Consider the following 47382-nt stretch of genomic DNA (forward strand, 5'->3'; position numbering starts at 1 on the left):
ACTGTGAGTGAAAGCATTGTTGACCAGCTGCGTAGCGTAGCTAACGAGGTGCTCACCGCCCGTCATGATGTCTTGAACTGGACCCGCGACTGGTGGGCTGGCTCGATGATCGCCGAGACCGATGGCAACCCGGCGACCCCAATTGCGGTTATCGTCCGCGTCTCCCGCGTCGAGCAGGTTCAGGAGGTGGTCAGAATCGCCCATCGCCACCATCTGCCGCTAACGGTTTCCGCCGGACGCAGCAACGTTACCGGCGCCGCGTTGCCGGTGCGCGGCGGCATTGTGCTCGACGTCTGTGACCTCAACCAACTGCTGACGTTTGACCCGGACAGCCAGATTGTTGAGGTAGAAGCCGGGATGTTTGGCGATATCTTCGAACAAACCATTCAGCAGGAGTACGGCATGACGATGGGCCACTGGCCCTCCTCGTTTGGCATCAGCACGGTGGGCGGATGGGTCGCCTGTCGCGGCGCCGGTCAACTGTCGACCCGCTACGGGAAAATTGAAGATATGGTCTACGGCATGGATGTGGTGCTGGCTGATGGACGCTTAATTACCGTCGGCGGTGCGCCGCGCAGCGCCACCGGACCGGACATTCAGCAGCTGTTTATCGGCTCTGAGGGGACGCTGGGCGTCATTGTACGCGTACGCCTGAAACTGCATCGCCTGCCGGAGTATGGCCGCGCCATCGCCTGGGGTTTCACCAGCTTTGCCGACGGCCTCGAAGCCTGCCGGCAGATCCTCCAGCACGGCGCAACCCCCGCTGCCCTGCGGCTGTACGATAACCTCGAAAGCGGCGTGCAGTTCTCCTTACCGGATACCAACGTTCTGTTGATTGCCGATGAGGGCGAAAAGGAGCTGGTAGACGCGGTGATGGCCATCTCGGCGCGCGTCTGTGAGCAATGCCAGGGACAGCCGCTGGAGAGCGATCCGATATTTGAGCGCTGGCTGGATACCCGCTATCTCACCGGGAAAAGCGCCGAAGGGTTTGCCCGCAGCCCAGGCCTGGTGGCCGATACCCTGGAGATGGTTGGCCGCTGGCGAGATCTGGCCACTCTCTATGAGGAGGTCGTCGCCGCCATTAACGCCGTCCCGGGTACCCTCGCCGGCTCCGCCCATCAGTCTCACGCCTATGTCGACGGCGCCTGTCTGTACTTTTCGCTGCGCGGAGATGTTGCCGTGAAGGAGCGAGCGGCCTGGTATCGCGCTGCCTGGGACGCGGCAAACGCGGTGCTGATTCGCCATAACGCGTCTCTCAGCCATCATCATGGCGTAGGTTTATTACGTTCGCCCTATATGCAGGCCGCCTTAGGCGAAACGCTGAATGTGATGGCGGAGATCAAAGCTGCACTCGATCCACACCGTATTCTCAATCCGGGGAAACTGGGGTTGAGCGATGAATACGTTTCGCACCCGGCAGGTCAACAATGATCAAAAACCTCGGCACGCAGCTGGCGTGCCACCCGATGATTATGGCGATCTACGGCATCGACCAGTTAAAAGTGGCGCTCACCAGTAGGGCGCAGGTCTGCATTATTGCCAATATCGATCTGATTAAACTCCAGCCGGTGATTACCCTGCTGGCCAAGGCAGACAAGTATGTGATCGTCAATATCGACAGCTGCAACGGCTTGTCGCAGGATAAAGGCGGGATCGACTATATTGCCGAAACCGGCGCCATGGGGCTGCTCTCTACGCGCCTGCAGACCGTGCAGCGGGCAAAAAAAAGCGGACTGGTAACGATGCAAAAGATCTTTGTCACCGATCGTTCGACCTGGCTTCGCAGCCTGCATGCGCTGGAGCAGAGCGAGCCCGATTACGTGCAGCTGATGCCAGCCCCGATGCTCGCCATGTTGCCGCAGGCCGATCGCCAGCGCCTGCCGCCCATTGTCGCATCCGGGTTTGTCAGTAATGAAGCGCAAATCCGCGCGGCGCTTGCCAGCGGCGCGACGGCGGTCTCCAGCAGCGATAGTGCGCTGTGGAATCTGCCCCTTTCAACGAAATAACGCGGAGCTTTCTATGGGAAATCAGCAGTTACAGGTCATCGCCCACTACTACACTCGTCCGGATGAGATTGAGAACGTGGCAACCGCATTGCACGCCCTCGCCGCAGCCACGCGTCAGGAGACGGACAATCTCTCCTATGCCTTCTTTCAGTCCCGGGAAGATCGTCGGCACTTCGTGATCCTCGAGCGTTATCGCCACGCAGGCGGGCTCGATGCGCACCGGGCGACCCCGCATTTTCAACACCTGGGCCTCGAAGTGATTGCCCCGTTGCTGGATAAAAAAGAGGTGGAGAGCTTTTTAGTTCCGCAGACGGACAACGACAGATAAGGAGTCAGTATGCCCCCATCAGGAAAGGCCTTCACCTTCACCACCGTCGGGACCGTTCTCGTCGAATGGCAAGGTGCGACGCGACTGGGCGAAATCGTCCAGCGATACTTCCAGGCCAGGCGAATCTTACTGGTCACCGACCCCGGTCTGGTGAGCGCCGGCGTGCTGGCACCGGTGGAGGACGCATTGCGCCGCAGCGGCTATACGGTAACCCGATTCGACCGGGTCGTCGCCGACCCGCCCGCCGAGTTGGCCCTGCGTGCGGCGGAACAGGCCCGTGAGGCACGCTGCGACATGGTCATCGGGATCGGCGGCGGCTCCTCGCTGGATGTGGCGAAAATGGCCGCCGTGCTCGCGCCGTCGCAGCAGCCGCTCGAGGCGATGTACGGCATGGATAAGGTCGAAGGGACGCGTCTGCCGCTGATGCAAATCCCGACGACGGCCGGAACCGGGTCCGAAGTGACCAACATCGCGATTCTCACCACCGGTGAAAACAGCAAAATGGGCGTTGTGGCCCCGCAGCTGTATTGCGATGTGGTCCTGCTGGATGCCCACCTGACGCTCGGCTTGCCCCCGGTGCATACCGCGGCCGCCGCAATTGACGCGATGGTCCATGCCATCGAAGCCTATACTAGCGCCCATAAAAAAAATCCGCTATCGGATGCGCTGGCCCGCGAAGCGCTGCGGTTGATGACTCGTCATCTGCTCAACGCTTGTCGCCACGGGCAGGATCGCGAGGCGCGCGAAGGGGTGCTACTCGGGGCGATGCTGGCAGGTCAGGCCTTTGCCAACGCGCCGGTGGCAGCCGTTCATGCGCTCGCCTATCCACTTGGCGGACGCTATCACGTGCCCCACGGCCTCTCAAACGCCCTGATGCTGATCCCCGTTTTGCATTTCAATGCTCCCGTAGCGGGGGCGCTGTATGCAGAACTTGCGGCGGCTATCGGTCTACAGACCGGTGGCGATGTGCAACGGGATAGCGCGGCATTCATTGCCGAAATGACCCGTCTTATCGTTGCCAGCGGCGCGCCGCAGCGCTTGCGAGATGTCGGAGTTGATAAAGCTCAACTGCCGCTGCTCGCCCGGGATGCCATGCTGCAAACCCGGCTGTTGGTGAATAACCCGGTGACGGTCAACGAGGGCGACGCGCTGCGGCTTTATCAACAGGCCTTTTAAGACCGTTCGCGCCGCGGATTGACTCAAGCGCAACGCGGCGCGCATTTTTTCTCCGGCGTACGCAGCGACCAGCCGCAGATAACATCCCGCTCGTGGATCATCATCATCGCCTGACTCCCCCGATAAAAGGCATAACAGTCAGGCAACTGTTATCACAAAAAATAGCCTTTCTGCCTCTGCAACCCGAAACTCTCGCCGCCTAGAATTGCGCTGAATCAATTTTCTTGCGGAGTTCTGCATGTTCGGTCTTGATGCATTCCACCTGGCGCGAATTCAATTCGCCTTTACCGTCTCATTTCACATTATCTTTCCCGCCATAACCATCGGCCTGGCCAGCTATCTGGCGGTACTGGAAGGGTTGTGGCTGAAGACAAAAAATCCTGTCTGGCGCTCGCTTTACCACTTCTGGTCAAAGATTTTCGCCGTTAACTTCGGCATGGGCGTCGTCTCCGGTCTGGTGATGGCCTACCAGTTCGGCACCAACTGGAGCGGTTTTTCCGAGTTTGCCGGCAGTATTACCGGCCCGCTGCTGACTTATGAAGTCCTGACCGCCTTCTTCCTTGAGGCCGGGTTCCTCGGGGTCATGCTCTTTGGCTGGAACCGCGTCAGCCCCGGCATGCACTTTTTCGCCACCTGCATGGTCGCGCTGGGGACCATCATCTCGACCTTCTGGATCCTCGCCTCCAACAGCTGGATGCAGACGCCGCAGGGATTTGAAATCGTTAACGGCCAGGTGGTTCCCGTCGACTGGTTCGCGGTTATCTTCAACCCGTCGTTCCCGTATCGTCTGCTTCATATGACGGTAGCGGCTTTTCTTAGCAGCGCGCTGTTCGTCGGCGCCTCGGCGGCGTGGCATCTGCTGCGCGGTAATAACACGCCTGCAATTCGCGCAATGTTTTCAATGGCACTGTGGATGACGCTTATCGTTGCCCCCATTCAGGCGATGATTGGCGATATGCACGGCCTGAACACCCTGAAACATCAGCCGGCAAAAATTGCCGCCATCGAGGGACACTGGGAAAACCGGCCGGGGGAACCGACGCCCCTGCTGCTGTTCGGCTGGCCGGATATGGCGCAGGAGCGCACCCGCTATGGCCTTGAGATCCCGGCACTCGGTAGCCTGATCCTGACGCATAGTCTGGATAAACAGGTTCCTGCCCTGAAAGAATTCGCGCCGCAGGACCGCCCCAACTCGACTATTGTCTTCTGGTCATTTCGCCTGATGGCCGGGCTCGGCATGCTGATGATCCTGCTTGGAGCGCTGGCGCTATGGCTGCGCTACCGCCAGCGCCTGTATCAGTCGAAACCCTTCCTGCGCTTTGCCCTGTGGATGGGCCCTTCCGGGCTGATTGCCATTCTCGCCGGTTGGGTCACCACCGAAGTGGGCCGTCAGCCCTGGGTGGTCTATGGCGTACAGCGCACTGCCGATGCCGTCTCCGCCCATGGCGACCTGCATATGACTATCAGTCTGCTGACCTTTTTCATCGTCTATAGCTCGGTATTTGGCGTCGGCTACAGCTATATGCTGCGCCTGATCCGCAAAGGACCGCAGACCTTCAATCCACCGCTATCCGGTACCCCGGCCCGCCCGCTCTCCGCGGCAACGGAAGGTTTTCAGCATAAGGAGTCCCGCTAATGGGGATCGATCTCTCAGTTATCTGGTTCGTCATTATCGTCTTCGCCACCCTGATGTACATCGTGATGGATGGCTTCGATTTAGGGATCGGCATTTTGTTCTCGACCACCCGCGATGCTGAAGACCGTGACGTCATGGTTAACAGCGTGGCGCCGGTCTGGGACGGCAATGAAACCTGGCTGGTGCTTGGTGGCGCCGGGCTGTTCGGCGCGTTTCCCCTCGCCTATGCGGTGATTATCGATGCGCTGGCGATCCCGCTAACGTTAATGCTCATCGGCCTGATTTTTCGCGGCGTGGCTTTTGAGTTTCGCTTTCAGGCAACGCCGTCACACCGCCCGTTCTGGGATCGCGCTTTTCTTGGCGGCTCGCTGCTGGCCACCTTTTCCCAGGGAGTGGTTGTTGGGGCGGTCATTAATGGCTTTTCGGTGAGCGGACGCGCGTTCAGCGGCGGGATGCTCGACTGGCTGACGCCGTTTACCCTGTTCTGCGGTCTCGGATTGACTATTGCCTATGCGCTGCTGGGCGCCACCTGGCTGGTCATGAAGAGCGAAAATCCGCTGCAGGACAAAATGCGCCATACCTCGCGGACGCTGCTGCTGGCGCTGCTGATCGCAATCGCCGTCATCAGCCTGTGGACGCCGCTGGCGCAGCCGGCCATCGCCGCCCGTTGGTTCACTCTGCCGAACCTCTTTTTCCTGCTGCCGGTTCCCCTGCTGGTTGTGGCGTTAGGGGCCTGGCTGTGGCGGGACCTGCGCAACCCACACCGCCATGCGCTGCCCTTTATTCTGACGCTGGGTCTGGTGTTTCTCGGCTTCAGCGGTCTGGGGATCAGTATCTGGCCACACATTATTCCGCCGGGCATTACGCTGTGGCAGGCCGCCGCGCCGCCGCAGAGCCAGGGTTTCATGCTGGTAGGCGCCCTGCTGATTATTCCGGTGATCCTCGGCTATACCTTCTGGAGCTATTACGTGTTTCGCGGCAAAGTCCAACATGGTGAGGGGTATCATTGATGAATCAGTCACGGCTGAAGCAATTATTATGGATGGTCGCGCTGTGGGGGACCAGCGTGCTGGCGCTGGGGGCAGTCAGTATGCTTTTTCGCTTTTTAATGACCGCGGCCGGGCTGAAAGTTTAATCCCCGGCGCTGCGGATTACTCTGATTAGCAAGAACTCCATTGTCTCTCCATTTTTATTTGCTGAAATCTCAAAGCACATAAAAATAAAGGATGTAGCGATGAAAAAGATTGTCTTGTTATCTGCGGCGATGTCGTTGGCGCTCTCTTCCCTGACCTTTGCGGCCGATAATCCCCCGCCGCCTCCGGGGAAAGCGGCCGCAGGCCAACAGCATAACGGCCACAATAAGAACCTGCAGCAGCACAGCGCTAAACGGCCAGCGCAGAGCGCACAGCATAACGGCAAACCGTCACCGAAAGGCAAGTCGCCCGCACACGGCAACCAACAGCCGCCGAAAGACGGCCAGCACAATGGCAAACCGTTGCCACCGAAAAAATAATCCTGCTGTGGCCCGACGCGTGCATCGCGCCGGGCTTTTTTTCGCCATTCGTCAGGAAAGACTGACGCAGACTTTGCTCTTCTTTGATAACCCGATAATAAAGCTCAAGAAATTCAGAGCATAGTAGCCCCACTCGTCTGTCACTGGAAATAGATATGCTCAAGAGATGCGTTTCGGCGTTAGTGCTGATGTGTGCGTTATTTTCCGGCCATCTGCTGGCCCGCAAACAAGGACATGAATACTTCCCGGTACAAAGCCTCGAACAGCAGCTGCTGCACGAGGCCGACAGTGATGAGCTGCGCAGCCAGCGGAACGAGGCCGCCGCCGATCTGCGCGAACGTCACCACTGGCAGAATGCGCGCAAACCGAAAATGGACTTCCGCCAGTAGCGTCTGCCGTCGATCAGGCGCCTTTACGCTTTGGCAGGGTCTTCAACAGCTCATCCGGACTGACCGAGGCGACAACGCTCCCCGGAAGCGGCATTTTCAAAATATGATTTTTCATTTTGCCGATGACGTGCATTTCGCACGGACGGCAGTCGAATTTCAGCGTCAGCACTTCATCACCGTGAATGAGCTGCATCGGCGTCGCTTTCCAGCTCTTAATCGACCCCTTGGCCTGCTTCGGACATAAATTGAAGGCAAAACGCAGACAGTGTTTAGTGATCATCACCGGCACGTCGCCCTTCTCTTCATGCGCTTCATAGGCCGCATCGATCAGCTTTACGCCATAGCGCTGGTAAAACGCACGCGCCTTATGGTTATAGACGTTGGCAAGGAACGACAGATGGGTTTCAGGGTAAACCGGCGGCGGCACGGAAACAGCTTTACGCTGGCCGCGCGGCGCGGCATTCACCCGCGCCTCGTCCAGGCGTTCTACCGTTTCCCGACGCAGTTGGTTCAGCAGGCTATTCGGCACAAACAGCGCCCCGGGGAGATTGATCTGCACATCGCGGGCAAAATAGATAGTCTGCCCCAGCTTGGCCACGCCGTCCCGTAGGTTCGCCAGCGCTTTCTCCGCCTGGGTCGCTTCGGCAAACTCGCCGTCCAGGGTGTGGGTGACGCTGACGCCATCTTCGCAGGTCATCGTCAGCACCAGCTGCTCCTGCCAGCCGCTGAGGTTGATGTCGACCGCAATCCGCCGCTCGCTGGAGGTCTTTTGCAAAGCCTGCTGCCAGTTATGGTCGAGGTTACGGTTCAACACCTGGTGCGGCCGAACTTTATGCAGATCGGCCGGCATCTCGTTCGGCCATACGCGATAGCGATTTTCGCCGGTTTTTTCCACCGTGTTGGCGCGGAAACCGACGATTTCGCGCTTAATCATCACGTTGAGGCCATCGCCATTGGTCAGCGCCTCGGTCACTTCAACATCCAGGTGGTCTTTAGCCACTTTCAGCACTTCACCCACCGGCAGGCCGATAAATTTCGGTGAATCAAACGCGCCGATGTCGCCTTTGCGCGCATTGACAAAGTAGTCGGTGCTGCCGCGATGGAAGGTTTTATCCGTCGAGGGGACGAAAAAGTGTTCGGTGCGCCCGGCGGACGAACGCATCAGATCGCCGCGATCTTCAATAATCGCGTCGAGCATCTGACGATAGTGCGCGGTGATGTTCTTCACGTAGCTCATATCTTTGTAACGACCTTCAATTTTGAAGGAGCGCACGCCGGCATCGATCAACTGGGCCAGGTTGGCGGTCTGATCGTTGTCTTTCATCGACAGAAGGTGTTTCTCATAGGCCACCACGCGGCCCTGGTCATCTTTCAGGGTATACGGCAAACGGCACGCCTGGGAGCAGTCGCCGCGGTTGGCGCTGCGCCCGGTCTGGGCATGAGAGATATTGCACTGCCCGGAATAGGCCACGCACAGGGCGCCGTGAATAAAGAACTCGATCGTCGCGTCGGTATTATCGTAAATCGCTTTAATCTGTTGCAGGTTGAGCTCGCGCGCCAGCACGATTTGGCTAAAGCCGACGTCGGAGAGGAATTTTGCCTTCTCGACGCTGCGAATATCGCACTGGGTGCTGGCGTGCAGCTCAATCGGCGGAATATCCAGCTCCATCACCCCCATATCCTGCACGATCAGCGCATCAACGCCGGTTTCATACAGGTCGGTAATCAGTCGCTGCGCCGGTTCCAGCTCATCATCGTGCAGGATCGTATTCAGCGTCACAAAGATTTTCGCGCCGTAGCGATGGGCGAAAGGCACCAGTCCGGCGATATCGCTAAGGCTGTTGCTGGCGTTGTGGCGTGCGCCGAAACCCGGTCCGCCGATATAAACCGCGTCTGCGCCGTGTAAAATCGCTTCACGGGCGATCCCGACATCGCGGGCGGGGCTAAGAAGTTCAAGATGATGGTTGTGCAGGCGCATACGCTCGTCGTTATCCGTTATAGGGGGTCGAAATGGCGGCTATTGTAGTCAGAAGTGGGCACAGACGAAATCATTTTCCATCACGGGGAATGGGTGAATTTTCAGTTTCCAGCAAAGCATTGAAGGAAAAGGCATTTCCTTCGCAAAACGTCTACGGTTACAGTCATCACGTATTCCGGATTTTCCTCGTCACGTTGTGAGTGGTTACATTAATCATTTGATTGGCCGCAGGTTAAATCTCTGCGGCTTTTTCTTTGGGATAATGAATCAGCGAGTGAAAATGGGCCGTTTGCGCGCCGCTGTTACGATAGGCATGCGCCAGATCTCCGGCAAACCGCCGCCCTTCTCCGCTCGTTAGCGTCAGCCACTCCCCCTGCAGACACAGATCCAGCACGCCGCTTATCACCACCACATGTTCAATCACCCCTTTCTCGTGCGGCGTGGATTCGCTGAGCGCGCCGGGGGCGAGAGTAATCGAGAAGTGGTCAAAACGCAGCTCCGGGTCCCACGGGAAAATGGGCGTCACCACCATCGCCTGCTGCTGCGGGTCAAAGGCGGTCGGCGCGGTCGATTCATCGGCGACGATAAACGCCGAGAAAGGCACGTTCAGACCGGTGGCGATTTTCCACAAGGTCGCTACCGTCGGGCTGGATTCATTTCGCTCAACCTGCCCGAGCATCGCTTTTGACACCCCGGTCTCTTCCGCCAGTCGCGACAGACTCCAGCCGCGCTGTTGACGCAGCGTTTTCAGGGTCGTCGCCAGATGTTGCGCAATATTCATTCCACCTCCTGATATGCTCAGCAGAAATTATACGCGCATTCGTATGATTCTACAGGGAGTTTCGTCGGGAAACGCGTCTGGAACTGCCGGGACGACGATAACGGCGGCATGGAAAGAGGGAAAAGATGGTTGTGCGTTATAGCGCACGGTACTACATTTTGTCGGATGTTATAACGCACAAGAGGTCACTATGCGCTCGTTCTCACTCCCGCTGCCAACGCTGCTCGCCGGGTTTATCGCCGTCCTGGTCGGCTACGCCAGCTCAGCCGCCATTATCTGGCAAGCCGCCGCCAGCGCAGGTGCCAATGCGGATCAGATAGCCGGCTGGATGACGGCCCTCGGCCTGGGGATGGGGATCAGCACGCTGGCCCTCACGCTATGGCGCAAAGTGCCGATCCTCACCGCCTGGTCAACCCCCGGCGCCGCGCTACTGGTCAGCGGCTTACCGGGCGCGACGCTGAACCAGGCGGTCGGCGTGTTTATCTTTGCCAATGGTCTAATGGTGCTATGCGGGCTGACCGGCCTTTTTGCCCGGCTGATGAAAATTATCCCCCACTCGCTCGCCGCCGCCATGCTGGCAGGGATTTTACTGCGCTTCGGCCTGCAGGCCTTCGCCACCCTTGAAGACCATCTCCTGCTGTGCGGCGCAATGCTGGCAGCCTGGCTGCTGTGTAAAGCGCTGTATCCACGCTTTGCGGTAGTAGCAGCGCTGCTGGTCGGCGGCGCCATCGCCGTGTTCTCCGGCAATGTCGCCGGGAACCACATCAGCCTTGCTTTTGTCGCCCCGGAATATATCGCGCCGCAGTTTACCCCGTCACTGCTGCTCAGCGTCGGCGTGCCGTTCTTCCTGGTCACCATGGCCTCGCAAAACGCCCCCGGGTTCGCCACGATGCAGGCTTCCGGTTATCGGGTGCCCGTGTCGCCGCTGATTGTCGCGACCGCCGGACTGGCGCTGATACTGTCCCCTTTTGGCGTCTACTCCATCTGTATTGCCGCCATTACCGCCGCCATCTGCCAAAGTCCGGAGGCCCATCCTGACCCGCAGCGGCGCTGGCTGGCCGCTGCCGCCGCGGGCGGTTTTTATCTGCTGGCCGGGCTGTTCGGCGGTTCGATTACCGCCTTGATGTCCGCGCTGCCGACGGCGTGGATTCAGATGCTGGCAGGGCTGGCGCTGCTCGGGACGCTTGGCGGGAGTCTGTTTCAGGCGCTGAATCAGGAGAATGAACGCGATGCGGCGGGGGTGACGTTTCTGGTCACCGCCAGCGGCGTGACCTTAGCGGGAATCGGCTCGGCATTCTGGGGGCTGGTGCTCGGCGGCGTGAGTTTCGCCCTGCTGTCAGCGCTGCGCCGCACGTAACTGCGAAGGGGTCAGACCGGTGGCGCTTTTCACCCGGTTGCTGAAATGGCTGGCGGAGCTGAAACCGCAGGCCATCGCGATATCGGTCAACGGCCGGGCGCTGCGGCAGATAAGCTCCTGCGCTTTGACCATCCGCCGCTGCATCACATACTGGTGCGGCGCCATGTTCATTGACTGCCGGAACATCCGCGCGAAGTGATATTCGCTGAGCGCCGCCTCCTGCGCCAGATCGGCCAGCGTCAGCGGCTGATCCAGGTTCTCCTCAACCCACGCCAGCAGATTACGCAGAACGTGCGGCGCCAGGCCACCGGAGACCGTGGGCAACCGCCACTGAACGTTCGAGTAGTGCTGAATAAGATGGGTCAGCAGCAGCGTGCTGGCGGAGCTTAAGGTCAGCTGGTTGGCCTGCTGCTGCCAGTCGTAATCGAGAAGAAACTGGCGATAGACGGCGGTAATTTTATCATCCCGGGAAAAGGTCTGTTCCTGCAGACTAAACGAGGCCGGGCTGCGGTCCCAGATCTGCTCGCCGACCCGACGCAGATGGTCGTCGGTACAGTACAGATGCACGAACGAGAGGTCGCCGCGAATATCCCAGGTGCTCTCAGCCCCCTTCGGCATCAGGCAAAAACGGTCCGGACCCCCGCCGTTTTTCCAGCCGGCGGGGGTTTTCTGATAACTTTCGTAGCCATCCGCGACGTACAGACTCAGGGTATGGTGGTCGCTGCGCACCGTCACCGTATCGCGATTGTTATACCACGCCGCCAGTTGAATACCGGAGTTGAGCTCCACCGTCTCCCGCAGGACGGCTTTTTGTCGGCGTAATGTTTCGAACGTCCCGTAAGCCATGGCCTTCACACATCTGATTTCGTAAACCCCTAGTCTATGAAGAGTCGGCAGCGGATACCAGATCTCTCCGGTCATTCGGTAAAAATAAGCGCAAGAATTTGCAAGTCCAGCCCGCAAGGATGACAGCGGCGGCGCTCAATAACCGCCACACTGCGTCTTTGGTGTGCTTATGGGAGAAATATTTTGAACGCAATACTGTACGGGCTGGTGGTCGTTATCTGGGGAACGACATGGATTGCCATCTTTTTACAACAGGGGCCGGTCTCCGCGCCGGTCTCCATTTTCTGGCGTTTCGCGGTCGCCAGCGTCACGATGCTGGCGATACTGCTGGCAACCCGTCGTCTGCGTCCGCTGGCGCTGCGCGATCATCTGTTCTGTGTCGTGCAGGGCTGCTGCGTCTTCTGTTTCAACTTCTGGTGCTTTTATACCGCCGCCGCGCACATCAACACCGGTCTTGAATCGGTTATTTTTTCCATGGCGGTCCTGTTTAACGCCATCAACGGGTTTATTTTCTTCCGTCAGCAGCCGCCCGCTCGTTTCTGGCTTGCCGCCGCGCTTGGCCTCGTGGGGATTATCACGCTGTTCTGGGACGATCTGCTCAGTAACGGACTCAACGCCTCCCTGCTGTGGGGAATTGGTCTCAGCGCGCTGGGAACCTACGGTTTTTCTCTCGGCAATATGCTCAGTATGCGCCACCAGCGCCGTGGTCTGGAAACCCTGACCACCAACAGCTGGGCGATGCTCTACGGCACCCTGGTGATGGGAGCTATCGCTCTGGTGCGCGGCGATGATTTCACGCCCCAGTGGACGCTGAGCTATATGGGCGCGCTGCTATACCTGGCGCTGTTCGGATCGGTGATTGCGTTCGGCGCTTACTTTACGCTGGTTGGCCGGATTGGCGCCGGAAAAGCCGCCTACAGTACCCTGCTGTTCCCGCTGGTGGCCCTGACGATTTCGACCTTTTACGAAGGCTACGTCTGGCACAGCAACGCGGTTATCGGGCTGGCGCTGATTCTGGTGGGGAATCTGGTGATGTTTGCCCGTCCCGAGCAGTGGTTCCTGCGCCGCAGACTGGCTTAATTCCTGCCGGCTGACATAAAACAGGCGCCCTCGTGAAGGGCGCCTGAGACTTGTGACAAGCCTGTTTTGAACATCGTGCCCACATTTTGCCGGGTGGCGGCTGACGCCTGACCCGGCCTACAAAACCCGTCATCGCTAAGATTTGCACAAGCTCTGTAGGCCCGTACAAGCGCAGCGCCATCGGGCAATTTAAGTGGCTTGCTCTGTCAACAATCCAGTGCGCTATCCCGAAGGGTGCCTGAGATTCATGACAGGCCCGTTTTAAACATCGTGCCCACGTTTTGCCGGGTGACGGCTGACGCCTGACCCGGCCTACAAAACCCGTCACCGCTAAGATTTGCACAAGCTCTGTAGGCCCGTACAAGCGCAGCGCCGTCGGGCAATGTGATTTGCCGACAATCTGAGACGCCCTTCAGGAGGCGCCTTTTGCGTTGTCGCAGGATTATTTCTGCGTCGGGTCAAATTTCACGGCATCGATCGCCATGTCATCAATCACCTGTTTCAGGGTATCAATGGTCATCGGCGTACTTTCGTTCGCCAGCGCTTTGCCTTCGCCCTTACGCACCACTTTGACCACCGGTTTATTGGTCGCCGGATCAATCAGCTCCCCTTCAAAGTAGAGGTTGGTATCCATTGTCCGGTGCCCGGTCGCCATCTGCGTTCCTGCCACCACCATCGCGACCGGAACCACTTCATAGAATTGCAGCCCCTCTTTACTGGAATCCACGCCGGTGATCGCGCCGCGGAAAATCAGGCTGCGCGGGCCGGGTTTCGCTACCAGCGGTTTACGCTCGGCTATCGCCTGCTTCATCTGTTTGTTGGTATAAGTGAGAATATCGCTCAGCGCTTTTTCCCCGACCTGGGTAGAGGGTTTTGGCACCGGGTAATAGGTAATCGGGTTATAGACGATGCTATCGTAGTTTTGCGGATTGTAATCCGCAGCGATCCAGCGCAGTTCTGGCTTACCAGAAGCCGACGTCGTTTCTTTTAAGTTCGAATAGTCTTTTAAGAAACCAGAATATTTTTCCGGGGCGGCAATTTTTGAGGCACAGCCCGCGAGTGCTAACAGACCAGCAAGTGCTGCCACTTTAAAAATGAAATGAGTACGCATGAGTGAATCCCTGTAAATGCAGTTGTCGGCGCGATTTATAGCAAAATACCAAGGTAAGTTTTGTGACAAAAAAAGGGGAACGTCAAACGTTTGAAAAAATAAATCCGCCACGGTGGGCGGATTGACATTTATTGTTTACTTTATGTCGACCTGATAGAAAATATGCTTGCCAAAAGGATCAATTTCATAGTCAGAAATTTCTTTGCGTACCGGTTCAAAAATAGTCGAATGCGCAATCATCACCGCCGGCATTTGGTCATGCATCATCTGCTGCGCCTGTTTATACAGCGCTTCGCGTTTTGGACGATCGGTAATCGATTTTGCCTCGGCGATAATTTTATCAAATGGCTGATAGCACCATTTCGCCGAGTTAGAGCCGCCGTTCGCCGACTGACAGGTAAATAGCGGCCCGAAGAAGTTGTCGGGATCGCCGGTCGCCGTGGTCCAGCCCATCAACGCCGCCTGATGCTCGCCATCTTTTACCCGCTTCAGATATTCACCCCATTCATAGGTGGTGATTTTGGTCTGTACGCCGATTTTAGCCCAGTCGGCCTGAATCATTTCCGCCATCCGCTTAGCGTTGGGGTTATAAGGACGCTGCACCGGCATCGCCCACAGATCGATCGTTAACGGACCGCTAATACCCGCCTCCTGCAGCAGCGTTTTGGCTTTCTGCGGGTCATAGTCATAATCTTTCAGTTCCGCGTCCGCGCTCCATACCCCCGGCGGCAGCAGGTTTTTCGCCTGCGTGCCGGTACCGTGGAACACCGCTTCAATAATCGCCGGCTTATTAATCGCCATCGCCAGGGCCTGACGCACTTTGACATTGTCCAGCGGCGGTTTTTGCGTATTAAAAGCAAGGAACCCGGTATTCAAGCCAGCTTTATTCAGCAGATGAATGTTTTTATTTTCCTTCATCCTGGGCAAATCGGCCGGATTAGGAAATGGCATCACCTGGCATTCATTCTTTTCCAGTTTGGCATAGCGCACCGAAGCGTCCGGGGTAATGCTAAAAACCAGCCGATCGATTTTTGCTTTCCCCTGCCAGTAGTCCGGGAAGGCGGTATAAAGAATGCGGGAATCTTTCTGATACTGCGCCAGCTTAAAGGGACCGGTGCCAATCGGGTCGGAATCGACGCGCTGCGGGGTACCGGCTTTGAGCATCGCATCCGCATATTCCGCCGATAACACAGAGGCAAAATACCACGCCAGGTCTGCCACAAACGGCGCTTCGGCGCGGGCCAACGTAAAGCGCACCGTATACTCATCAGGCTTATCAATAGCGGTAATTAACTGGCCAAACTCCAGGCTTTCAAAGTTAGAGTAGCTGCCGCCGGAGACGTTGTGATAAGGATGCTGCGGATCTTTTTGCCGCATAAAGGAGAAAATCACATCGTCGGCATTAAAATCGCGGGTGGGCGTGAAATATTTATTACTTTGAAACTTCACCCCTTTGCGTAAATGGAAGGTATAGACTTTTCCGTCGTCGCTGACCTCCCAGCTTTCCGCGAGGCTCGGCTGCAGTTCGGTGGTGCCCACCTTAAAGTCAACCAGCCGGTTATAAACCGGAACCGCGCTGGCGTCCACGCTGGTACCGGAGGTGTAGAGCTGAGGATTGAAATTCTCCGGCGATCCTTCGGAGCAGTAAACCAGCGTTTTTGCGCTCACGGCGGAACCAAACGTGAGTGCCGTTATTGTCAGAGCAAGCGTGGTGAGTTTGCGTTGCATAACGTTTTCCTTTTTTAATTTGTCAGCTAATGAATAGCTTGTTGTTTTCCTGCCCATACATAACACTAAAGCCAGATTGCAAACACCTGAAAAAATAAATAAAGAAGGAATCACTATGCCATCTCCACTTGCCAGTCAATTGACCCAGCGCTTCTTCCGCTACCTGGCCATCAGCAGCCAAAGCGACCCGCGCGCTACCACGCTGCCAACCACGCCGGGACAACATGAGATGGCCCGCGAGCTTGCCGACGAGTTACGCCGCCTTGGGCTGGACGATATCGTGATTGATGACCATGCCACCGTCACCGCGGTAAAAAGAGGGAATGTTCCGGGCGCGCCGCGGATTGGCTTTATCACCCACATCGACACCGTGGACGTCGGGCTGTCCCCGGACATTCATCCACAAATTTTGCGTTTTACCGGCGAGGATCTGTGCCTGAATAGTGAAAAGCAGATCTGGCTGCGGGTTGCCGAGCATCCGGAGATTCTCGCCTACCCGGACGAAGAGATTATTTTCAGCGATGGCACCAGTGTGCTCGGCGCCGACAACAAATCGGCGGTCACGGTGGTGATGACGGTGCTGGAAAACCTGACGCCGGAACATCGTCACGGCGATATCGTGGTGGCCTTCGTCCCCGATGAAGAGGTGGGCCTGCGGGGGGCGAAAGCGCTGGATCTCAGCCGTTTTGCCGTCGATTTTGCCTGGACTATCGACTGCTGCGAACTGGGCGAGATCGTGTATGAGAACTTTAACGCCGCGGCGGCGGAGATTCGCTTCACCGGGGTGACCGCCCATCCGATGTCCGCCAAAGGCGTGCTGGTCAACCCGCTACTGATGGCCGCCGATTACATCAGCCATTTCGATCGCCTGCAGACGCCAGAACACACCGCTGGACGCGAAGGTTACGTCTGGTTTAACGGCATTCAGGGCGATCAAAACAGCACCCTGCTGCAGGCCAGCATTCGCGATTTCGACAGCGAGAGCTTTTTACGCCGCAAACAGCAGATTGGCGACGTCGCTGAACACATTGCCGCACAATACCCGACGGCCAGCGTCGAATTTTCGATTAGCGACACCTACAGCAACATCAGCAATGCCATTGGCGACGATCGCCGGGCCATTGACCTGATGTTCGAAGCCATGGAGAGCATTGGCGTGACGCCAAAACCTACGCCAATGCGCGGCGGTACCGATGGTGCGGCGCTCTCGGCAAAAGGCCTGCTAACGCCCAACTTCTTCACCGGCGCGCACAACTTCCACTCGAAATTTGAGTTTTTGCCGCTGCGCGCCTTTGAGGCCTCGTATCATACGGCGTTACAGCTCTGCCTGCTGGCGGCCCGTTAAACCGGCTTTTGCGCCAGCATGGTGGCAAAACGCAGTTTGATACGGTTGCCGTTGGCATCGGTGCGGTGCAGCTCGCCCACCTCTTCGTTGTACCTGAGGAACGACCAGCCGGCGTAGTAGCGCCGCAGTTCCTCAGGTTTAAAGGCAAACGGGAAGCCAACGGTGCAGGGATAATCGTCGGTGTCCATTGCCGCAACGATCAGGTTGTAGCCGCCCGGTCTGGTGCAACACTGCATGTTCGCGATGAGTCCCGGAATAGTTTTCGCTTCAAGGAACATCAGTACCACGGTGGAGAGAATAAAGTCATATTCACCGTCGAAGCTTAAGCTATTCAGATCCTTGACCGCCGCCTGGAGATTGCTCAGCTCTTCCTGCGCACGAATGCTCTCCAGATTATTGATGCTCATCGGGTTTTTATCCCACGCCGTCACATCAAAGCCGTTTGCCGCCAGATAGAGGCTATTGCGCCCGTTGCCACACCCCAGATCCAGCGCTTTTCCCGGCGGCACCTGGGTCGCGGCATAGACCACTTCCGAGTGGGTACGGGTCAGCCCGTATTTATCAGTAAAGTAGTTTTCGTCACGGATAGTCATGATAAGTCCTTATTGTTTAATAATGTGGCCCGGTCGACGCGAATCAGCAATTTCCCCCGCAGCAACAGCAGAAACGTGCGTAGCAACAGCAGTCCAATAATCAGATTGGTAAAGATAAACAACGGAATCGATAAGTAATGGAACAAGCCGCTCGGCTGGCTGTGTCCAAGATGCAATCCGGTGCTGGCCAATGCGGAAATACCAAAAGAAAAGCTCCAGAAGGACGCATTGAACGGCTGCCGCAGGTACCACGGCATCAGACGTAGCATAAACAGCAGTTGTAAAAGGCCATAGCCAAACAGCAGTTTGGCTAACGTATCCGCCTCTGCGCCGTTGACGCTGAGCCAGGCGCTGCACGCCACCAGCGCTGGCGCCAGCTGGATACCCAGCGAGGTGCGCATCGCGGCGGGCAGTTCGCCATGGCTGCGTAGTCGTTGCAGAATCACCGGCTCCAGGCTCAGCCACGAGAAGATCCCGGCGCCAAGAAACACCAGCCCGGCGTCGTTAAAGCCGAGCGCCCCGCAGGCCATCGCGCTGATGAAATTGTTTGCCACCGTCGGTAAATAGAGTCCCGGCGTGGTGGCGTCGCTCGGGTGTTTTCCGCGCCATAGCCCGGCGCTCTGCCAGGCGGAATAGCTCAGCTGGAGCACCACGCCAAGGCTGAACAGCAGCAGCGAGAGCGGACGAAACCACGGTACGAAGCCGATAGCCACTAACATCGTGGTGGCGGGAAACAGGCTGACAAAGCTGCTGGCAACCGGATGGCGCATCTCCTGCAGCACGCTCCACGGGAAGCGAATGGCCCGGGAGATAAACGCTATCGTCAGCAGCGCCCAAATCATTGCCGCCAGCGCCACCAGACCATCGCCGATAGCCCGACTCACCGGCCAGAGGGTGCTGGCATAGCGCCACGCGAAGCCCATACCGATCGTGCCCAGCACCATGCCAAAATAACCTGCAGGTAAATTCAGGACCTGCCGTTCAAGCGGTTTTTTATTCATTTTATTTATTTTTTCAATTTATCTTTAAGTTGCATTTTAAAAGAACCTTATAAAACACGCTACGGAGATTTTTGCTATGTTTGTGTTAACCAAAAGTAAAAAGAAGCCTTGATAAGAGAAATCTTGATGAACAAATATCGTCTGAGCGACAAGGTTCGCCTGTTTCACTATGAAGAGGACGGGATTAAACATAGCGTAAATCTGCGGCAAATTGTGGCCCTGCGTGATTTCGCCGATGTGCGGGCCGGCAGCGAAGGCGGCTGGCTGGACGATGAGGCGGCGCTGAGTCAGGCGGGCACCTGCTGGATCTACGACCCCAACAGCGCGGTGTTTGCCGGTGCGCGGATCGAAGGTAATGCGCGGCTGACCGGGACCTGCATCGTCAGCCACTTCGCTATCATCCGCGACGAGGCATGGATCGACCACGGTACCATCAGTCATCACGCCCTTATTTGTGACAACGTCACGCTTCAAAACTCCCGCGTTCGCGGCTTCTGCCGCCTTGCCGACCAGGCGCGCATTCTCCCCCACTGCCTGATTATCGCCGCCCAGGGACTGACCGCCGACCGCGATAAATATCTGCAAATCTACCAGCGGGCGACGGTCAGCGCTTCGCGCATCGTTCATCAGGCGCAGATTTACGGGGATGCCTTCGTGGAGCACGCCTTTGTTGAGCACCGGGCGGAAATATTTGACTATGCCCGGCTGGAAGGCAATGAAGAAAACGATGTCTGGGTCTGCGATAACGCCAGAGTCTACGACCATGCGCGCCTGATTGCCGGACGCGCTGAGGATGCGATACCGACGCTACGCTACAGTTCGCAGGTGGCAGAGAACGCCGTGATTGAGGGCAACTGCGTGCTCAAACATCGGGTGATGGTGGGCGGTCACGCCCGGCTGTGCGGCGGCCCGATCCTGCTGGATGACGACGTGCTGGTGCAAGGACATGCTCACATCAGTGGCGATGTGGTGATCGAACATCGGGTTGAAATTACCGACAACGCGCGGATTGAGGCGCTGAACGGCGACGCGATTCATCTGCGCGGTCGCAAAGTGATCAATGGCGCGCAGCAGATTACCCGCACGCCGCTGCTGGGATCGCTGTAGCGCTGTATCCCGCGCGCGCCGGGAACCCCTATCATCAGGAGGCGGGGCTATCGATAATCCGTCCGTAGATATTCTGATCGTCATAAGCGCCGTTCAGATACTCGGCCTGTTTCAGACAGCCTTCGAGGGTAAAGCCATTGTGCAGCGCCACCTGGTTGCTCTTGTGGTTAGCCACCCGGCATTTAATCACGAAGCGCCGGACTTCGCCGCGGCGAGCGTAGTAGTGCATAAAGGCCTGCAGCGCCTGGGAAAGCAGCCCTTGTCCCTGGTGATGTTCATCAATCCAGTAGCCGATGTAGCCGGTTTTATTCAGCGGTTCAATCTGGTTGAACGACAGCACGCCCACCATCTCATCGCGCAAAAACAGTAAAAACATTTTCGCGTAACCGCGCTGGTGCAGCATCACGTTTCCCTGGACATGGCGACGGGTTTCATCTTCGCTGTCGACCGCGGCGGGCCAGCTAAGCGAATGCTGTAACCAGTGTTTATTCTTCTCCACCAGCAGGTGTAAGTCGGTAACGTAACGCTCGTCCACCGCGCGCAGCGTCAGCTGGTCGGTGACCGGGATCGTTTCAGGAACGGGGGTTTTTTCTGCGGACATGACTCTCTCTCACTGCGGGAAAACCCGTCTACGGCACGCAGACGGGCAACCGCGACGGTTACTTCATAACCCGGTCATCAACGTAGTTGCGTTTATCCGGAGCCGGCGGGAAATACTGGTACAGCCAGGTCTCACTGATGGCCTCGCCCTGGCAGCGCAGGAACATGCGCATTTCCACCGGGTCGGTGGAATCGTTGGTCGGGTACCAGTCAAACTGGATGCGATAGCCGTCGAACGGCTCAACGTACAGAATCTCGATCTGCTTCGCTTCACCGTTAGACAGGGTAATCACCGGTTCGATGCCTTTTGGCGCCGCGGCCTTCAGGTCCCCACCGACGAAATCAATGGCAAAACGGCGCGCCCATTTGTCCGGGTAGTGTTCGCCCGGCGCCCAGCCTTCCGGGAAACCGCCCATCCCGGTGCGGGTGGCCATCACCCGGGCCAGCGGAGAACGCACCGGCGGCTGCGCGCTCCAGTACAGGCGATAGCTAAAGTCCAGCTCATCACCGGCCTTGATCGCTTTTTCCGGCTGCCAGAAGCAGACGATGTTATCCAGCGTCTCACCGGTAGTGGGGATCTCCATCAGGCTGACCGCCCCTTTGCCCCACTGATTACGCGGCTCGACCCACAGGCTCGGGCGCTTGTTGTACCAGCCCATGATGTCCTGGTAATGGCTGAAATCGCGGTCAAGCTGCAGCAGACCAAAGCCGCGCGGGTTCTTGTCCTGGAAGGCGTTGAACTGCAGTTTTTGCGGGTTGTTCAGCGGCCGGCAGACCCACTCGCCGTTACCGAGCCACATGGCGAGGCGGTCGGAGTCGTGAATTTGCGGGTGGATGGTGTCGCACATCCGGCGCTCGTTGTTGCCGCAGCTGAACATACTGGTCATCGGCGCGATGCCCAGCTGTTTGATATCTTTGCGGGCGTAGATGTGGTTTTCCACATCCATAATCACCTGCGTCTCCTGGCAGTTGATCACAAATTTATAGGCGCCGGTGACGCTCGGGCTGTCGAGCAGCGCATAGACGGTAAAGACAGTCGCCCCCGGCTTAACCGTCTCAAACCAGAACGAGGTAAAGTCCGGGAACTCTTCCGGGGTATCGGTGAAGGTATCGACAGCCAGACCACGAGCGGAAAGTCCATACTGATAGGTACTGTCTACCGCGCGGAAATAGCTCGCGCCGAGGAAGGCGACGATATCGCGGCGCGCCAGCTCCGGCGCTTTAAACGCGCGGAACCCGGCAAAGCCGAGGTCGGTTTGCCCTACCAGCTGTTTGGTGTCTACGCCGGCGTTGTTGTAGTTAAACAGTTCCGGGCGGAAGTGAATCTCCCGCGCCTGCTGGGTTTGTGAATCCAGCGAGAACATGCGCACGCGGCGGCGAAAACCCATGCCGACGTGGAAGAACTGGATGTCCAGCTTGCGGTCGTCAATGTTATTCCACAGCGAATGTCCCGCATCGTACTGAATACTGTTGTAGGCCTGCGGAGTCAGATTAGCCAGCGTTGGCGGCAGGTCGCGCGGGGCGCCGCCCCACGGCTGACGCGACAGGTCGTGGGCCATCGATTGCAAAACGGTAAAGTCAAAACGGCGCGTCATCCCATCAGCAATGCCCGATTCCTCGGCAAGCGCGGCGTTAGAAAAAAGTGAAGCGACTCCTGACGTTCCGCATACGGCGGCAACAGCCATGGAAGATTTGAGAAAACGTCTGCGATTCATGCCTGAGAAAGCGTCCTTCTGTTATGCCAATTGGTCGGCAACGCGACAAACAGATGCGTCGTGAATTTCGCCCACTCTAGACAAAAACGATTGATAATCCAATTGTTGGCGACAGAAAAAGCGTGAAAAAATTCTCTCCACCGAAGCGGACTGGATCCCTCCGCAGGTTTGCCCTGCGGAGGAAAGCGGGTTATTTGACGCTGACGTCGATACCCGGGAAGTATTTCGCCGCCAGACGGGTGATGGTGCCGTCAGCGCGAACTTTGTCGATTGCCGCATCGAGCTGTTTTTTGGTCGCCTCGTCGCCTTTGCGCAGGCCGTAGCCGATCCCGCTGCCGAGAATAGTATCGTCAGCCACCGGTTTGCCGATAAAGCCAAAGCCTTTGCCCTGCGGCTTGCTGAGGAAACCGGCCTGCCCGGCGGCAGACATCACCAGCGAAGCATCGATACGGCCGTTCAGCAGATCTGCCCACGCCATATTTTGATCTTTGTAGGACACCACCGTTACGCCATGCTTCTCCCAGTGCTCTTTGGCAAAGGTTTCCTGAATCGAACCTTGCAGCACGCCGATGGTTTTGCCTTTCAGCCCTTCCGGGGTGGTCTCCATGCCGCTATCGGCTTTACCGACCAGCTGCGAGGGGATGCGATAAATCGGCTGAGTAAAATCAATGCTTTTGCGTCGCTGTTCGGTGATATTCATCGCCGAGTTAATGGCGTCGAATTTCTTCGCCACCAGCCCCGGGATCAACGCATCAAACGAGGTCTCCACCCAGCTGCATTTTAGCTGAGCCGCCTTGCAAATGGCGTTTCCGAGGTCGATATCAAAACCTTCCAGCTCCCCTGCCGTATTGCGGCTTTCAAACGGCGGGTATTCCGCTTCCACGCCGTAGCGCAGTTCGCCGGCGGCAAACGCAGAGAAGGTACACATCATCCCCAAAGCAAGGGTAAGGGCTGTTATTTTCATCTTCATCGTGGGGCTCCTTAACGCGGCTTAACGTGACACAGTGCCTGCGCACCGGCCCGCAACGTGGCTTCATCTTTAGCAAAAGAGAGGCGAATCAGTTTGTTATCCGTACCATCCGTATAAAACGCCGACAGCGGGATCGTCGCCACGCCGTAGTCGGTTATCAGTCGCTTCACCATTTCGCTGTCGCTTTCGTCGCTGAAATGGCTGTAGTCCGCCAGCATGAAGAAAGAGCCGGCGCTCGGCAACAGACGGAACGGCGAGTCAGCCAGCAGCTGACGGAGTAAATCCCGCTTCTGCTGGTAGAACGGTGCCAGCGCAAGCCAGGACTGGGGATCGGTCATATGCTCAGCAAAGGCATATTGCATCGGCGTGTCGGCGGAGAACATCAGGAACTGGTGCACCTTGCAGATCTCATCCATCAGCGCCGCCGGCGCAACGCAATAGCCGACGCGCCAGCCGGTGACGTGGTAGGTCTTGCCGAACGATGAGATGATGACGCTGCGCTCAGCCAGCTGGGGATGGGTCGCCATCCCGTGGTGGTGTTCAGCGTCAAAAACCACGTGTTCATACACTTCGTCCGACAAAATCACGATATCGGTATTGCGCGTCAGCGCCGCCAGCTGGTCTAAATCAGCGCGGGAAAATACCTGGCCGCTGGGGTTATGCGGCGTATTGACAATAATCATCCGCGTGCGCGGGGTGATGGCGGCGCGGACTTCATCCCAGTTGACGCTAAAATCAGGCACCGTCAGCTTGATAGCCACCGGCGTCGCCCCCTGCAAGCGGACAATCGGCGCATAGCTGTCGAAAGAGGGTTCAAAGTAGATAACCTCATCGCCCGGATGCACCAGCCCACCGATAGCCGAGTAGATCCCCTGGCTGGCGCTGGCGGTAATCAGGACTTCGTGGTCGACGTCATAACGCGTGCCGTACAGGGCCGCAATCTTCCCGGCAATTCGCTCCTTCAGCGCTGGCAGGCCGGTCATCGGCGCATACTGGTTATGCCCCTCCTCCATCGCCCGCGTGACCCCGGCAACCAGCCGGGCATCGCAGGCAAAATTCGGCGCGCCCTGAGAAAGGTTGATGGCATTATGCTGAGCGGAAAGTTGACCGATCACGGTAAAAATTGTCGTGCCGACATCCGGCAGTTTGGAGCGCGTGGTCACCGGGGAACTGAGACTCATAGTTAATCCTTTCTCATTTTATTTGCATAACCATTCAATCCAATGCGCTACCCGGCGACAACCGAATTGTTGTCATAGTAGCCATGCATTTTGATCATGCCTTGAGAAAAGAGACGGCCAGCCAGGGCTGGCCGGACGAGAAAACTACTTGCGGGTTAAGGTGTTAAAGCTGGTCATCAGATTGCGGTAATCGGGAATATGGTTGGAAAACAGCGTCCCCAGCCCCTCAACATCATTGCGCCAGTCGCGATGCAGCTCACACGCGGCGCCAAACCATGACATTAACTGCACGCCGGCCTGTGACATGCGATCCCAGGCAGCATCGCGGGTCATCGGGTTAAAGGTGCCGGAGGCATCGGTGATCACGAAGACCTCATATCCCTCTTCAATCGCCGACAGCGCCGGAAACGCCACGCAGACCTCGGTCACCACCCCGGCGATAATCAGCTGCTTTTTCCCCGTGGCTTTCACCGCGTTTACAAAGTCTTCGTTATCCCAGGCATTGATATTCCCCGGACGAGCAATATAGGGCGCATCCGGGAACTGCGCTTTGAGTTCCGGCACCAGCGGGCCGTTGGGGCCGTTCTCAAAGCTGGTGGTCAGGATGGTCGGCAGACCAAAATATTTCGCCATATCCCCCAGCGCCAGCACGTTGTTCTTGAATTTATCCGGGTCGATGTCGCGAACCAGAGACAACAGTCCTGCCTGATGATCCACCAGCAGCACCGCCGCCTCGTTCTTATCCAGACGTACGTAGGGTTTTGCCATGATTGACTCCTCATTTAAACATCAGGTTATCCCGCCAGCCTTTCCGCGCCGGCAGAGGTTTACTGCACAGGTCAAATCATAGTTTACTGGCGGGCTGAGGATTAGCCGGCAAAAGTGGGACGCAGTGTCCCATTCGCTGAACAAAGCGGGCATACTGTCCATGATCAAAATGCATAGCTGGAGATGAGATGTCGCGAAGCGCCCTGCCTTTTCATGCCGTGGAAACCTTTCTGGTCACCGCCAGGCACCTTAATTTAACCCATGCCGCGCGCGAACTCTGCCTGACTCAGGGTGCCGTCAGCCGCCAGATTGCGGCGCTGGAAGCGTGGTTTGGTTTCCCGCTTTTTGCCCGCCACGCGCGCGGCCTGCATCTTTCGCCGCAGGGCAGCGCCCTCTACCCGGAGCTCCAGTCGGCGTTTGGCCGTCTGATCGCAGTGGCAGAACAGGCTCGTCAGCAGCAGACCGTGGTACGCCTGAAGGCGCCGACCTGCGCCATTCGCTGGCTGGTTCCCCGGCTGGTGGCTATCGAGCGGCGTCACCCGGAACTGCAAATCGCCCTGACCACCACCACGGAACATAGCGTCAACTTCAGGACCGAACCCTATGACGCCGCCATCGTCTTCGGGACTCACCACAGCGTCGGCGATCTGCTGTTTGAAGAGGCGCTGACGCCGGTCTGTAACGGTATCCTGACGGGGGACAACATGCTAAACGACGTCACGTTTTTGCACCCGACCCGGGATAAGACCGACTGGTCGCTATGGCTGGCGGCGTTCTCACCCGAGGCCCCGCTACTGATGCGTAAAAACCAGCACTTCGACACCATGGATCTGGCGATCACCGCGGCTATGCAGGGGCTGGGCGTCGCCATGGCTGACGCCACCCTGGTGGCTGAAGATGTCCGCGCCGGCCGCCTGGCGCGCCCTTTCACCCTAAGCGTAAAAACCGGCGCCAGCTACCGGCTGGTGGTCCGTAGCTCGCAGAGCAAAGCCGACGGTCTGGCGCGATTTCGAGAGGAGCTGGTTAATCCAGCGTAACGTGGTGGCGCATGACCCGGCGAAACAGCGCCAGCCGGGCGCGCATAAAGCGGTTTTCCAGCTTAAATCCGACCCGCTTATGCAGCCCGATGCGCAGCAGACGATCGCGCCCGCGCAGGCTGGCGGGCCAGCGTACCGCCCCCGGCAGTTCGCTACAGCGATGCCCGGCAAGGCGGGCGAAATTCGCCCAGTAATTGGCGACCTGGGCGGCAAACGCGCGGTCTTCCTCGTCGGCATAGGTGCGCACCGGCTCGGCCAGGGTGAGCGTGTCAAACACATAGGGCACTTCATCGCCGTGCCACGCCCCGTGCGGACAGGTTTCATCGGCGGCACGGGGAACATAGTCAAACCAGTAGCGCCAGCACGGCTGCCCTACCCGCTGCTGGGCCTGCATCACCACATAGCCCAGCGTGGTGAAGGCCATATCGCGGCACACTTCGCGTCCCAGATTCTCATCCCCCTTCACGCCGGGATAGAGCAGTTTGATCAGGCCGAGGCCAAACCGCCGCTCGCGGCGCAGTTTCTGGATCTGCCCGGCGATATCGACGCCGAATACCGCCATCACGCTGGCCTCGTCGCTGTTAGAGCCAACCATCACCGGCATCGGGTGCTGGCGGCCGGCAAAAAACGCCTCCAGCATCGGCTGCGGTAACACCGCATCGCCGACGATCGGTACCGGTCCGGTATTCAGCGGCGCGGTCAGCGACCAGAATGCCTCCGCGGGAATCGCCCGCAGCTGTGCGGCGCTGGCCTGTGGCAGCGAGAAGTGTTCCGCCAGCAAACGCCCTTTCTCCAGCGCGTTTTCTCGCGGCAGATCCGGCAGCGTATAGCCGCTCTGGATGATGGCCTTATGGAACAGTCCGCGGGATTTCGGCGATACCATTAGCGAGAGCACGCTGCGCGCCCCGGCCGATTCGCCAAACAGGGTGACGTTGGTGGCGTCGCCGCCAAAAGCGTGAATATTATCCTGCACCCATTGCAGCGCGGCAATTTGGTCAAGGAGGGCGAAATTATAGACTCGTTCGCCGTCTTCCCCTTCCAGCGCCGGATGGGCGAAGAACCCCAGATGCCCCAGCCGATAGTTGACGGTCACCACCACCACGTCGCGGGCCGCCAGCGCTTTACCATCGTAAGGGGGCAGGCTGCCGGCGCCAATGGTAAACCCGCCGCCGTGCAGCCAGACCATGACCGGCAGCGGCTGAGTGCGTCCGGCGGGTGCCCAGACGTTAAGGTAGAGACAATCTTCTGAGAAGCGACCGGGATCGCCGCCGCCCAGCTCGCGGCAGTACTCAATATCTTGCCAGCTGGCGGCGGAGAAGGTGTCGGCCTGGCGGACGCCCTGCCAGCGCGCGGGCGGTTGCGGCGCGCGCCAGCGGAGTTCGCCGACCGGCGGCGCCGCAAAGGGAATGCCGCGCCAGAGATGAATGCCCTGTTCAGTGATGCCGGATAACGTCCCCTGCCGGGTTTTGACCAGTGGGGTAGACGGGTTCTGCATGACCTGCTTCCTTTTACTGACTGTCGTCAATGATTCATGTCAGCAGAGTACCGGTTTCAGAGCAGACCGCAACGACGTTTACTGCGCTCCTCGGCCTGTTGATAGAGAGCAAACTCGTCCAGCACCGGGCAACCCAACGCCGTTTCAAAGGCGTCACGGCTGGCATTGCCATGGCTGCGGGCCTGAATGTCATTGCCAAGATTTGACTGGAAAATCCCTGCCGCGCTCACCGGTAAAAAATCTTCATAAATAATCGGTTGCGCCACCACCCAGCCGCGTTCGATTAACGGCTGCGGATCGTCGCCGGGGCCAAAGGCATGACGATGGGCTTCCCCGGCGGGGGTCAGGCGATAGCGGAACCACGCCAGCCCCTGCTGACGCAGCAGGAATTCGCTGTCCGGGAACTGGCTGAACACCTCCTGCAGATGGCGCTGATGGTGGAGGTTGTCTTTCCCGACGCCAGCTTCGTTCAGCAAGCGATCGTACAGCGCCCGGCCTTTCGGCGTCAGCGCAATCCCGCGTTGCTCTATCTCGCCAAAACGCGCGCTGTGGGTCCCCTGGTGCTCCCCGGCAAACACCACCGGTTCTTCGAGGGCCTTAAAACTGGTCTGGCGCAGCAGAATCGGCACCTCACGACGCGGCGGCCCTTCAATTAATGCCTTCGGTACCATCCCGCACTCCGGCATCAGCGCCTGAACCCGGTCGATATCCAGCGTGCGCGGCGTCAGGTGGTTGATATGGCAGCCGGGGAAGCAGACCACATCGGCAATCAGCCGGTGCTCATTATGCAGCGCATAATAGGTGTCTGCGTCCACCGTTGCGTGGCTGTGCCAGCGGAACGTCTCCAGCGCCTGGTGGACAAATTCCCGAGCCTGCGCCGGCGAAAAGTGGCCCTGCTCTTCGTGCACAGCGATGAGCTCACGACAGCGGGGAGTAAAAATATCGCGCCGGGCGAGGATCGCCGCCGCACGCTGGCGCAGCTCGACGTTGGCAATCAGTTCCAGACGCAGCAGCGAGGTAAAAATACGAAACGGATTGCGCGCCAGCGCCGCGTCATCAATCGGGCGAAACGCGGTAGAGTGCACCGGCACGCCGGCCTGCGACAGATCGTAATAGCTGACGGGGAACATCCCCATAATGGCAAACATACGCCGCAGCGTCGCCAGTTCTTCCGCCGTGCCAACGCGGATCGCGCCGTGGCGCTCGACGTTAAGTCGCGACAGCTCATCGGCATTCGCCAGTTGCTCATGCAGTTTAGGATTATGCTCCAGCACCGCCAGATTTACGTCCGCCACCAGCTCCAGTAACGTCCCGTACTGTGGAACTTCCTGCTGGTACATCGCCGACATTGCCTGCGAAAAGTTTTCCCGAATCTCATCAGCCGTGATGGTGTTCGCCATGATGCCTTACCTCCAGTGAATACTTCCTGGAGTGTAGAAAAGGCCCATGGCAACGGCGGGAAGAATTTACAAATTGTGATGCGGATAACCTGCCTCACTCCTCGGTGCCGTCCTGAGCATAACCGTGGGTTATGCAAAACGACCATTAATTTCACTTTAAATTAACAAAACATTTACACACACTGTTTCTGGCGATATGACAATAAAAAGCCCTCTACCGATAAAAACGGAGCCACTACCCTATGAATGATAAATGGTCACCGCGCGAGGTTGTGCATCGCGACTATAGCAGTCACCCGCCCGCCTTTGCGCCGGGCTACAAAACCAGCGTCCTGCGCTCACCGCGCAATGCACTGATCTCGCTACAGAATTCCCTGTCTGAAATTACCGGCCCGGTATTCGGTCACGACGATCTCGGGCCGCTGGATCATGACCTTATCCTTAATTACGCCAAAGAAGGTCTGCCTATTGGCGAGCGCATTATTGTCCACGGCTACGTGCGCGACGGCTTCGGCCGGCCGATGAAAAACACGCTGGTCGAGGTGTGGCAGGCCAACGCCGGCGGCCGCTATCGGCATAAAAAGGATCAGTATCTGGCGCCCATCGACCCCAATTTCGGCGGCTGCGGTCGGGTACTGACGGATGAAAACGGCTATTACTGCTTCCGCACCATTAAGCCAGGCCCCTATCCGTGGCGTAATCAGGTCAGCGACTGGCGCCCGGCACATATTCACTTTTCCCTCTCCGGAGAGGCGTGGGCGCAGCGCCTGATTACGCAAATGTATTTTGAGGGCGACCCGTTAATTAAACAGTGTCCGATCGTCAAAACCATTAATAACGACGATGCGGTTCGCACGCTGATTGCCGAACTCGACACCCATGCCGCCGTACCGCTGGATTGCCTCGCCTATCGCTTTGATCTTGTGCTGCGCGGCCATCGCGCCACGCTGTTTGAAAATCGTACCCAGGGGGCCGCCCGATGAAAGACTATTTAGCCGAAACCGCCTCGCAGACCGCCGGGCCCTATGTGCATATCGGCCTCGCCCCCGACGCCGCCGGTTTTCATATCTTTGAAAAGAATTTCGGCCCGCAGCTCACCACGCCGGACACCGAAGGTGAGCGCATTACTATCGAAGGCCGGGTAATCGATGGTTCCGGAACGCCGGTGCGAGATGTGCTGCTGGAGCTCTGGCAGGCCAACGCCGCCGGGCGCTATCACCACCCCGACGATCGTCAGCAGCACAAAAAAATCGATCCGACCTTTCGCGGCTGGGGCCGCAGCTGCTCGGACTTTTCCTCGGGCATCTGGCGCTTTGAGACCATCAAGCCGGGAGCCGTCGTCGGCCGCGATGGCCGGATGATGGCGCCGCACGTCAATTTGTGGGTGGTGGCGCGAGGCATCAATATTGGTCTCAACACGCGGATGTACTTTTGCGACGAGCAGGAGGCGAACCTGACCGATCCGGTGCTGAATCTGATTGAGTGGGAGGTGCGTCGCCAGACGTTGATTGCCCAACGCGAAGTGCGCGGCAATGAAATCGTCTACCGTTTTGATATTCACCTGCAGGGTGAGAACGAAACCGTCTTCTTTGATATCTGAGTGACTTTCCGCCTGATTTTGCCCCGACCCGGTTCGGGGCGTCTGTTTTTTCAGCAAAATAAAAAATTTGTAATACAAGAGAGTGAAATGTTAATAATATTTTGCTATCAGGTTATCAAATTTCAATAACTTCGCTTGTCACCCACAGCGCTCTGTTTTTAACATCAACTATGGAAAAAAATGGTCTTTTTAGTCAGCGCATTCGCTTGCGCCATCTACACACCTTCGTGGCCGTCGCTCAACAGGGAACGCTGGGGCGTGCGGCTGAAACACTCAATCTAAGCCAACCTGCCTTATCAAAAACGCTCAATGAGCTGGAGCAGTTGACCGGTACGCGACTGTTTGAACGCGGGCGGCTGGGCGCTCAGCTGACGCTGGTCGGCGAACAGTTTCTCACCCATGCGGTTAAGGTCCTCGACGCGCTGAATACGGCAGGCCAGGCGCTTAACCGCAAAGAGGGGCTGAATAACGATGTGGTACGCATCGGCGCACTCCCGACCGCCGCCTTAGGTATTTTGCCCACTGTCATCGGCCAGTTTCACAAGCAGCAAAAAGATATCACCCTGCAGGTGGCGACCATGAACAACACCATGCTGCTGGCGGGCTTAAAATCGGGAGAAATCGATATTGGGATCGGCCGCATGTCTGACCCGGAGCTGATGAGCGGCCTCAACTACGAGCTGCTGTTCCTCGAATCCCTGAAGCTGGTGGTGCGTCCCGGTCATCCGCTATTGCAGGAAACCGTAACCCTCAGCCGGGTGATGGAGTGGCCGGTCGTCGTCTCCCCTAAAGGCACCATTCCGCGGCAGAATGCGGAAACGCTGCTGCAAAGTCAGGGGTGTAAAATCCCCGCCGGCTGTATCGAAACCCTCTCCGCGTCGCTCTCGCGTCAGCTGACCGTGGATTATGACTACATCTGGTTCGTCCCTTCCGGCGCGGTCAAAGACGACCTGCGCCGCGGGCTGCTGACCGCTCTGCCGGTGCCCACCCAGGGGGCGGGCGAACCGATCGGCATTTTGACGCGCGTCGATGCCACATTCTCCTCCGGCGCACAAACTTTACTCAGCGCCATTCGCAAATCCATGCCGGCATAATGAACGCCGGAGAGGGCATCTGATACCCTCTCCGGCATTTGTCGCAGTTAGGTATTCCGTGCCAGAAACCGCCGTGCGGTACCCTGTCCGCGGTGGATCTGAAGAGCGGTAAACGGGTGCGGCAGATGCCGATAGGCACCGTAGTACCTTTATCATCAACGCCGGCGGTGCTCATCAGTCTCCGGATCGCGGCGATGACCTCATCGCCTGCGCGTTACCGGAACAGAAGTAAGCATCAGGTCCCCGGACGGGGTACTGATGACTGGCAACACATGCGCTTCTGCAATTTGCCCGGCGGCGCTACGCTTGCACGGGCCTACAGGAACAGCGCTTGCACGGGCCTGCCGCGAACAACGCTTACGCGGACTACCGGAACAGCGCTTTTGTAGGTCGGGTCAGGCGTCAGCCGCCACCCGACGCGGGGGCGTCGCGAACCGCCGCGATGGCTGAGCGGGTATGAAAATCTGCGGCAGAGTCATCTCTGTTTAGCAATAACCCGGGCATGCCCGGGTTATGTTTGGTCTGAAAATCAATTCTCGCCGAAATGAATGACGGTACGAATTGATTTCCCTTCATGCATCAAATCAAAAGCCTCGTTAATCTGCTCCAGCGGCAGGCGGTGGGTGATAAACGGATCGAGGTCGATTTTACCGGCCATCGCGTCTTCAACCATACCCGGCAGCTGGGTGCGCCCTTTCACCCCGCCGAATGCCGAACCGCGCCATACGCGCCCGGTCACCAGCTGGAACGGACGGGTTTTGATCTCCTGGCCCGCACCGGCAACGCCGATAATCACGCTCTCACCCCAGCCTTTATGGCAGCACTCAAGCGCCGCACGCATCACGTTCACGTTGCCGATACATTCGAAGCTGAAGTCCACGCCGCCATCGGTGAGCTCAACGATCACATCCTGAACCGGCTTATCATAATCCTTCGGGTTGATAAAATCGGTCGCCCCCATCTCTTTGGCGAGGGTGAATTTTTCCGGGTTGGTATCCACCGCCAGAATGCGCCCGGCTTTCGCCTGCACCGCCCCCTGGATGACCGCCAGACCAATCCCGCCGAGGCCAAAGACCGCCACGGTATCGCCCTCTTTAACTTTCGCGGTGTTGTGAACGGCGCCGATACCGGTGGTCACGCCGCAGCCCAGCAGACAAACTTTATCCAGCGGCGCCTGCGGGTTCACCTTCGCCAGTGAAATTTCGGCGACCACGGTGTATTCGCTGAAGGTGCTGGTGCCCATGTAGTGGTACACCGGCTCGCCGTTATAGGAAAAACGGGTGGTGCCATCCGGCATCAGGCCTTTCCCCTGGGTGGCACGTACCGCCTGGCAGAGGTTAGTTTTACCGGATTTACAGAATTTGCACTCGCGGCACTCTGCGGTATACAGCGGGATAACGTGATCGCCAGGCTGCAGGCTGGTGACGCCTTCGCCAACTTCGACCACGATACCGCCACCTTCGTGACCCAGCACGGCCGGGAACACCCCTTCCGGATCGTCACCGGAGAGCGTAAACGCATCGGTATGACAGACGCCGGTGTGGGTAATTTTGACCAGCACTTCACCTTTTTTCGGCGGAGCAACGTCAATTTCAACAATCTTCAGCGGCTGGCCTGGGCCAAACGCGACAGCTGCACGTGATTTCATAACCGTCTCTTCCTTCGTGATGATTTATTTTAAATAGGATCGTAGCAGATGACCGACTTCCGCCATTCTGGCCGCTCGCTGATCCGGGGTCGTTTCGCCGCTGACCAGCTCGTCCTGGAGGTGGATTTCCACCATTTCGCCCATCAGGCCGTTGGTCGCCCCGCGGATGGAGGCAATCTGCTGCAGAATCGACATGCAGGATTCGCCGGACTCCAGCGCCCTTTCCAGGGCTTCAACCTGCCCGCGAATGCGACGTACGCGGCTGAGCGCGCGTTTTTTGTCTTCAGGTGAATGTGGCACGATGACGCCCTCAATATTGTATAGGGGGGTATACTATATTTTATTAAGCAAAGTGGCAAACTAAAACGCCGCTTTAAACCGTAGCACAGCGGCGAGCCGTTGAGGTTAGTTGAGCCGGAGCACCATCTCCACGCAGCGTAAATCCGCCTTCGCCAGCTTAGACGGCAGCAGCTTTTCGCGCACGGCGACAAAACCATGGCGCAGATAAAAACCGGCCGCATTCGGCGTCGCTTCCAGCGTCAGGCGCCGGAGATTCCGCCGCCGCGCTTCGGCGATGATGGTCGTCAAAATCATTCCGGCGCAGCCTTTTCCGCCCCATGCGGGCAAGGTAAAGATGGCTTCCACGCTGGCCGCGCGCAGATCAAGATAGCCGGTCGCCACCGGGCGCCCACCCTCTTCCTCAACGACAAAAAAGGGGTTGTCGCGCACCGCATGGCGATACCCTTCCGGCATCGTATCCGGCGTCCAGGCCTCGAGGACCGCGGCTGCGTAGCTTTCACGACAGCCGTTGCGAATGGCCTGATTGCGGATGATCCATAGCGCAGGTGCCTCATCCGGCACGGCAAGTCTGACCTTCATGTCGGGCTCCTTTTTCCTCAGTCCGTCTCAGATCTACCACAGCCGGCGGCGAAAAGAATAAAAAAACCCCGCTTGGCAGCGGGGTCAGGGGGGCGAGGTGATTAGCGCTTACGCGGCATCATCCGCAGCAGCGTATTATCTTTCCACAGATAGTGGTGCAGCAGCGCGGCCAGCGCGTGCGCGCCAATGATAAAGTAGCCGGTATTCGCCAGCAGGCTATGTACGCCCTTCAGCGTATCCACCAGCTCGAACTGACTTTGCGCCGCAAACGGCATGGTCAGGCCGAAGGCAAACCACGGATTACCACGGTAATACATCATCACCAGACCGACGATCGGCTGGGCGATAAACAGCAGATAGATAATCAGATGCCCCAGATGGGCAAAACCGGTCATCATCGGCGACGGTTTCGGTACAATCGGCGGCGCCGGGTACTTCAGGCGGACCAGCAGGCGCGCGACCATCAACACAAGGATGGCCACCCCGCAGGAAACGTGAATCATATTAATGACCGGACGGTCGCTGCGGGGGAAAAAACCGCGAAGTTCCATGGTGGCATAGGCGCCAACCACCAATAAAAAGACCAGCCAGTGGATACCTGTTTGCAGGCCAGTGTATTTATCGCGCATGGTAAACCCTTAACAAAACTGTGATGCCGACAACATAACGACCTTTCCTGAGAAATTCATTAACTTTTACGTACTTATAAGAAACAATTGCCGGTAAGCATCTATTTTCAACAAAAGCAATGAGTTACTCGTGTTGCCCGTGGCCTGTGCAAGGTCCTTTGCCGCCATTCAACCGCGCCAAAACCGGCTCCCGCTCCCGCTGTTATCGCCAAATCTCCCCCATGAATAGCGCCGCGCTCTTTTACTTTATTCCGCAACATATTGATGTACCGACGGATTTATCCTTTTCAGGTCATGTTCTTGCCGCAGCCCTGCCCCTTTGACGTGACAACGTCACACATCACGTCACCGTCCGGCTGCTGATGTTACGGTTTTTGCTTGCGATGACGACAGATTGCGATAACGGTCCGCACGGCGGCAATCGAGGAGATGAAAAACAATGCATTAAGCAAAACCGGCTGCAGAGAAGATCCCTACAGGATGGGGGCACACATTAAACAGATTAAATTTTAGCCATACGTGGTACACTGGCGCACATTCATTGAAAGGTTAATCATCATGTCTTTTCTCGATTACGCAATGAAGTTCATCGGTAGCGCATCCACGTCCACCATCACCTGTCCCGTCTGTGGCTTATCATCAACCCAGTCCACCTCTAAGATTCGCTTAAAACAGGCCATGCTGTGCCCCGGATGCAAGGCCATTTTTGTCTCGACACGCTAGCCAGCGTCTTACGCCGACCCACTTATACCCCGTGTTCTATACTGAATAAAGACCGGCAGCTGTTAAATCCCTGATGCCTCACGCCCATCCTGAGAGAACGTTTCTGAACTGATTTCGCAACTGCTCCTGCGCGTTAATGTCGCATCAGAGCAACGCTATGAAAATGAATCCCCGAGCATGGTTTAGCCGCGCTCACCCCTTTACGAAAATCCCTGGACGGGCGCCATTCCCGGCCAACGACCCGAGCGGTGAAAATAGTCTGCGGCCAGAGCTGTTTTCGGCCCTCCAGATGGAACGTTACGGCCAAAAACTGGCGCATACACATAAGCTGTCGCCGGACAAACTGCCTTACTATCTTCTCAAACGGCTTGGCGATAACGAGGCCGTGATCACCCATAACTGTTATGCGCTCAATGCCGGGAAAAAATCGAGTATTATGCCCGCAGGCGAGTGGCTTCTTGATAATTATTACCTGATTGAGGAGCAGATTCGTATTGTCCGCCAGCACCTGCCGAAAAGCTTTGGCAAAGGTCTCCCCGCCCTGATATCGCCACACCAGTGCCCGCGTATTTACGATATCGCCTCTGAAGCGATTGCCCACGGGGACGGACGCTGGGACGTAGCCAGCCTCACCAGTTATATCGCCGCCTATCAGCAGGTGACGCCGCTGACTTTAGGCGAGGTCTGGGCTTTACCTGGCATGCTGCGTCTGTCGCTGATCGAAAACCTGCGTCGTGTCAGTATCGAAGTGGTAAAAGCCCAGCAAGAGCGCAGCCTGGCGGACACATGGCTCACGCGGATTTTCGAATGTGCGGAGAATACGCCCGCCGATTTAATCATGGTGGTTGCCGACATGGCGCGCGCGCGACCGCCGCTCAGCAGCGCGTTTGTCGCGGAACTGGTACGTCGCCTGCAGGGGCATGGCAATGCGCTGGCGCTGCCGTTGACCTGGGTGGACCAACGTCTTGCTGAACAGGGCGTGACGACCGAGGTTCTCATTCACCGCTTCAATCAACAGCTTGCCGCCAGCCAGCTTTCTGTCAGCAACAGCATCGCGGGTTTACGTTTGCTGAGCGAAACAAACTGGGCCGATTTTGCCGAGACGATCAGCGTCGTGGAGCAGACATTGCGTCTTGACCCAGCCGATACCTATTCCCGGATGCACTTTGATACCCGGGATCATTACCGCCATGTCATCGAGATTCTGGCCAGAGACAGTCGGTTCAGCGAGCCCGAAGTCGCCAGGCGGGTGCTGGCGCTTTCTCAGGAAAACGCGCCCGCCACGCCGGGACATCATGTGGGTTATTATCTGGCAGGTGAAGGCCGCGAACAGCTGGAAGTGCAACTCTGCGCTGACACTCCAGGACTTATCCGGCTGCGGCACAGTTTCAACAAAATCCCCTTGTTGTCATGGCTCGGCAGTCTCAGTTTGTTAACGACGGCCGTAACGGCCGGAATCCTGCACGCCACTGCGCAACAGGGAATGGGCTGGATACTGATCCTTTTGGCGGTGCCGCTGATTGTGGCGGTGAGCCAGTTAATCAGCGATCTGCTCAGCGAAGCGACCACCCGTTTTCGCACTCCCCGGCCTTTGCCACGAATGGATTTTTCCGCGGGAATTCCCGCTGACTGTGCGACGATGGTGGTTATTCCCTGTATGCTGACCAGCCACGCAAGCATCAGTCAGCTCCTCACCAGTCTTGAAGTGTGCTGGCTGGGCAATCAGAATGAATACCTCCGCTTCGCTCTTCTCACTGATTTTGCTGATTCAACGGTTGAAAATCCGCCGGAAAACGCCCTGCTGCTCAGGCAGGCCATCACGGAAACAGAGGCGCTTAACCGACGCTATCCCGGCAACCGCCCACGCTTTTATCTTCTGCACCGTCAGCCTGAATGGATCCCGGCACAGGAAACATGGATGGGTCATGAACGTAAGCGGGGAAAACTGGCATTGTTGAACCACTGGTTGCGCCACCCGGCAAACCAGTTTTCCAGTGTCGCCGGGCTGCCTGCGCACCAGCTGCCGGGCCCGATTAAATATGTCATCACCCTGGACAGCGATACGCTTTTGCCACGCGACACCGCGCATAAACTGGTCGCAACCATGGCGCACCCGCTCAACCAGCCAGTGTATGATCCGCTGCGACAGAGGGTCGTCAAAGGGTATGGTATTTTACAGCCGGGACTGGCAGAGGAGATGCCGCGTAACGGACAGGGGCGCTATGCTGCCCTACGCAGCAGCGTACCGGGTAATAATCCCTATTCGATGATGTCTTCGGATATCTATCAGGATCTCTTCGGCGAAGGGTCGTTCGTTGGTAAAGGGATTTATGACGTCGATATCTTTGTCCAGGCCACAGCCAACGCCTGCCCGGAAAATCTGGTTCTCAGCCATGATTTACTCGAAGGGTGCTATGCCCGCTCCGGGCTACTCAGTGAAGTCTTACTCTACGAACAATACCCAAACAACTATCTATCAGACGTTGCGCGCCGTACGCGCTGGATCCGTGGCGACTGGCAGCTGCTTAACTGGCTCAGCCCGTACGTCAGAAAAGCGGATGGAACGCGGGATAAAAATCCGTTATCTCCGCTCTCCTGGTGGAAGTTATTTGATAATTTACGCCGCAGCCTGGTCGCCCCGTCGTTACTGGTACTTCTTTTTTGTTCCCTGCTCTGGGTTCCCAACCCGCTCTACTGGCTTGGCGCGCTGACGCTGGTGTGGTTATTGCCGGCGGCTCTGAGTATCCTTCACGACCTTCTTCATAAACCCCCTCGTCGCCCGTTGCGGCTACATCTTCCGCTGGTCGCCGCCGGCGCGCTGAAGCGGCTCTCCCGGATCGCACTCAATTTTGTTCTCCTGCCGCACGAGGCCGGATATTCATGCTATGCCATTACGGTGACGCTCTGGCGTCTTGCTATCAGTCAGCGCAATCTCATCCAGTGGGCCAGCCACGCGCCGGACAGCCAGCGGTCCCACCTTTCGGTGCTGCGTTTTTATCGGGCGATGTGGCTTAATGTGGTCTCCGGGGTCGCCCTGGCGATGATGACGTATCATTTTGCCCCACCGCTGCTGGCTATCGCCCTGCCCGTTGCAATGCTGTGGTGTCTGGCGCCGCTACTGATGAGCGGGTTAAGCCGCCAGCCTGTGCGTAAGACGATAGCACTGAATCCGGACCAGAAGCAGCTGCTGCGTCAGACGAGCCGCGAAATCTGGGCCTTCTTTGAGACCTTTGCCACGGCAAAAGAAAACTGGCTTCCCCCGGATAATTATCAGGAAATACCGCAGCCCACCGTCGCACATCGCACCTCCCCCACCAATATCGGGCTCTCCCTGATGGCCAACCTGACCGCCTGGGATTTTGGCTACCTGCCCGGGGGCGAGGTGTTGCAACGCGTGACGCTGACGCTCGACTCGCTGGATAAAATGGAACACTTCCGCGGCCACCTCTTTAACTGGTATGACACCCGCACGCTCGCCCCGCTCAACCCACGCTATGTCTCAAGCGTTGACAGCGGCAATATGGCGGGTCATTTACTGACATTACGCGAAGGCCTGTCCGCGATGCGTTATCAGCCGGTGTTGAACAGCGAGCAGCTGCTGGCCGGGCTGAACGACACGTTGATTATTCTGGAAAAATACTGGGGGCAAAACGCGCCAACCGGCCTGCGACTGCTGCGCAAGCACTGTCTGAATGCGGTGTCGTTGCCTGCGGGCCAGCTGTTCGGCGAACTGAAGAAAATGCGCGCCCAATGTAACCATCTGACGACGCAGTGTGCTCAGGAAAACCCGCGGGTGGTGCGCTGGACAGCGCATCTTGAACATCAGCTGGTGCAACTGTGCCATGAATGGTCGCATCTACTGGGCTGGTTACCCCAGACGTATAATGAACCGCAGCTACCGACGCTGAGCTGGCTCGCCAGCGCGAGCTATAGCGGCGAAGGAACGCCTCCGGCATCGGTTACGGCGCTGGCCCGCATGCGGCTGAAGATTCTCACTGAACTTGAACAGCGGTTGAACGATCATGCGAGAATGGATTTTGCCTTTCTGTACAGCGAAGCGACCTGTCTGCTCAGCGTCGGCTATAACTGTGATACCAATACTGCGGATAAAAGCCATTACGATCTGCTGCCCTCTGAAATCCGCCTGACCAGTTTTCTCGCCATCGCGACGAATCAGTTACCGTTAAAAAGCTGGTATGCCCTGGGGCGGCTGTTCACCACCATTGATCATGACACCGCGCTGATGTCATGGAGCGGTTCGATGTTTGAATACCTGATGCCGAATCTGGTGATGCCCACCTGGCCCGGCTGCCTGCTGGATGAAATGAGCCAGTCAGCGGTGAAACGTCAGATACACTGGGGCAAAGAGCGTGGCGTGCCATGGGGGGTCTCGGAGTCCGGCTATCATGCTTTTGATGTTCAGCACAATTATCAGTACCAGGCATTTGGCGTACCGGGCCTCGGTCTGCGGCGAGGACTGGCCGACGATATGGTGATCGCCCCGTACGCCACGCTGCTGGCACTGATGGTCTCCCCGTACAAGGCCTGCGACAATTTGCTCAGCCTGGAAAAAAACGGCGCGCGCGGCGAATACGGTTTTTATGAGGCGCTGGACTATACCCCCTCCCGCCTCGCGACCGGGCAACTGTATGCTGTCGTCCAGTCCTGGATGGCGCATCATCAGGGGATGGCATTTCAGGCGCTGGCTCACGTGCTGCTTAACGCCCCGATGACCGAGCGATTCATGTCCAGTACCGCCTTCCGCTCGGCGAGCCTGTTGCTGCAGGAACGCGTCCCGGATGCGGTCGATCTCTACAGCCCGCGCCGTCATTTCGAATCCCATGAAGGGAGAGTCAAACCGGTTCGCTATGAACCGCGTATTTTCAGCGGAGCAGATACCCCGGTCCCTGAAGTGCAGCTGTTGTCCAACGGCCATTACCATCTGATGCTGACCCCAGGCGGCGGCGGTTACAGCCGCTGGAACAATCTTGCCCTCACGCGCTGGCGCAGCGATACGACCCGCGATAACTGGGGAGCATTCTGCTATATCCGCGATTCGCAAACGGAGGAAGTCTGGAGCAACACCTGGCATCCCATCGGCACAGATGCCGATAGCGGCGACGAAGCGATCTTTACCGATGCCGGCGCTGAGTTCCGGCGGACTTTCGGTTCGCTGAGCGTCAGAACTCAGATTGTGGTCTCCCCGGAAGATGACATTGAACTGCGGCGGCTCACCCTGGTACACAGAGGACGGCTGCCCCGTGACCTTGAACTGACGACCTATTGCGAAGTGGTGCTGGCGCCCGACGCCAGCGATCGGGCGCATCCGGCATTCAGCAATTTGTTCATTCAGACGGAGATTAACCCCGATCGTGAGGCGATCCTCTGTCATCGCCGCCCGCGCTCGCCGGATGAACAAACCCCCTGCATGCTGCACATGGTGGTCGTGCATGGTAACAGCAGTAAAAGTATCTCGTTTGAAACGGACAGAGCCCGGTTTCTGGGTCGCGGCAGAACCCCTTCAGATGCGCAGACAGCCGGGAAAAATGGCGCGCTCAGCAACACCTCTGGGGCGGTACTGGATCCGATACTGGCGATACGCCACGCGATTACGCTGCTGCCGGGACAACCGGTTACGATTGATATCGTCTATGGCATCGGCGAAAGCCGCCAGCAAAGTCTGGCGTTACTGGAAAAATATCGGGATCACCCCATCGCTGACCGTATCTTTGAGCTGGCGTGGTCCCATAGCCTGGTGGTATTACGCCAGATGAATGCCAGTGAAGATGATGCCACGCTGTTTAACCGTCTCGCCAGTGCGGTGCTTTATCCCTGTCAGGAACTGCGGGCCGACGGCCAGATTATCAGCCGTAACCGACGAGGCCAGTCCGGCCTGTGGGGTTGGGCTATATCTGGCGATCTGCCGATAGTGCTGCTCAGCATCACCAGCGAAGAGAGCATCGCCTCGGTCACTACCCTTGTGCAGGCGCACCGATACTGGCGGCAGAAAGGACTGGAGGTCGACCTTGTGATCCTCAATGAGAGTCCCGGCGGCTATCAACAGATACTGCAAAACCAGATTATGGATTTGATTTATGCCCGCTCTGGAGCCAGCCTGCTGGATCAGTCGGGCGGCATTTTTGTCCGCAATGGCGAACATCTCTCCGCCGAAGATAAGCAGCTTCTGATGAGCGTGGCCTGTTTGTATCTTGATGATCGCGCCGGCGGACTCAGTGAACAGCTTAACCAGCGCATTCATACGTTAACCCCGCCGACCAGGCGATTCATTGCGCACGCGGCGGCACAGAGAAACCAACATGTCGACTGGACACCGGATAGCGGTAAGTTACGCCACTTCAACGGCTACGGAGGCTTTTCAGAGGACGGGCGGGAGTATCAGATTGTCCTCAGCGAAAACCAGCCGACGCCAGCGCCCTGGTCAAATGTCCTGGCTAATCCCGGTTTTGGCAGCGTTATCTCGGAGGCGGGACAAGCCTACAGCTGGTATGAGAATGCGCATGAGTACCGGTTGACGCCGTGGGAAAACGATCCGGTAAGCGATCGCAGCGGCGAAGCCTTTTATCTGCGCGATGAAGAGAGCGGCGCATGCTGGTCGCCGACGGTATTGCCGGTGCGCGGACACGGTGATTATCTCACCCGCCACGGGTTTGGCTACAGCGTGTTTTCCCATCGTGAAAGCGGGATAGACAGTGAACTGACGGTACTGGTCGCCGAACAGGCGGCGGTTAAACTGGCGATCCTGACGCTCAGTAATAACTCGGGGCGAACACGGAAACTGTCGGTCACCGGCTATGCTGAATGGACGCTCGGAGATTTACGCACCCGCACCGCCTCCCATATCGTGACGTATCCCGTCACCCTTTCCGCGGGTTGCGGGGTGCTGGCCAATAATTTTTACGCTGCTAACGGCGGCGAGCGCACGGCATTCTTTGCCGTCAGCGGTTCTTACTGCTCGCTGACGGGCGACCGCCGCGAGTTTATTGGGCGCAATGGCTCATTGCAAAATCCGCAGGCGATGGCACTGCGCAGGCTCTCGGGGAAAACAGGCGCCGGCCTGGATCCCTGCGCCGCAGTACAATCCGCGGCAACCTTAATTGATGGCGATCAGCGGACCTTTATCTTCGTCCTTGGCGCGGAAGAAAACCATAGCCGCGCTCAGGAGACGCTTGCCCGCTATCTCAATGAAGATACCGTCCGCCAGGAACTGAATAATGTTCACCGCTACTGGCATAACGCGCTCGATAAAATCGTGGTGACGACCCCGGATACCACCGTGAATTTACTGGTCAACGGCTGGCTGCTGTATCAGACGATGGCCTGTCGCCTGATGGCGCGTAGCGGATACTATCAATCCGGCGGCGCATTTGGTTTTCGCGATCAGCTGCAGGATACACTGGCTCTCAGCCACGCCGCCCCGGAAAAAATGCGCGAACAAATTGTACTCTGCGCCTCCCGGCAGTTTATTGAAGGAGATGTGCAGCACTGGTGGCATCCCCCGCACGGTAACGGCGTACGGACACGTTGTTCTGATGACTACCTCTGGCTGCCGTTTGCCGTCTGTCACTATGTCGAAACGGTCGGTGACCCAGAAATACTGGACCTGAATATCCCTTATCTGCAGGGGCGTCCGCTCTCCGCTGGCGAAGAGTCGGTTTACGATACCCCGGTCCAGAGCAGTAGCGAAGAGACGCTCTGGTTACACTGCGTCAAAGCCATTGAGCACGGATTACAGTCCGGACCGCACGGTCTCCCGCTAATGGGCGCGGGTGACTGGAATGACGGGATGAACCGGGTTGGCATTGAGGGTAAAGGTGAAAGCGTCTGGCTGGGCTTCTTCCTGTACGATATTTTACAACGCTTCGCTTCACTTGCCGATCGGCGCCAGGATGACGCAGTCGCGTCCCTGTGTCGTCGCGAGGCGCTGCGTTTGCAAAACAATCTCGAAGCCTCCGCCTGGGACGGCGAATGGTACCGGCGAGGATATTTTGACGATGGGACTCCCCTCGGGTCAAAAGCTTCGCAGGACTGCCGAATTGATGCGATTGCCCAGAGCTGGTCGGTGCTCTCCGGCGCGGTCAGCCGGACGCGCAGCGAGCTGGCGATGCAGGCGCTGGATAAGTACCTGGTGGATAACGAGGGCGGATTAATAAAACTATTAACCCCGCCGTTCGACGGCCACGGCCCTAATCCGGGCTATATCCAGGGCTATCTGCCCGGCGTGCGGGAAAACGGCGGGCAGTATACTCACGGCGCCATCTGGGCGGTCATGGCGTTTGCCCGCATGGGGAACGCGGAACGCGCGTGGCAGCTATGGTCGATGATCAATCCGATAAACCACGCGCTGGATGCCGATGGCGTGGAAAAATATATGGCGGAGCCCTATGTGATGAGTGCGGATGTCTACAGTGTCGCCCCGCATAGCGGCCGGGCCGGGTGGAGCTGGTATACCGGTTCAGCGGGCTGGGCATATCGTCTGCTGACAGAGGAGCTGCTGGGAATAAAACGCGGCGCGACGTCCTTCACCGTTCACCCGCTGCTGCCGGCCAGCTGGCCCTCTTTTGCCCTGACTTATCAATACCGCGATAGTCAGTATCGCATTACCGTCTCACGTGGCGACGGGCAATACCAGGCCACCCTGGATGGCCTGCTCCTCGCCGACGATACCATTCCGCTGCTGGATGACGGACAGCCCCATAGCCTCGATATCATTCAGAACTGATGGCAAACAACCCGCGCATTAACGCCAGTCGTTAATGCGCGAATTATTTTGGCCAATATTCATTGGCGCGCTGCATCGAGAAATTATCCAAATTTTATTTGGCTTAGCTATTTGGCTTAGCCGGTTAACTGCGGTGAGACAATATGATTTCGTTATCAATTTCTCCCCGCCGCGTGCAATTGCGCGAGGATCCATTAACGGCTCGTCTTTAGCCTCTTCAGCGCAGAAATATAATAAAAAGAATAACCGTCAAGAAAGGCGTATAATAAATAACACACCCCTCAGAGAATAAATTTATGTCTTACACCAGTGGAATCAGACAGTTCAAAGAAAGACCTGTCCATGTCACTTGCCCCGCCTGTTCCTGCATAGCAGACCAGAAGGCCGGTAAATTACGCAAAGATGCGATTCTGCACTGCCCGCAATGCGGATTACACTTCCGACCCTCAGAATGCTGGTGTATTGGCGGCTGAGCAGCAAGTCAATCTCAACCCTTTAAAAACAGCAACATACCTGTTTTACCACGGCGATAAAGGAAAGGCTTATGAAAACCAGAAAAGATATTTTTATTGAAGGCGATATTCTTGCCAGCCGTCATCCTGGAGAAGCGAACCAGCCTTTCTGCATCCATAGGGTAAGGTTTAGCAATGGTAAATATGCGATTATTCGGGCAGCAACAGGGCGATGCTTCATTCCCGGAGAAATGATCCAACGACAGGGTAACGAATGGTTTTACAACCATGTAAAAATTCGTTTGCTCGGCTTTGAATATCTTGATGAAAAAGAATCCGCCAGACAATTTATTGAGTGTTTTTGATATTCATGAACGCGCTATCAGAAATAACATCTGCGCTGTAAACTCACGTCATTAAACCGACGCTGCGTCCGGCGTTTTTGCCACCCGGTTCACCCGGCGCCCTGGCCTGCCAGTGTGCATAAACCGTTTGAAGCACCTTAACGCGTTGGTGGAAAGGATGAGTCCTGCTTGTCGCGCTGATTTATGTCCGAGGCGCAACGGGCGGCGAAGGCCATCAGCAGATTTTTCTTCCGGTCGCATGGTGAGTATAATTCGCCCTCTACATTCACCGATCGCTGCTGGCTAATGGTATGAATCTCAATCGCTTCTGTTATTTACTCCTCGTTTGCGCGGCGACCGCGAGCCTGTTGACTCCGCATCCTTATGTTACGTGGTTCCTGCTCGTCAGCGTACTGACGCTGGTGATTTACGGCATGGATAAAATGGCGGCGCGCAAGGCCTGGCGTCGGGTGCCGGAATCGACCTTGCTGGTCTTCGGGTTTGTCGGCGGATGGCCTGGTGCGATTGTCGGTCAACAGATCTTCCGCCATAAAACGCAAAAACAGCCCTTTAAAACCTACTTCATCATCAGCGTGATAGTGAGTATTCTCGCGACGCTGGCGGTTTATCAGTTCTCTTCGCACTCTGCTTCGACCGTTTCCCGTTCGCTTTTCCCCAACGCGAATATCTCGCCTTCAGATATTGCCCGTAATGTCAGGCAGTAAGGATTCGATGGCGCTGATAATGCTTCTGACCCTCTGGGGGATAAAGCGGGCGTCGGGATAGACGGCGTAGAGGAAGCGGTCAGGTAAGCGCCACGCGGGTAACACCGGTACCAGCCTGCCGGATTGCACCGCCCTGACCGCAAGCGGGAGCTGCATACCGCCGATACCGAGGCCGGATTCAATCGCCTGGCGCAGAGCCTCACTGGTATTGGCCCGGAAAACGGTATTCACCTTCACATCGAGAGCATCCTGACCCGAAATCAAGCGGAGCGGTGCTTCCAGCGGGATAGCGCTGAAGCGCACGTGCGGATGCATCGCCAGCTCGCTGACGGAGTGCAGCGGTGTAAAATCAGGTGCCGCAAAGAGCGCCGTTTCAATACGCGCCAGCACGCGCGCCGCGTGCGTTTGCGGTGGCTCATGGCTCAGCCGCAGCGCGACATCGACCCCTTCAGTAACCAGATCGGCGATGCGGTCATCCAGTGACAGCATCAGATGCAAGCCGGGATTCCTTTTCTGCAGCGCCAGCAGGTGGGGCATAAAAATCTGCCCCAGACCGCTCGGCAACTGCACATGTACCCGGCCCTGAAACTGATGATCGGCAGGGTTCAACCGCCTTTCCGCTTCCCGCATGGCCTCGAGCAAAAGCTGCATATCACGCCGGTAGCTTTCCCCCTGTTCAGTCAGCGCCATCACCCGCGTAGTACGATGCAGCAATACCACGCCGAGCTCCTCTTCAAGCGCCGCAATCTGTTGACTGACGGCAGATTGCTTCATCCCGCTCTGGCGAGCGGCCGCAGAAAAAGAACCCGCCTCGGCGACGCGTAAAAAAGTGGCTATCGCATTAAGCTTATTATTCATTTAATGATTCTGCTTATAAGTGCCATCAGTTTCAGGGGATATGTGTGAAAAAAATAATATATCACACTGTTTCTGTCACCTTCCCTGGAGAAACATGATGAATAAGATACAGCAACAGAAAGTCGCGCTGGTCGCCGGCGCCAGCGGTATTATCGGCAGCCAGCTTGTCAAAACGCTTCTGCGTAATGGCTGGGAGGTCATCGGACTGAGCCGCCATGCCCTCTCCCACCCTGACGGCATTCCGCTGGTCGAGGTTGATTTACTCGATGCCGAGGACAGCGCGCGGGCGCTGCGGCCCCTTAGCAATATCACCCATATTTTTTACAGCGCCTGGGTGAATGCCGCAAACTGGACGGAGATGGTTGCCCCGAACGTTACCATGCTGCGTAATCTGGTCAGTCAAATCGAGGACCGGGCTCCGCTGCAAACGGTCAGTCTGATGCAAGGATACAAGGTCTATGGCGCGCATCTTGGGCCGTTCAAAACCCCGGCGCGTGAAAGCGATCCTGGCGTCCCGGGCGCTGAATTTAACGCCGCCCAGCTCACGTG

At 57.5% G+C, this 47382-nt stretch carries 40 protein-coding genes and 3 pseudogenes; 24 read left to right on the forward strand and 19 right to left on the reverse strand.

The features are described 5' to 3' along the window. From GRPL_RS07845 to GRPL_RS07810, 9 genes are all read left to right on the forward strand, one after another. Positions 1-1431 (forward strand): FAD-binding oxidoreductase (locus tag GRPL_RS07845; RefSeq protein WP_032699988.1); only part of this gene is annotated, 1431 nt, incomplete at its 5' end. Then, complete coding sequence (locus GRPL_RS07840; protein ID WP_032687892.1) at positions 1428-2006, forward strand: glycerol-3-phosphate responsive antiterminator; 579 nt, start codon at positions 1428-1430, stop codon at positions 2004-2006. The genes GRPL_RS07845 and GRPL_RS07840, both read left to right, overlap by 4 nt. A gap of 13 nt (positions 2007-2019) precedes the next feature. Next, on the forward strand, positions 2020-2334 hold the full coding sequence (locus GRPL_RS07835; RefSeq protein WP_032696291.1) for a putative quinol monooxygenase: 315 nt from the start codon (positions 2020-2022) through the stop codon (positions 2332-2334). A 9-nt stretch (positions 2335-2343) separates the two neighbouring features. Beyond that, a complete protein-coding gene (locus GRPL_RS07830) occupies positions 2344-3510 on the forward strand; it encodes an iron-containing alcohol dehydrogenase (RefSeq protein WP_032699990.1) in 1167 nt (388 codons plus the stop codon). A 238-nt stretch (positions 3511-3748) separates the two neighbouring features. Next, positions 3749-5146, forward strand: a complete 1398-nt coding sequence (locus GRPL_RS07825) for a cytochrome ubiquinol oxidase subunit I (protein ID WP_032696293.1) — start codon at positions 3749-3751, stop codon at positions 5144-5146. After that, the gene (cydB, locus tag GRPL_RS07820) at positions 5146-6156 is read left to right on the forward strand and encodes a cytochrome d ubiquinol oxidase subunit II (RefSeq protein WP_032699991.1); all 1011 of its coding nucleotides are present in this window, start codon (positions 5146-5148) and stop codon (positions 6154-6156) included. Before GRPL_RS07825 ends, cydB begins: the two co-directional genes overlap by 1 nt. After that, entirely contained in the window at positions 6156-6281 is a 126-nt protein-coding gene (locus GRPL_RS27040) for a DUF2474 domain-containing protein (RefSeq protein ID WP_004861503.1), read from the forward strand. Before cydB ends, GRPL_RS27040 begins: the two co-directional genes overlap by 1 nt. 99 nt (positions 6282-6380) lie before the next feature. Then, positions 6381-6659, forward strand: a complete 279-nt coding sequence (locus GRPL_RS07815; protein WP_032696294.1) for a hypothetical protein — start codon at positions 6381-6383, stop codon at positions 6657-6659. 155 nt (positions 6660-6814) lie between these two features. After that, positions 6815-7048: a DUF2554 family protein gene (locus tag GRPL_RS07810; protein WP_032687899.1), complete on the forward strand. Its 234-nt coding sequence runs from the start codon at positions 6815-6817 to the stop codon at positions 7046-7048. A gap of 13 nt (positions 7049-7061) precedes the next feature. Here GRPL_RS07810 and GRPL_RS07805 read toward each other — a convergent pair whose 3' ends face one another. Both GRPL_RS07805 and GRPL_RS07800 read right to left on the reverse strand, forming a co-directional pair. Continuing rightward, positions 7062-9026, reverse strand: a complete 1965-nt coding sequence (locus GRPL_RS07805) for a peptidase U32 family protein (protein WP_032687901.1) — start codon at positions 9024-9026, stop codon at positions 7062-7064. A gap of 232 nt (positions 9027-9258) precedes the next feature. Then, positions 9259-9807: a helix-turn-helix domain-containing protein gene (locus GRPL_RS07800; RefSeq protein ID WP_032687903.1), complete on the reverse strand. Its 549-nt coding sequence runs from the start codon at positions 9805-9807 to the stop codon at positions 9259-9261. Between the two features lie 187 nt (positions 9808-9994). Here GRPL_RS07800 and GRPL_RS07795 point away from each other — a divergent pair. Beyond that, positions 9995-11164: pseudogene (locus tag GRPL_RS07795) on the forward strand (benzoate/H(+) symporter BenE family transporter); the annotation flags it as partial. On the opposite strand, the gene GRPL_RS07790 reads toward GRPL_RS07795, so the two are convergent. Next, positions 11144-12010, reverse strand: a complete 867-nt coding sequence (locus GRPL_RS07790) for an AraC family transcriptional regulator (RefSeq protein ID WP_032696295.1) — start codon at positions 12008-12010, stop codon at positions 11144-11146. The pseudogene GRPL_RS07795 and the gene GRPL_RS07790 sit on opposite strands and share 21 nt — an antisense overlap. A 183-nt stretch (positions 12011-12193) precedes the next feature. Here GRPL_RS07790 and GRPL_RS07785 point away from each other — a divergent pair, with 183 nt between their 5' ends. Continuing rightward, positions 12194-13090: a DMT family transporter gene (locus tag GRPL_RS07785; RefSeq protein ID WP_032687909.1), complete on the forward strand. Its 897-nt coding sequence runs from the start codon at positions 12194-12196 to the stop codon at positions 13088-13090. 442 nt (positions 13091-13532) lie between these two features. Here the strand turns inward: GRPL_RS07785 and GRPL_RS07780 are convergent, their stop codons facing one another. Continuing rightward, the gene (locus GRPL_RS07780) at positions 13533-14201 is read right to left on the reverse strand and encodes a DUF3313 domain-containing protein (protein WP_032687910.1); all 669 of its coding nucleotides are present in this window, start codon (positions 14199-14201) and stop codon (positions 13533-13535) included. 135 nt (positions 14202-14336) lie between these two features. Continuing rightward, positions 14337-15929, reverse strand: coding sequence for an ABC transporter substrate-binding protein (locus tag GRPL_RS07775; RefSeq protein WP_032699992.1), 1593 nt, complete (start codon positions 15927-15929; stop codon positions 14337-14339). Positions 15930-16044: 115 nt separating this feature from the next. Here GRPL_RS07775 and pepT point away from each other — a divergent pair, with 115 nt between their 5' ends. Further along, positions 16045-17274, forward strand: a complete 1230-nt coding sequence (gene pepT / locus GRPL_RS07770) for a peptidase T (protein WP_032696297.1) — start codon at positions 16045-16047, stop codon at positions 17272-17274. Here pepT and tehB read toward each other — a convergent pair. Then, entirely contained in the window at positions 17271-17867 is a 597-nt protein-coding gene (gene tehB, locus GRPL_RS07765; RefSeq protein ID WP_032699994.1) for a tellurite resistance methyltransferase TehB, read from the reverse strand. The two genes, pepT and tehB, sit on opposite strands and share 4 nt — an antisense overlap. Next, the gene (gene tehA, locus GRPL_RS07760; RefSeq protein ID WP_032699995.1) at positions 17864-18868 is read right to left on the reverse strand and encodes a dicarboxylate transporter/tellurite-resistance protein TehA; all 1005 of its coding nucleotides are present in this window, start codon (positions 18866-18868) and stop codon (positions 17864-17866) included. The genes tehB and tehA overlap by 4 nt, the downstream gene beginning before the upstream one ends. A gap of 126 nt (positions 18869-18994) precedes the next feature. Here tehA and ydcK point away from each other — a divergent pair, with 126 nt between their 5' ends. Continuing rightward, positions 18995-19975 carry a YdcK family protein gene (ydcK, locus tag GRPL_RS07755; RefSeq protein WP_032687917.1) on the forward strand — a complete coding sequence of 327 codons (981 nt, stop codon included), beginning with the start codon at positions 18995-18997 and terminating at the stop codon, positions 19973-19975. Positions 19976-20009: 34 nt separating this feature from the next. On the opposite strand, the gene rimL is transcribed toward ydcK, so the two are convergent. From rimL to ycaC, 5 genes are all read right to left on the reverse strand, one after another. Next, the gene (gene rimL, locus GRPL_RS07750; RefSeq protein ID WP_032699996.1) at positions 20010-20576 is read right to left on the reverse strand and encodes a 50S ribosomal protein L7/L12-serine acetyltransferase; all 567 of its coding nucleotides are present in this window, start codon (positions 20574-20576) and stop codon (positions 20010-20012) included. Between the two features lie 58 nt (positions 20577-20634). Continuing rightward, positions 20635-22290, reverse strand: coding sequence for a glucan biosynthesis protein D (locus GRPL_RS07745; RefSeq protein WP_004861457.1), 1656 nt, complete (start codon positions 22288-22290; stop codon positions 20635-20637). 190 nt (positions 22291-22480) lie between these two features. After that, positions 22481-23254 (reverse strand): ABC transporter substrate-binding protein, encoded by a 774-nt coding sequence (locus GRPL_RS07740; protein ID WP_032700009.1) that lies wholly within the window; start codon positions 23252-23254, stop codon positions 22481-22483. Positions 23255-23271: 17 nt separating this feature from the next. Next, positions 23272-24441 carry a pyridoxal phosphate-dependent aminotransferase gene (locus tag GRPL_RS07735; RefSeq protein WP_032687919.1) on the reverse strand — a complete coding sequence of 390 codons (1170 nt, stop codon included), beginning with the start codon at positions 24439-24441 and terminating at the stop codon, positions 23272-23274. 144 nt (positions 24442-24585) lie between these two features. Beyond that, positions 24586-25209 carry an isochorismate family cysteine hydrolase YcaC gene (ycaC, locus tag GRPL_RS07730; protein WP_032696300.1) on the reverse strand — a complete coding sequence of 208 codons (624 nt, stop codon included), beginning with the start codon at positions 25207-25209 and terminating at the stop codon, positions 24586-24588. Between the two features lie 188 nt (positions 25210-25397). Here ycaC and GRPL_RS07725 point away from each other — a divergent pair, with 188 nt between their 5' ends. Beyond that, positions 25398-26246 (forward strand): LysR family transcriptional regulator, encoded by an 849-nt coding sequence (locus GRPL_RS07725; RefSeq protein WP_032699998.1) that lies wholly within the window; start codon positions 25398-25400, stop codon positions 26244-26246. On the opposite strand, the gene GRPL_RS07720 is transcribed toward GRPL_RS07725, so the two are convergent. Further along, positions 26233-27741, reverse strand: coding sequence for a carboxylesterase/lipase family protein (locus GRPL_RS07720; protein ID WP_032699999.1), 1509 nt, complete (start codon positions 27739-27741; stop codon positions 26233-26235). The two genes, GRPL_RS07725 and GRPL_RS07720, sit on opposite strands and share 14 nt — an antisense overlap. Before the next feature lie 56 nt (positions 27742-27797). Continuing rightward, entirely contained in the window at positions 27798-29141 is a 1344-nt protein-coding gene (gene hglS, locus GRPL_RS07715; RefSeq protein WP_032687922.1) for a 2-oxoadipate dioxygenase/decarboxylase HglS, read from the reverse strand. A 242-nt stretch (positions 29142-29383) separates the two neighbouring features. On the opposite strand from hglS, the gene pcaH reads away from it, so the two are divergent. The 4 genes and pseudogenes from pcaH to GRPL_RS28675 form a co-directional block, all read left to right on the forward strand. Beyond that, the gene (gene pcaH, locus GRPL_RS07710) at positions 29384-30124 is read left to right on the forward strand and encodes a protocatechuate 3,4-dioxygenase subunit beta (RefSeq protein WP_032687924.1); all 741 of its coding nucleotides are present in this window, start codon (positions 29384-29386) and stop codon (positions 30122-30124) included. Beyond that, complete coding sequence (pcaG, locus tag GRPL_RS07705) at positions 30121-30741, forward strand: protocatechuate 3,4-dioxygenase subunit alpha (protein ID WP_032700000.1); 621 nt, start codon at positions 30121-30123, stop codon at positions 30739-30741. The genes pcaH and pcaG overlap by 4 nt, the downstream gene beginning before the upstream one ends. A 170-nt stretch (positions 30742-30911) precedes the next feature. Further along, a complete protein-coding gene (locus tag GRPL_RS07700; protein WP_004861430.1) occupies positions 30912-31835 on the forward strand; it encodes a LysR substrate-binding domain-containing protein in 924 nt (307 codons plus the stop codon). Between the two features lie 32 nt (positions 31836-31867). After that, positions 31868-32224: pseudogene (locus tag GRPL_RS28675) on the forward strand (hypothetical protein); the annotation flags it as partial. A 140-nt stretch (positions 32225-32364) separates the two neighbouring features. On the opposite strand, the gene GRPL_RS07695 reads toward GRPL_RS28675, so the two are convergent. The 4 genes from GRPL_RS07695 to cybB all read right to left on the reverse strand — a co-directional run bounded on the left by GRPL_RS07695 (position 32365) and on the right by cybB (position 34991). Beyond that, positions 32365-33483, reverse strand: a complete 1119-nt coding sequence (locus GRPL_RS07695) for an S-(hydroxymethyl)glutathione dehydrogenase/class III alcohol dehydrogenase (RefSeq protein WP_032687926.1) — start codon at positions 33481-33483, stop codon at positions 32365-32367. Positions 33484-33507: 24 nt separating this feature from the next. Next, positions 33508-33783, reverse strand: coding sequence for a metal/formaldehyde-sensitive transcriptional repressor (locus tag GRPL_RS07690; protein ID WP_004861424.1), 276 nt, complete (start codon positions 33781-33783; stop codon positions 33508-33510). A gap of 105 nt (positions 33784-33888) precedes the next feature. Next, a complete protein-coding gene (locus tag GRPL_RS07685) occupies positions 33889-34362 on the reverse strand; it encodes a GNAT family N-acetyltransferase (protein ID WP_032700001.1) in 474 nt (157 codons plus the stop codon). Between the two features lie 101 nt (positions 34363-34463). After that, on the reverse strand, positions 34464-34991 hold the full coding sequence (gene cybB / locus GRPL_RS07680; protein ID WP_032687928.1) for a cytochrome b561: 528 nt from the start codon (positions 34989-34991) through the stop codon (positions 34464-34466). A 579-nt stretch (positions 34992-35570) separates the two neighbouring features. On the opposite strand from cybB, the gene GRPL_RS28285 reads away from it, so the two are divergent. The 5 genes and pseudogenes from GRPL_RS28285 to GRPL_RS07665 form a co-directional block, all read left to right on the forward strand. Then, positions 35571-35714, forward strand: a complete 144-nt coding sequence (locus tag GRPL_RS28285; RefSeq protein ID WP_232640664.1) for a YnfU family zinc-binding protein — start codon at positions 35571-35573, stop codon at positions 35712-35714. A gap of 157 nt (positions 35715-35871) precedes the next feature. Further along, positions 35872-44454, forward strand: coding sequence for a glycoside hydrolase family 94 protein (locus GRPL_RS07675; RefSeq protein WP_032700011.1), 8583 nt, complete (start codon positions 35872-35874; stop codon positions 44452-44454). A gap of 296 nt (positions 44455-44750) precedes the next feature. Further along, a complete protein-coding gene (locus GRPL_RS28515) occupies positions 44751-44927 on the forward strand; it encodes a YnfU family zinc-binding protein (protein ID WP_213084091.1) in 177 nt (58 codons plus the stop codon). A 71-nt stretch (positions 44928-44998) separates the two neighbouring features. Then, on the forward strand, positions 44999-45271 hold the full coding sequence (locus GRPL_RS07670) for a hypothetical protein (protein ID WP_032700003.1): 273 nt from the start codon (positions 44999-45001) through the stop codon (positions 45269-45271). A gap of 290 nt (positions 45272-45561) precedes the next feature. Beyond that, a pseudogene (locus GRPL_RS07665) lies at positions 45562-45882 on the forward strand (DUF1294 domain-containing protein); the annotation flags it as partial. A gap of 63 nt (positions 45883-45945) precedes the next feature. On the opposite strand, the gene GRPL_RS07660 reads toward GRPL_RS07665, so the two are convergent. Beyond that, positions 45946-46833, reverse strand: coding sequence for a LysR family transcriptional regulator (locus GRPL_RS07660; RefSeq protein WP_032700006.1), 888 nt, complete (start codon positions 46831-46833; stop codon positions 45946-45948). Between the two features lie 97 nt (positions 46834-46930). Between GRPL_RS07660 and GRPL_RS07655 the strand changes: the two genes are divergently transcribed. Next, positions 46931-47382, forward strand: a 452-nt coding sequence (locus GRPL_RS07655) for an NAD-dependent epimerase/dehydratase family protein (protein WP_032700008.1), incomplete at its 3' end; no start/stop codon positions are given.

The sequence above is a fragment of the Klebsiella planticola ATCC 33531 genome, assembly GCF_000735435.1.
Taxonomy (GTDB): domain Bacteria; phylum Pseudomonadota; class Gammaproteobacteria; order Enterobacterales; family Enterobacteriaceae; genus Klebsiella; species Klebsiella planticola.

Excerpts from the sequence above, each read along its gene's own strand:
- GRPL_RS07840 (WP_032687892.1), top strand. The coding sequence starts at position 1,428 with ATGATCAAAAACCTCGGCACGCAGCTGGCGTGCCACCCGATGATTATG.
- GRPL_RS07835 (WP_032696291.1), top strand. The coding sequence starts at position 2,020 with ATGGGAAATCAGCAGTTACAGGTCATCGCCCACTACTACACTCGTCCG.
- GRPL_RS07830 (WP_032699990.1), top strand. The coding sequence starts at position 2,344 with ATGCCCCCATCAGGAAAGGCCTTCACCTTCACCACCGTCGGGACCGTT.
- GRPL_RS07825 (WP_032696293.1), top strand. The coding sequence starts at position 3,749 with ATGTTCGGTCTTGATGCATTCCACCTGGCGCGAATTCAATTCGCCTTT.
- cydB (WP_032699991.1), top strand. The coding sequence starts at position 5,146 with ATGGGGATCGATCTCTCAGTTATCTGGTTCGTCATTATCGTCTTCGCC.
- GRPL_RS27040 (WP_004861503.1), top strand. The coding sequence starts at position 6,156 with ATGAATCAGTCACGGCTGAAGCAATTATTATGGATGGTCGCGCTGTGG.
- GRPL_RS07815 (WP_032696294.1), top strand. The coding sequence starts at position 6,381 with ATGAAAAAGATTGTCTTGTTATCTGCGGCGATGTCGTTGGCGCTCTCT.
- GRPL_RS07810 (WP_032687899.1), top strand. The coding sequence starts at position 6,815 with ATGCTCAAGAGATGCGTTTCGGCGTTAGTGCTGATGTGTGCGTTATTT.
- GRPL_RS07805 (WP_032687901.1), bottom strand. The coding sequence starts at position 9,026 with ATGCGCCTGCACAACCATCATCTTGAACTTCTTAGCCCCGCCCGCGAT.
- GRPL_RS07800 (WP_032687903.1), bottom strand. The coding sequence starts at position 9,807 with ATGAATATTGCGCAACATCTGGCGACGACCCTGAAAACGCTGCGTCAA.
- GRPL_RS07790 (WP_032696295.1), bottom strand. The coding sequence starts at position 12,010 with ATGGCTTACGGGACGTTCGAAACATTACGCCGACAAAAAGCCGTCCTG.
- GRPL_RS07780 (WP_032687910.1), bottom strand. The coding sequence starts at position 14,201 with ATGCGTACTCATTTCATTTTTAAAGTGGCAGCACTTGCTGGTCTGTTA.
- GRPL_RS07775 (WP_032699992.1), bottom strand. The coding sequence starts at position 15,929 with ATGCAACGCAAACTCACCACGCTTGCTCTGACAATAACGGCACTCACG.
- pepT (WP_032696297.1), top strand. The coding sequence starts at position 16,045 with ATGCCATCTCCACTTGCCAGTCAATTGACCCAGCGCTTCTTCCGCTAC.
- tehB (WP_032699994.1), bottom strand. The coding sequence starts at position 17,867 with ATGACTATCCGTGACGAAAACTACTTTACTGATAAATACGGGCTGACC.
- tehA (WP_032699995.1), bottom strand. The coding sequence starts at position 18,868 with ATGAATAAAAAACCGCTTGAACGGCAGGTCCTGAATTTACCTGCAGGT.
- ydcK (WP_032687917.1), top strand. The coding sequence starts at position 18,995 with ATGAACAAATATCGTCTGAGCGACAAGGTTCGCCTGTTTCACTATGAA.
- rimL (WP_032699996.1), bottom strand. The coding sequence starts at position 20,576 with ATGTCCGCAGAAAAAACCCCCGTTCCTGAAACGATCCCGGTCACCGAC.
- GRPL_RS07745 (WP_004861457.1), bottom strand. The coding sequence starts at position 22,290 with ATGAATCGCAGACGTTTTCTCAAATCTTCCATGGCTGTTGCCGCCGTA.
- GRPL_RS07740 (WP_032700009.1), bottom strand. The coding sequence starts at position 23,254 with ATGAAAATAACAGCCCTTACCCTTGCTTTGGGGATGATGTGTACCTTC.
- GRPL_RS07735 (WP_032687919.1), bottom strand. The coding sequence starts at position 24,441 with ATGAGTCTCAGTTCCCCGGTGACCACGCGCTCCAAACTGCCGGATGTC.
- ycaC (WP_032696300.1), bottom strand. The coding sequence starts at position 25,209 with ATGGCAAAACCCTACGTACGTCTGGATAAGAACGAGGCGGCGGTGCTG.
- GRPL_RS07725 (WP_032699998.1), top strand. The coding sequence starts at position 25,398 with ATGTCGCGAAGCGCCCTGCCTTTTCATGCCGTGGAAACCTTTCTGGTC.
- GRPL_RS07720 (WP_032699999.1), bottom strand. The coding sequence starts at position 27,741 with ATGCAGAACCCGTCTACCCCACTGGTCAAAACCCGGCAGGGGACGTTA.
- hglS (WP_032687922.1), bottom strand. The coding sequence starts at position 29,141 with ATGGCGAACACCATCACGGCTGATGAGATTCGGGAAAACTTTTCGCAG.
- pcaH (WP_032687924.1), top strand. The coding sequence starts at position 29,384 with ATGAATGATAAATGGTCACCGCGCGAGGTTGTGCATCGCGACTATAGC.
- pcaG (WP_032700000.1), top strand. The coding sequence starts at position 30,121 with ATGAAAGACTATTTAGCCGAAACCGCCTCGCAGACCGCCGGGCCCTAT.
- GRPL_RS07700 (WP_004861430.1), top strand. The coding sequence starts at position 30,912 with ATGGAAAAAAATGGTCTTTTTAGTCAGCGCATTCGCTTGCGCCATCTA.
- GRPL_RS07695 (WP_032687926.1), bottom strand. The coding sequence starts at position 33,483 with ATGAAATCACGTGCAGCTGTCGCGTTTGGCCCAGGCCAGCCGCTGAAG.
- GRPL_RS07685 (WP_032700001.1), bottom strand. The coding sequence starts at position 34,362 with ATGAAGGTCAGACTTGCCGTGCCGGATGAGGCACCTGCGCTATGGATC.
- cybB (WP_032687928.1), bottom strand. The coding sequence starts at position 34,991 with ATGCGCGATAAATACACTGGCCTGCAAACAGGTATCCACTGGCTGGTC.
- GRPL_RS28285 (WP_232640664.1), top strand. The coding sequence starts at position 35,571 with ATGAAGTTCATCGGTAGCGCATCCACGTCCACCATCACCTGTCCCGTC.
- GRPL_RS07675 (WP_032700011.1), top strand. The coding sequence starts at position 35,872 with ATGAAAATGAATCCCCGAGCATGGTTTAGCCGCGCTCACCCCTTTACG.
- GRPL_RS28515 (WP_213084091.1), top strand. The coding sequence starts at position 44,751 with ATGTCTTACACCAGTGGAATCAGACAGTTCAAAGAAAGACCTGTCCAT.
- GRPL_RS07670 (WP_032700003.1), top strand. The coding sequence starts at position 44,999 with ATGAAAACCAGAAAAGATATTTTTATTGAAGGCGATATTCTTGCCAGC.
- GRPL_RS07660 (WP_032700006.1), bottom strand. The coding sequence starts at position 46,833 with ATGAATAATAAGCTTAATGCGATAGCCACTTTTTTACGCGTCGCCGAG.